Source organism: Rhodococcus sp. NPDC058639, assembly GCF_042717545.1.
Classification (GTDB): domain Bacteria; phylum Actinomycetota; class Actinomycetes; order Mycobacteriales; family Mycobacteriaceae; genus Rhodococcus.
Window position 1 is genome coordinate 1 of record NZ_JBHXRF010000012.1, and the last position, 56,815, is coordinate 56,815.

Here is a 56,815-nt window from a genome sequence, read left to right on the forward strand (position 1 = left end):
CCGCCACCCCGACAGGGTGGCGGGCTGCCGTCGTTTCGGGTGAAGCCGGTGCTCGGTGCGTGCCGAAACGAATCTCTCCACGTGCAGGACGCGGACGGCACCGGCGTACCATACTTGCCCAATGTCGCTCTCGGCCGCCGTGAGCCGGATTCCCGGCATCGCCACGGCACGCAGGTACCAGCGCGGATGGCTGCGGACCGACATCACCGCGGGTTTGGTGGTCAGCGCGCTGCTCGTGCCCACCGGCATGGGATACGCGGCAGCGGCGGGACTGCCTGCCCACATGGGCATGTACGCCACGATCGTGCCCATGCTGGTGTATGCGCTTGTCGGCCCGTCGCGCATCCTCGTGGTCGTTCCGTCTTCCGCCCTGGCACCGCTGATCGCTGCGGCGGTCGTTCCCCTCGCCGCGGCAGGAGATCCCGCCCGCGCCGTGGCGCTAGCCGGTCTGCTCGCCCTGATAGTCGGAATTCTGCTGTTGTTCAGCGGGATTCTGCGCCTCGGATTCATCACAGAACTGCTGTCCAACCCCATCAGGGTCGGATTTCTCAACGCTATCGCTCTGATCGTGATCGCGAGCGAGGTCCCGCACCTACTCGGTGCGAATACCCGGCCGGCCGACCTCTTCACGAACCTCCGGAATGCTGCGGACGCGGTGCGCGGGGGTGCGCTCGGATCGCTCGCCTTCCTCCTCGGCGGCGCGACCCTGATCCTGATCGTGGTGGTACAGGTGCTGTGGCCACGAGTTCCGGGCATCCTGATCGGGGTCGTCGTGGCCACCGGGGTGACAGCTGCTTTCGGGCTGGGCGACAAACTCGAGACGGTGGGCGCGCTCCCGTCGGGGCTCCCTGGCCCGGCCCTCGGCGGGCTCGCGTGGAGCGACGTCGCGACTCTGCTCGGCCCCGCTGTCGCGATCGCCGTCATCGGTTTCGCCGACACCTCCGTCGTGTCCCGCGCTTTCTCGTCCGAGCGCGGTGAGGACGTGAACGGAAGCTCCGAGATGCGGGCGCTCGGCGTCGCGAACCTCGCGGCCGGTGTCACAGGCGGGTTCCCGGTGTGCGGTAGCGGAAGCCGCACGCCTGTCGTCCAACGCGCGGGCGCGCACACCCAACTCGCCGGAGTGGTGGGAGCACTGACGGTCCTTGCCTTCCTCCTGCTCGCACCCGGCGCGACGGGCAACCTTCCGCGGTCCGCTCTCAGCGCCGTCGTCATCGTCGCTGCGAGTGCGCAGTTCAACTTCGCCAAGGTCGGGCATCTGTGGCAGGTGGCCAAGATCGAATTCGGTTTGTGTTTAGCGGCATCCGTCGCCGTCATCCTCACGGGCGTGCTGCGAGGCGTACTGATCGCGATCGCGCTGTCGCTGATGGCGTTGGTGATCCAGACCTGGCGGCCTCACCGCGCCGAACTCGTCGAAGTCCCCGGAATCGCCGGATATCACGACAGAGCGCGCCATCCCGAAGGCCACCGGATCAGAGGGCTCCTCCTGGCACGGTTCGACGCACCGCTGTTCTTCGCGAACGGCTCGATTCTCACGGGCTATGTGCGCGCACTCGTGCAGGAGCGATCCGATCGGGTGGAGTGGGTGATCCTCGTGGCCCAGCCGATCACCGATCTCGACACGACGTCGGTCGAAGAGCTCGAGCGGCTCGACGAATACCTGTCCCACAACGGAATTCGATTCGGCTTTGCGGCACTGGAGGGCCAGGAGAGAGAAAAGCTTCTGCGCATGCAGTCGGAAAACCGCTTCCATCGGGAACAGTTCTATCCCACCTCTCGTGCCGCCGTGATCGCCTTCCGGCACCGGCGCGACACCGGTATCACCCGTCGGACAATTCGTGCGCGTCCGGACATTTCGCCGACGGGAACCGCCGGACGGAGCGCACGGCGGAGGCCGCGCCCGGTACCGGGCGCCAGGCATTTGCGGCGGCGACGCTGAGGTACCCGCGACGTCTTCCGGCCGTATACGGGTCGGCCCAGGATCGCGTGGGGGACTCCACCCCGCCCCGCTGTACCCCGCTGGACGATCCCGGTGGGCCCGTAGTGGGGGCCGGGGCACTAAACTGTGTGCGGTCGCGGGTGAACGCGCCTTCCGACAGGCGTCGGCGCCGCCGACCACCCACACATTCACGACACAGGGAGTCCACACGTGAGCCAGAATGGCCGTCCAGTAGTCCTGATCGCCGACAAGCTTGCGCAATCGACCGTCGATGCGCTCGGTGACGGTGTCGAGGTGCGCTGGGTGGACGGCCCGGACCGCCCGGCGCTGCTCGCAGCCGTACCCGACGCGCATGCGCTTCTCGTCCGGTCCGCAACGACCGTCGACGCAGAGGTGCTCGCCGCCGCGACCAACCTGAAGATCGTCGGCCGCGCAGGTGTCGGTCTCGACAACGTCGACATCGCCGCCGCCACCGAGCGCGGCGTGATGGTCGTCAACGCCCCGACGTCCAACATCCACTCGGCCGCCGAGCACGCTGTCGCGCTGCTCCTCTCCACCGCGCGCCAGATCCCGGCCGCCGACCGCACGCTGCGCGAGAAGACCTGGAAGCGCTCGAGTTTCAACGGCACCGAGATCCTCGGCAAGACCGTCGGCGTCGTCGGCCTCGGCCGGATCGGTCAGCTCTTCGCGCAGCGCCTCGCCGCGTTCGAGACCGACATCATCGCCTACGACCCCTACCTGCCCGCAGCGCGTGCGGCACAGCTGGGGATCGAACTGGTCGACATCGACGAACTCGTCGCGCGGGCCGACTTCATCTCCGTGCACCTGCCCAAGACCAAGGAAACCGCCGGTCTGCTCAACGCGGAGCGTCTTGCCAAGACCAAGGACGGTGTGATCATCGTCAACGCCGCTCGCGGCGGTCTCATCGACGAAGGCGCACTGTACGACGCGCTCGTCTCCGGCAAGGTCCGCGCAGCAGGACTCGACGTCTTCAACTCCGAGCCGTGCACCGATTCGCCGCTGTTCGATCTCGACAACGTGGTCGTGACTCCCCACCTCGGGGCGTCCACCTCCGAGGCCCAGGACCGGGCGGGCACCGATGTCGCGAAGAGCGTGCTGCTCGCGCTCGCCGGCGAGTTCGTGCCGGACGCCGTGAACGTCTCCGGTGGCCCGGTCGGTGAAGAGGTCGCGCCGTGGCTGGAACTGGTCCGCAAGCTCGGCCTGCTCGCCGGCACCCTCTCGCCCGAGGCAGTCCAGAACGTCCAGGTCGTCGCGAGCGGCGAACTCTCGTCCGAGAACGTCGAGATCCTCGGACTCGCTGCGCTGCGTGGCCTGTTCTCGGCCAGCAGCGACGAGCCCGTCACCTTCGTCAACGCACCGCAGCTCGCCGAGCAGCGCGGCGTGACCGTCGAGGTCGAGAAGGTCAGCGAGGCGCAGACCCACCGCAGTTCCGTCGAGGTGCGCGCCGTGGCCGCCGACGGTCACGTCACGCAGGTCGCGGGTGCGCTCACCGGCCTGCAGCAGGTCGAGAAGATCGTCAACATCAACGGACGCAGCTTCGACCTGCGTGCCGAGGGCCACAACTTCATCGTGCACTACCAGGATCGTCCGGGTGTCCTCGGAACACTCGGCACCGTTCTCGGTAACGCCGGTATCGACATCCAGGCCGCCGCACTGAGCCAGGATGCCGAAGGCCCGGGCGCGACCGTCATCCTGCGCGTGAACCGCGTCGTGGGTGACGCCGAGGTCGCGCAGATCGTCGAGCAGCTCGACGCACGCGTCGCGCAGGTCGACCTGTCCTGATCGTTTCCGGGGCGTCTACGGGCGCCCTCGGGCCCAGCATCGTCCGGTGGCCGCGACCGTCTCAGCACGGTCGCGGCCACCGTCGCACAGGAAGTGAGCACCAACCCATGAAACTCGCAGTCATCCCCGGTGACGGAATCGGTGTCGAGGTCACAGCCGAGGCGCTGAAGGTGTTGCGCGCCTTGGTTCCGGACCTCGAGACCACCGAATACGACCTCGGCGCAAAGCGATACAACGCAACCGGTGAACTGCTGCCGGACGCGGATCTTGCGGCAATCCGTGAACACGACGCAATCCTGCTCGGCGCCATCGGAGATCCGTCGGTCAAGCCCGGGGTGCTCGAGCGTGGCCTGTTGCTCAACATGCGGTTCGCTCTCGACCACCACGTGAATCTGCGTCCTTCGCGGCTGTACCCGGGTTCGGTGTCGCCGCTCGCGAAGAGCCCCGACATCGACTTCGTCGTGGTGCGTGAAGGCACCGAGGGTCCGTACACGGGCAACGGAGGAGCGATCCGGGTCGGTACGCCGCACGAGATCGCCACCGAGGTGTCGATCAACACCTGGTTCGGTGCGGAGCGCGTCGTGCGGTACGCGTTCGCGCTGGCGCAGACCCGCCGCAAGCACCTCACCCTCATCCACAAGACCAACGTGCTGTCGAATGCGGGTGCGATCTGGACCCGCGCCATCGAGACCGTGGGTCGCGAGTACCCCGACGTCGAGACCGCCTACTGCCACATCGACGCGGCGACGATCTACATGGTCGACGATCCGTCGCGGTTCGATGTGATCGTCACCGACAATCTCTTCGGCGACATCATCACGGACCTGGCGGGTGCGGTCACCGGCGGTATCGGCTTGGCGGCCAGTGGCAACATCGATGCCTCGGGCACCAATCCGTCGATGTTCGAACCGGTCCACGGCTCGGCTCCCGACATCGCGGGCAAGGGCATCGCGGACCCGACGGCGGCGATCTTGTCGACTGCGTTGCTGCTGCGTCATCTCGGGCGCGACGAGGATGCCGCCCGTGTCGAGCAGGCCGTGGAAGCGGATCTCGCGTCGCGGGGATCGGGACCGATCGTCACGACCGACGTCGGTGACCGTATCGCCGCAGCGCTCTGACGCGGTGCTGGTTCCGGTCGCCTCGGCAGCCGGAACCAGCACGGCCGGTTAACTTTTCGGAATCACCGGTGCTGCGGCTGCCGGTGCGATCGCTGCGATCGCGAATGCCGCCGGGAACCCGACCACGGCGATGAGCGCGCCGAAGGCCGGCCCCACCGCAGCTGCCGCGACGAATTGCCCGGTGTTCTGGACGCCGAGCGCACGTCCTCCCCAGTACGGCCCCGCGATCTCCGCAACCGCCGTGAACGCCAGGCCGTTCGGGGCCGAGGTCAGCACCGAGGCGACGAGCAGGACGACGACGGCTGCCACCGATCCGGACAAGGATGTCGCGGCCAGTGCGACCATCGCGAGGACCACCGATACAGCGACGAGTCGCATCGGACCCAGCCTGCTACCCACCCGGTCGGACCAGCTTCCGGCGGCGACACGGCCGAGGGCGGCGAGGATCTGGGCCACCGCGATCAGTAGACCGGCACCGGTTTCGTCCCATTCCCGATCGGTGATCAGCCACACGAGTGAATAGGTCCACACGACGTACTGCGGCACCACCAGCAGGATCGAAGCCGCGTGGATGCGCGCGAGGGTCCACGAACTCCGATACGGATTCGCGAGCATTCCCGTGCGGTGCGCCTCCGCCCGGTCGGGCCGGGGTGGGTCCAGGATTCCGAGCGCGCACGCGAGCGCCGCGATCCCGCAGGCGAGCGCCGGAAAGGCGAGTGCCCAGGCGACGCCGTGGTGCGCGGCGACCGGGGGAATGACGAGTGCTCCTGCCGCGACGCCGAGGGGCACCGACATCTGACGGATTCCCATCGCGAGCCCTCGTTGGCGGGGTGCGAACCACCCGACGACGACGCGCCCGCTCGCGGCGTTCGCGCTGACGGCGCCGGCGCCGGCGAGCACGAGCAGTATGCCCAGCGCGGGAATCGAGGTGGTGAGGGTGGCTGCGGCCGTTGCCGCCGACGCGAGCCCCAGTCCCGCCGTCAACGCGAACCGCTCGCCGAATCGGTCCGAGATCGCGCCCCACATCACGAGAGTGAAGACGCCACCGAACAGCGGTGCGCCCGCAAGGGTTCCGGCCTGCGCAAGCGACAGACCCGCCTCGGTATGGAGCGAGGGGATGAGGAACGCCACTCCGTTGACGATCGTGGCCTGCGCCGCCTGTGCCAGTACGCCGACGGCCAGGATGAGCCAACGCCGTGCCCCGATTTCACCCGCGTCCATCGTTTCCCACTATCTAGGATAATGATCCCGTATCTTGAAATTGTGGGCTCACTTTATACGGAGGCCGACGCCCGCGTCGATAGGAGGTGGGCGCCGCCCCGTTAGACTTCCCGCATGCGCCTTGGTCGAATTGCCAGTCCGGATGGTGTCGCTTTCGTCAGCATCGAGGGGGAGGGGGATTCTGCAACCGCGAAGGAGATCGCCGAGCATCCCTTCGGTACGCCCACCTTCACCGGACGTAGCTGGCCGCTCGCCGATGTCCGGTTGCTCGCTCCCATCCTTGCCAGCAAGGTGATCGCTGTCGGCCGCAATTACGCTGCGCACGCCGCGGAATCGGGGAACGAGGTTCCCGAAGAGCCGGTGATCTTCCTCAAGCCGAACACGTCGATCGTCGGGCCGGGTGCCCCGATCGTCATTCCCCGTAATGCTTCTGTCGTTCACCACGAGGCCGAGCTGGCCGTCGTGATCGGCAGGCCGTGCAAGGACGTACCGGCGGCGAAGGCGCGTGAGGCGATCCTCGGATACACCGTCGCGAACGACGTCTCGGCCCGTGACCACCAGGCGGCCGACGGACAGTGGACGCGCGCCAAGGGGCACGACACGTTCTGCCCGCTGGGGCCGTGGATCGAGACCGACCTCGACCCGTCGGATCTCGAGATCACGGCGGAGGTCGACGGGCAGCAGCGTCAGCGGAGCCGGACTTCGCTGATGGTCCACGACATTCCGAAGCTCATCGAATGGGTGTCGGCGGTCATGACCCTGCTTCCGGGCGACGTCATTCTCACCGGCACCCCCGAGGGCGTCGGACCGATCGTCCCGGGCGACACCGTTTCCGTCACCGTCGAGAAGATCGGAACGCTGACCAATCCCGTCGTGGCCAAGGGCGCCTGACCGGGCGGTCTCCGCTTCCTGGGCGGGGGTCAGGGGATAGCCTGGGAGGGTCTCCCCGTCGATCCTCAACCCTGAGCGAGTCATGACCAGCAGCGAAGTACGTGTCCGTTTCTGTCCGTCCCCGACCGGAACCCCGCACGTGGGTCTCGTGCGTACCGCCCTGTTCAACTGGGCCTTCGCGCGTCACCACGGCGGCACGTTCGTGTTCCGCATCGAAGACACCGACGCTGCCCGGGACAGCGAGGAGTCGTACCAGGCGATCCTCGACGCGTTGCGCTGGCTGGGACTCGAATGGGACGAGGGCCCGGAGGTCGGCGGACCGTACAAGCCGTACCGCCAGTCGGAACGTCGCGGACTCCACATCGGCGTCGTGGAGAAACTGCTCGAGGCCGGCGAGGCCTACGAGTCGTTCTCGACCGCGGAGGAAGTCGAGGAGCGCCACAAGGCGGCGGGCCGCGACCCCAAGCTCGGCTACGACAATTACGACCGCGACCTGACTCCAGAGCAGCGGCAGGCATTTCTCGACGAGGGACGCAAGGCCGTGGTGCGGCTGCGGATGCCCGACGAGGACCTGACGTGGCACGATCTCGTCCGCGGTGAGACGACGTTCAAGGCCGGCAGCGTTCCCGATTTCGCGCTCACACGCGGTAACGGCATCCCGCTGTACACGCTCGTCAATCCCGTGGACGACGCGCTCATGAAGATCACGCACGTCCTGCGTGGCGAGGACCTGTTGTCGTCCACGCCTCGTCAGCTCGCTCTGTACGCCGCGCTGCAGCGCATCGGGGTGGCCGACTTCACGCCCGAGTTCGGGCACCTTCCGTTCGTCATGGGGCAGGGAAACAAGAAGCTCTCCAAGCGCGATCCCGAGTCCAACCTCTTCCTTCATCGCGACCGCGGTTTCATCCCGGAGGGACTGCTGAACTACCTCGCGCTGCTCGGCTGGGGGCTGGCCGACGACCGCGACATCTTCTCTCTCGACGAGATGGTCGCGGCCTTCGACATCGGCAAGGTCAATTCGAACCCGGCGAGGTTCGACCAGAAGAAGGCCGACGCGATCAACGCCGAGCACATCCGGATGCTCGAGCCGGCGGACTTCGCGAACCGTCTGAAGACGTTCCTCGTCGAGCACGGTCATCTTGCGGCCGACGTGGACGACACGGTGTTCCGGAAGGCCGCCGATCTCGTTCAGACGCGCATCGTGGTGCTCTCCGACGCGTGGGATCTGCTGAAGTTCCTCTTCGTCGACGAATCCGACTTCGTTCTGGACGAGGCGGCCGCCGCGAAGAACCTCAAGGAGGAAGCGGCGCCGGTCCTCGACGCCGCGCTCACGGCGTTGGACGGTCTCGACGACTGGTCCACGGAGGCGATCGAGGAGGCCCTCAAGACGGCCCTCATCGACGATCTCGGACTCAAGCCGCGTAAGGCCTTCGCGCCGGTGCGTGTGGCCGTCACGGGCTCGCACATCAGCCCGCCGCTCTACGAGTCGATGGAGTTGCTCGGACGCGAGCGCACCCTGGACCGTATGCGGGCGGCTCGGGCCGTAGTCGGCTGATCGGCGCCACCACCGATCGGCCACCACCGATCGGCCACCACTGACCGGCGCCCGCGTAGCTTCCGCTACGCGGGCGCTTCGGTTCGAGGCCGATTTACCTGCTTTGACCAGGCGATTTGTAGTTGTGCACGGTGATGGTGCTAATCTTTCTCTCGGTTCGGGAACGGAGGCCGGAGCGCAGTGCGCAGGCCGAAGGGACAGTCCATTGGGGTATGGTGTAATTGGCAACACAGCTGATTCTGGTTCAGCCATTCTAGGTTCGAGTCCTGGTACCCCAGCTGCGATGTGGTGGTTTGCCCGCCACGTCTCGGCCAGCTAAGCTGGCTGAGCTTCCCTCGGGAAGCGTAACGAGAAGAAGTTCTCAGGCCCCCGTCGTCTAGCGGCCTAGGACGCCGCCCTCTCACGGCGGTAGCGTGGGTTCGAATCCCATCGGGGGTACCATGAGCGGCCCATCGATCTCCGGATCGGTGGGTGTTCTTCTCTGAAAGCAGGCGTGCCTTCCGGGGCGTGTCGAAGGAAAGTCCAGGCCCCCGTCGTCTAGCGGCCTAGGACGCCGCCCTCTCACGGCGGTAGCGTGGGTTCGAATCCCATCGGGGGTACAGGCAGAAGACCCTCCGAGCATTGCTCGGAGGGTCTTTTTCGTGCCGGGCCCATCTCATACGCTCTTGCGCCGGAACTCGCGGTGGTGGTCCGCGTGTGCCTTCGTTCCGCGAGCCTTGGATTGAGCGTCGAGGTGCGCGGTGCCGTGGACGTCGCGCTCCTTCTTACGTAAGAGCGCGTCGCGGAATTCTTGTTTGAGGCGTTCCTTCTCCGGGTCGGTCATGGTGTCCCCTTCCTTCGCCGATGCCCTCGAAATGTAGCGCCGGGGGAACGGCGCTGTCGCCCCATTTATCGGGGCCGAGGTTCAGCGTGCGGTCGAGGAGAGGTACGCAGCCGTGGTGCCGCCGATCTCCATCGCGGGCAGACCCAGCTTGCGGTGATCCCAGGATCGGACCCGCCCGGGCACGACACGCACAGCGACCCGCTTGGTCATCATCTGCTCCACCGCGGGCCGCGCCTCCTCGGTGTAGGGGGCGGTGTACCGATTCCACACGTCGCGGCAGACGGCGAACACGGCGTCGTGGTCGTCGGTGATCTCGGCGTGGCCCTCGATCGCGACGCCCCGTAACCGGTCGTACGTGTCGCCCGCCTCGACGAGTGCGGTGACGCGGTTGTCACGCCGGAGATTCACGACCTTCTGGGACTTCGCCTTCGTCTCGAACCAGATCTCGCCGTCCAGTACCGCGTACCACATCGCGACCAGGTGGGGCATGCCCGTGGGGCCGAGTGATGCGAGGGTCGCCACACGGCTGTGGTGGAGGAAATCGGAGATTTCCGAGTCGGTCATAGCGATTTCGGCGCGACGGTTGGTTCCCATGACGAGAACTGTGACATACCACGCACATCCGCCACCAGGGGTCGTCAGAGTCGTTTCTGCAACGCCTCGGCCGCGGCGAGAAGGTCTGCGGCCCATCGGGCACCCGGCCGGCGCCCCATGCGGTCGATCGGTCCGGATACCGAGACCGCGGCGACGACAGCACCGCCACCGTCCCGGACGGGTGCGGCCACGGACGCAACTCCGGGTTCGCGTTCGGCCGCGCTCTGCGCCCATCCGCGACGGCGGACTTCGGTGAGAACGCGTTCCCCGAATGCGGCCTCGGGCAGGATCGCGCGCTGTACGGCCGTATCGGCCCACGCGAGCAGAACTTTGGCGCCCGATCCGGCGGTCATCGGCAGACGCGAGCCCACAAGGACGGTGTCGCGCAGTCCCGTCGGTGGCTCGAGTGCTGCGACGCACACCCGGTGGGTGCCTTCGCGGCGGTACAACTGCACGCTCTCGCCGGTGATTTCGCGCAACCGGGGAAGGACGAGGGAGGCGGCCTCGACGAGCGAGTCGCCGGCGCCGGTGGAGAGTTCGGCCAGACCTGGGCCCGGGCGCCACTGACCGTCGCCGTCGCGCATGAGGAGGCGGTGTACTTCGAGACCGACTGCGAGACGATGCGCCGTGGCGCGCGGCAGACCTGTGCGGGTGCACAACTCGTTGAGATTGCAAGGCTGTTCGGCCACCGCGTGTAGGACAGTCATCGCTTTGTCCAACACTCCGATCCCGCTATGCTGTCTCATAGGTCGATACCTCCGTCTCGCATGCTGGGAAGCATATCGCATGCGGAACGAGGCGGGGACGACACCATACGCGGACCGGACAGCCCTGAATCGGTCTCGCGTTCGTCACGTACGACAGGTGGAGAAGATGGCTGGAAAGACTCTGGCGGAGAAGGTGTGGGATCAGCACGTCATCGTGCGTGGTGGAGGAGAAGGTGCGGCGCGAGAGCCGGATCTGATCTACATCGACCTGCACCTCGTGCACGAGGTGACGAGTCCGCAGGCCTTCGACGGCTTGCGGCTGGCGGGACGTTCGCTGCGCCGTCCCGATCTCACCATTGCGACCGAGGACCACAACGTTCCGACGATCGACATCGACAAGCCGATCGCCGATCCCATCTCGCGCACGCAGGTAGAGACGCTGCGTCGCAACTGTGAGGAGTTCGGCGTCCGGCTGCATCCGATGGGAGACCTCGATCAGGGCATCGTCCACGTGGTCGGGCCCCAGCTCGGACTCACCCAGCCCGGTATGACGGTGGTGTGCGGCGACAGCCACACCTCCACCCACGGGGCATTCGGTGCGCTCGCAATGGGTATCGGCACCAGTGAGGTCGAGCACGTCATGGCGACGCAGTCGCTGTCGCTGCGGCCTTTCAAGACCATGGCGATCACCGTCGACGGCGAACTGCCGCCGGGCGTCACCTCCAAGGACCTCATTCTCGCGATCATCGCCAAGATCGGTACCGGCGGTGGGCAGGGTTACGTCCTGGAATACCGCGGCGAGGCGATTCGCAAACTCTCCATGGAATCGCGGATGACGATCTGCAACATGTCGATCGAGGCAGGCGCGCGCGCCGGCATGATCGCTCCCGACGCCACCACCTACGAATTCATCAAGGGTCGTCCGCACGCGCCGAAGGGTGCCGATTGGGACGCGGCTGTGGAAGCGTGGGAACAGCTGAAGACCGACGACGACGCGGTTTTCGACGCAGAGGTCCATATCGACGGCAGTGCGCTCACCCCGTTCGTGACGTGGGGGACCAACCCGGGCCAGGGCGCACCGCTCGGCTCCACGGTGCCGGTGCCTGAGGAGATCGCGGAGGAGACCGCGCGGTCTGCTGCCGAGAAGGCCCTGCGATACATGGACCTCGAACCCGGTATGCCGCTGCGCGACATCAAGATCGACACCGTGTTCGTCGGTTCCTGCACCAACGGCCGGATCGAGGATCTGCGTGCCGTCGCCGAAGTGCTCGACGGACGGAAGGTCGCCGACGGCGTGCGGATGCTCGTCGTGCCCGGTTCGATGCGTGTTCGTGTCCAGGCGGAGGAGGAAGGTCTCGGTGAGATCTTCACGGCCGCAGGGGCGGAATGGCGTCAGGCCGGCTGCTCGATGTGCCTGGGCATGAACCCGGATCAGCTTGCCCCGGGGGAGCGGTCGGCGTCGACGTCGAACCGTAACTTCGAGGGGCGGCAGGGCAAGGGCGGTCGCACGCACCTCGTCTCCCCGGCAGTCGCCGCCGCAACAGCGGTGCGTGGCACCCTCTCCGCGCCGGCGGATCTGGACTAGAGCACAGGACCGAGGAGATATTTCGATGGAAGCCTTCACTACTCACAAGGGCATCGGCGTTCCCCTGCGCCGGTCCAACGTCGACACCGACCAGATCATCCCGGCGGTGTATCTGAAACGCGTCACCCGCACCGGATTCGAAGACGGCCTGTTCGCCGCGTGGCGTAACGATCCGGCGTTCGTTCTCAACACCCCACCGTTCGACCGCGGCAGCGTTCTCGTCGCCGGTCCGGATTTCGGCACCGGTTCCTCGCGTGAACACGCGGTGTGGGCCTTGTCCGATTACGGATTCCGGGTTGTGATCTCGTCCCGCTTCGCCGACATCTTCCGCGGCAATGCCGGAAAGGCCGGACTTCTGGCCGCTCAGGTCGAGCAGGACGACGTCGAATTGCTCTGGAAACTCATCGAACAGCAGCCTGGGCTCGAACTCGATGTGAATTTGGAAACTCGGACAGTGACCGCCGGAACCACAGTGGTGCCGTTCGTTATTGACGACTACACGCGGTGGCGTCTGCTCGAGGGTCTCGACGACATCGGGTTGACGTTGCGCCAGGTAGAAGCCATTTCCGAGTACGAAAAGTCAAGGCCTTCTTGGAAACCACGGACTCTTCCGGCCCCGTGATCCGAGGCTGAAAAGGCCCCTTCAGGTCCCGGTTCGACCCCCGGTCGGGCCGGGACCTGCGACTTATTTGCATGAGAATCCGCGTGGCACATAGACTCTAGTCCGTTTGCGGGTCTACCGTGGACTGGAGTCGGTCTGACGGTGGACCGTAGATGTGCGGAGGAAATCATGAACAAGGCAGAGCTGATCGACGTTCTGACCGACAAGCTCGGTTCGGACAGGCGTACCGCCACGGCGGCCGTCGAGCACATTGTGGACGCGATCGTGCGTGCCGTGCACGACGGGAAGAGCGTCACCATCACCGGATTCGGTGTCTTCGAGCAGCGTCGCCGTGCGGCGCGCGTTGCCCGCAACCCGCGCACCGGTGAAACGGTCAAGGTCAAGCCGACGTCGGTGCCGGCTTTCCGTCCGGGTGCGCAGTTCAAGGCAGTCATCGCCGGTACCCAGAAGCTCCCCGCCACGGGACCGGCCGTCAAGCGCGGTGCTGCTGCAGCAGTGAAGAAGTCCGCTGCCGCCAAGAAGGCTGCGAAGAAGACCGCTGCCGCCAAGTCGACTGCGGCCAAGAAGACCACCGCAGCCAAGTCCACTGCAGCCAAGAGCACCGCGGCGAAGAAGACCACTGCGGCAAAGTCGGCTCCGGCCAAGAAGACCACCGCGGCGAAGAAGACCACTGCGGCAAAGTCGGCTCCGGCCAAGAAGACCACCACCGCAACCAAGAGCACCGCGGCGAAGAAGACCAGCACCGCAGCCAAGAAGGCTCCGGCCAAGAAGACCACCACCGCAACCAAGAGCACCGCGGCGAAGAAGACCACCACCGCAGCCAAGAAGGCTCCGGCGAAGAAGACCACCACCGCGGCCAAGAAGACCACTGCGGCGGCGAAGAAGGCTCCGGCCAAGAAGACCACGGCCCGCAGGACCGCCAAGAAGTAATTCGGCCGAGCAGTAATCCGGCGCCGAGCAACAGGTCGACGCCCACCACCGGTCCGCGTGTGCGCGGGACGGGTGGCATTCGGCGGCTACCGGACATCTCCGGTAGCCGCCGTCGGCGTCTGAGATCCACACAGCGACCGCCGGGCGGCCGGACGCGCCCCCGGTGGCCTGAGCCGGTCCGGGAGCGGGGGTCGGTCAGGACTGCTTCGAGGGCAGCGGACTGTCGAGGTGGTCGGCTGCGAGGAGACGGTCGCCCTTCAGCGAGAGCACCCACATGCTCGCCTTGCGATTCCGTGCGGGCGGGAGTGTGATCCCGTCCCGGTCCGCCCACCACGAGACCAGATCGGGAATGACCTTTCCCTGGCTGCAGATGACCGGGGTGCCACCGCGCGCGACGATGTCGAGTGCACGCTTGCGGCCCAGTTGGGGATCTGCGTTGTATTCCTCTTCCGACAGCGAGGGTTCGAGCGCAACCTCGGCGCCGATGTCCGCCGCGAACGGTGCCACGGTCTCGACGCACCGCGTGCGGTCGGCCGACGTGACGCTGTCGCCGCCGAACGCGCGCAACTGGGGGACAAGTGCTGCCGCTTGTGCCTTGCCGGCCGCATCGAGAGGTCGGGTCCGGTCGTCGCCCCGATGCTTCTTACGGCTCCCGGCCTTCGCGTGCCGGACGATCACTACCGTCGCGGTGTCGGCGGGCAGCAACCGGAAACGCCGGAGCACGCTCCGGTCCATCGGGTACGACAGCTGGTCGAACGCGGCTTCCGGTGTAACCCAACGCAATTCGTCGACTTCGTTGTTCGGGACGAACTCGCCGTCGGCCGGCTTCGCTGCCCAGTAGTCCACCCGTTTGAGTTTCCGGTGCCCGGGCACCGGATATGTCACCCGGCCGAGGTGCCGGCCGAGGACGGGCTGAAATCCTGTTTCTTCCTGGATCTCACGGACCGCGGCGACGACTGCGGTCTCCCCGGGGTCGAGTTTCCCCTTCGGAAACGACCAGTCGTCGTATCGGGGCCGGTGGACGACCGCGACTTCGATGTCGCCACCGGCGAGCCGGCTCATGTCACCACCGGCGGGACGCCACAGCACTGCACCTGCGGCAAAGATGTTGGCCTTCATCGGCTTATCGGACGAATCGGTCACCGGTGCCTCCGCCTTACGATGCGCGGCTGCGCATGAGTTCCATCTGGTGGTCGCGCGCTGCCGTGCCCGGCGCGGGGGAAGCCGTCCACGTGCCGTCGGCCTCGAGGGTCCAGCACCGCGTAGCCGGATCGAGCGCGGAATCGAAAATGTCCTGCAACTGATGTGCCAGCCGAGGGTTTTTCACCTGCACCATGACCTCGACCCGGCGGTCGAGGTTGCGGTGCATCATGTCGGCGCTGCCGATCCAGCACTCGTCGCTGCCGAGGAAGTGGAATATGCGCGAATGTTCGAGGAACCGACCGAGGATGGACCGGACGGTGATGTTCTCGCTCAGACCCGGAACGCCCGGTTTGAGCGCGCAGATTCCGCGCACGACGATTTCGACCGGGACGCCGGCGCAGGACGCGCGATAGAGGGCGTCGATGACCTGTTCGTCGACGAGGGCGTTGGCTTTGAGGCGAACCCGCGTGGGCCGGCCCGCCGCATGGTGTTCGATCTCCCGGTCGATGCGCTCGATGATCCCCTTGCGAACTCCGTGGGGCGCGACGAGCAGGTTGCGGTACTGCTCCTTCCGCGAGTAACCGGTGAGGGTGTTGAACAGGTCGGTCAGATCGGCGCCGATCTCCGGCGACGAGGTGAGCAGACCCACATCTTCGTAGAGCCGCGCGGTCTTCGGGTTGTAGTTGCCTGTGCCGATGTGGCAGTAGCGGCGAATGGTGGACCCTTCACGTCGAACCACCAGGCATGTCTTGCAGTGGGTCTTGAGTCCCACCAGGCCGTACACGACGTGCACGCCCGCCTGCTCGAGTTTTCGCGCCCATTTGATGTTCGCCTGCTCGTCGAAACGCGCCTTGATCTCGACGAGAGCCACCACCTGCTTGCCGGCTTCCGCGGCCGTCACCAGTGCGTCGACGATGGGGGAGTCGCCGGAGGTGCGGTACAGCGTCTGCTTGATCGCCAGGACCTGGCTGTCTGCGGCGGCCTGCTCGATGAACCGTTGAACGCTCGTCGAGAACGAGTCGTACGGATGGTGGACGAGGACGTCCCCCTCGCGCAGCGTCGAGAACACGCTCTTCGGTGTCTCCCTTTCCCCGAAGGCGAAATGCGTTGCGGGAACGAACGGCACATCCTTCAGATCCGGGCGGTCGACGGCATGGACCTGCCACAGGCACGACAGGTCGAGGAGGCCGGGGAGCTGGACGACGTCCGCAGGGTCGACGTCCAACTCGCGGAGCAACAGGTCGAGCATGTGCTCGGTCATGTCGTCGGACACCTCGAGGCGGACGGGCGAGCCGAACCGTCGTCGTGCCAGTTCTCGTTCGAGCGCTTTGAGAAGGTCTTCGTCGCGGTCCTCTTCGACCTCGAAATCGGCGTTGCGTGTCACCCGGAACGCGTGGTGCTCCACGATTTCCATGCCGGGGAACAGCACGTCCAGGTGAGCCGCGATGAGCTCTTCGAGCGGCAGGAATGCCGCGAGGCCGTGAAGCGACCCGGCGCGATCGACACGGACGAAACGATCGACGTTGTCGGGCACCTTGACTCGCGCGAAGTGCTCACCCGAGGATTCGCAATCCTTCACCGTCACAGCGAGATTCAAGCTCAGGCCGCTGATGTAGGGGAACGGGTGGGCGGGGTCGACGGCGAGGGGGGTGAGGACGGGGAACACCTGCTCCGCGAAGTACCGCGTGAGCCGTCCACGTTCGTCGGCGGTCAGATCCGCCCATTTGATGATCGAGATGCCCTCGGTTTCGAGAGCCGGCAGGACCGAGTCGAGGAATACCTGGGCGTGCCGGCCCGCGAGTTCCTGCGTGCTCGACGCGATGAGTGCGAGCTGGGCCCGGGGAGAGAGGCCGTCGGCGGACCGAACGGACAGTCCGGTCTCCGCGCGGCGCTTGAGCCCCGCGACCCGCACCATGTAGAACTCGTCGAGGTTCGACGCGAAGATCGCGAGGAACTTGGCGCGCTCGAGCAGCGGCTGGGAAGTGTCTTCCGCCAATGCGAGTACCCGGGCGTTGAAGTCGAGCCAGCTCAACTCGCGGTTGAGGTACCGATCGCGGGGCAGACCGTCGTTGCGGTTCGTCCTCAGCTGGGAGTCGATGGCGGCGGGTGGGGCGCTGGTGGCGGTGGCCACGCGTCCCTGCGGTCGGGTGGTGCCGGCTAGGGCACCTTGATCGGTTTCGGCACTCTGTTCGATGCCGACGCTCTGCTCGGGGGTGTCGCCGTTGGTCACCGCCCCATTGTGTCAGGAACCGGGGAGGTGTGACGCTCCTGGCGGGAGGTCGGATACGGGAAGGGAAGTGCGGAGCCGATGCGGTCGAGTAAACCGGCGGTGGCCGCACCGACTCCCAGACGCACCGCGGCCCCCAGATCGTCGATCGTGTCGACGTCGAGTCGCAGGCCGGGTAGGTGCGCCTCCACGGCGAGGGCACCGTCCTCGAGGTGCCGGTGCGCGGAATCAGGCCCGAACCGGGGGTGCAGCGGACGCTGCGACGTGCAGTGGAGAAGTGCGGTGGTACCCGAGCCGGTGTGGTCGGCGACGATCATGGTCCCCGTCGCGCGGGCCGCGTCGAGTGCCTCGGCCAGTTCGTGGGGGCGCAAGGAGGGCAGGTCTGCCTGCAACGCGACGAGATCGACACCGGGCGATTCGTCCCGGGCGTGTTCGGCGGCGGATCGCAGGGCCGCGTTCAGCGAGTCCTGCCGGTCCTCACCGCTCGCGGCCGGCGGATCTGCGAGCACCGCTGCGCCCGACCGCCGAGCAACGGCTGCGACCCGGCGGTCGGAAGTGATCACGGTGACCACGGCGTCGTCGGTTTCCCGGGCTGCGGCGAGAGTGTCCTCGAGCATCGCGAGCACCAGTTCGGCGCGTGCGTCCGGTTCGAGGGCATGGGCCAGTCTCGACTTGGCCAGGCCGAGGGCCTTGACCGGGACGAGAATGTGCACCGCGGGCATGGGCGTGATTGTGCCAGCCGGTCGCGGGCGAGGGCGGGTCGCGGTGCCGTCCGTCCACCTGGGCGATACTGAAAGCATCAGCGTGTGGTGACGCGCACGCCGGATCGCGCGTCGGAACGAATGAGGGGACAGAGGGGGATTTGTGACCAAAGCGGCAGTTCTGGGAGCAGGGTCGTGGGGGACTGCCTTCGCGAAGGTGCTCGCAGAAGCAGGCACCGACGTGACGATCTGGGCGCGCCGGGCGGAGGTGGCGCAGGCCATCGGTGAGCACCACGAGAACCCGGCCTATCTGCCCGGAGTCGCGCTCCCCGCGTCCCTGAGGGCGACGACCGATCATCGTGTGGCGCTCGACGGCGTCGACTTCGCGGTGCTCGCGGTGCCGAGCCAGTCCTTGCGCGCCAACCTGGGGTCGTGGCGCGAGGACATCGGGTCCGGCGCCACCCTGCTCAGCCTCGCCAAGGGGATCGAGAGCGGCACCCTCATGCGCATGAGTCAGGTCATCGGCCAGGTCACGGGAGCCGACCCGCATCGCATCGCCGTCCTCTCGGGCCCGAACCTGGCTCGGGAGATCGCCGAGGGGCAGCCCGCCGCGACGGTGATCGCGTGCCCCGATTCGACGCGTGCGCTGGAGATTCAGAAGTCGTGCGCCACAGGCTATTTCCGTCCCTACACGAACTCCGACGTCATCGGCTGTGAAATCGGCGGCGCGTGCAAGAACGTGATCGCTCTGGCATGTGGCATGGCAGCCGGGGTGGGCCTCGGCGAGAACACCGTCGCCAGCATCATCACCCGGGGCCTCGCGGAGATCATCAGGCTCGGCGTCGCGCTCGGTGCCATGCCGACCACCCTCGCCGGCCTCGCAGGAGTCGGGGATCTCGTCGCGACGTGCAGTTCGCCGTTGTCCCGCAACCGCTCGTTCGGTGAACGCCTCGGCAGAGGGGAGTCGCTCGAGAGCGCGCAGGAGGCCACCCACGGCCAGGTCGCCGAAGGCGTCAAGTCCTGCACGTCGGTGCGAGCCCTCGCCGCGAGCTACGACGTGGAGATGCCACTCACCGATGCGGTGCACCGGGTGTGCCACGAGGGGATGTCGGTGCACGACGCGATCGGTCTGCTGCTCGGCCGACAAATCAAGCCGGAATAAGCACATGACCGGTGATTCCACTCGTTGTGTGAAAGCTGTTGCCTCCGAAGGCACGCCGGGCTCGCCGCTCCAGCAGGGCCCGGTATTCGCCGCGCCGTATCTGCTCGGCGAGGACGAAAGCGGGGAGGTGGACACCTACGCACGCGCGTCCAACCCCGGCTGGCGTGCCCTCGAAGCGGCCCTCGCGACGCTCGAGGGCGCTGTCGCCGCGCGGGTCGTCGGATCCGGTATGTCGGCGATCACCGTCGCGCTGAGAGCGTTCAGCCGACCCGGTGCGACCGTCGTGGTGCCCGCCGACGGCTATTACCAGGTACGTGCCTACGCGCAGGACTTCCTCGCCGGCCACGGCGCGGTCGTTCGTGAACTCTCCGTGGCCGAGTTCGGCGACGGAACGCTGCGCAGCATCCTGGCCGGTGCCGGCGAGGGCGCGGTGGTGCTCGCCGAAACCCCGTCCAATCCCGGCCTCGACATCGTCGACCTTCGTGCCACCGCCGAGTTGTGCAGGGCGGCGGGGGCGCTGCTGCTGGTCGACAACACCACCGCCACTCCACTCGGGCAGACCCCACTCGCCCTCGGGGCAGACATCGTCGTCGCCAGCGGTACGAAATCCCTCAGTGGACACAGCGATCTTCTGTTCGGATACGTAGCCGTCTCGGACACCACGCTGCTGCCGCGGCTCGATCGTGAGCGCTTGCACTCGGGCACCGTGCTCGGGCCGTTCGAAACGTGGCTGGCCCACCGCAGTCTCGGAACAGCGGGGCTGCGGATCGAACGGCAATGCGCGAACGCCCTCGCCGTCGCCCGGATGCTCAGCGAGCACCCCGCCGTCACCGGAGTGCGCTACCCGGGACTGGACTCGGACCCCGCTCACCCCGTGGCCGTCACACAGATGCAGAAATTCGGGCCCCTGGTCACGTTCGCGCTTCCCAGCGCACACGACGTCCATCGGTTCGTGAACGCTGCCGAGCTCGTCCTCCCGGCGACGAGTTTCGGCGGTATCCACACCACCGCGGATCGCCGGGCTCGCTGGGGCGATCCCGTGGCGGACGGCTTCGTCCGGTTGTCGTGCGGAATCGAAGACACCGCCGATCTTCTCGGCGACCTGCACGCGGCCCTCGGCTCGTTGTGACATCTCGGGCGGCGGGCCGGGCGGGCGAGCGGAACGGGACGCGGCTGGGGAGACAGCGCGAGTTACCGGTACGGTTTGTGCCGTGAGTACGCCCCGAACCCGGGTGGCCGTCGTCTTCGGCGGTCGCAGCAACGAACACTCCGTCTCCTGCGTGTCGGCAGGAAGTATCCTGCGCAACCTCGACCCCGAGCAGTACGACGTCGTCCCGATCGGGATCACGACCGACGGCTCGTGGGTTCTGGGCGACAGCGACCCCGAGCATCTCGCGAAGGCGGGTCGCGAGCTTCCCGTCGTGGACGCGAACGGTTCGTCGCTGGTGCTCACCGCGGACCCCACCCGCAGTGGCGACATCGTCGCGCTCGACGAGGTGGAGTTCGGCAAGGTTCTCGCGTCCGTCGACGTGGTCTTTCCGGTGTTGCACGGCGCATACGGCGAGGACGGCACCATCCAGGGCCTCCTCGAACTCGCAGGCTTGCCCTACGTCGGTCCGGGGGTGCTCGCGAGCGCAGCCGGAATGGACAAGGAGTTCACGAAGAAACTGCTGGCCGCGGAGGGGCTGCCGGTCGGCTTCCAGATCGTGATGCGGCCGGGTACGGCCACCCTCACCGAGGAACAGAAGCAGCAACTGGGACTTCCCGTCTTCGTCAAGCCGGCCCGCGGCGGATCCTCGATCGGCGTCAGCCGCGTCACCGACTGGGCGGCATTCGACGCCGCCGTCGGCAAAGCCCGAGCGCACGATCCGAAGGTCATCGTCGAATCCGCCATCGTGGGCCGCGAAGTCGAGTGCGGCGTGCTCGAGTTCCCCGACGGTGACGTGCGGGCCAGCGTGGTCGCGGAGATCCGCATGCCCGATATCTCCGGCGACCACGAGGCGTTCTACGACTTCGACACCAAGTACCTCGACGACGTGTGCGAGTTCGACGTGCCGGCGAAGTTCGATACCGCTGTCTCCGATGAAATTCGTGAGCTGGCCGTCCGCGCGTTCCGCGCGCTGGATTGCCAGGGTCTGTCCCGGGTCGACTTCTTCGTCACCGCCGACGGGCCGGTGATCAACGAGATCAACACGATGCCCGGCTTCACGTCGATCTCGATGTATCCGAAGATGTGGGAAGCCACCGGAATCGGGTACCGCGAACTCGTCGACATCCTCGTACGGACCGCGCTCGCGCGAGGCACCGGTCTTCGCTGACCCGGACGGGCGCCGCGCTTGTCGGAGCCCCCGTATCCACGACTAGGCTGTGGGCATGACTGCCGTGACTCCCGACTCAGTGGTGACCGACGCCGGAGACACCCGTGAAGCCGTGCATGCCGCGGCCCGCCGCGCCCGCGTCGCGTCCCGCCGTCTTGCGTTGCTGACCACTGCCGAGAAGGATGCCGCGCTCCACGCGGCCGCCGACGCCGTGCTCGCCGCGACCGACGCCGTGCTCGCCGCCAACGCCGAAGACATCGCCGCTGCCCGCGCGGCCGGTACGGAAGAGTCCCTCCTCGATCGGCTGCGGCTGACGTCCGCGCGGGTCGAGGGCATCGCGTCGGGTCTGCGTCAGGTCGCGGGACTGCCGGACCCGATCGGCGAAGTCGTCCGCGGTTCGACGCTGCCCAACGGACTCGAGTTGCGGCAGTTGCGGGTGCCGCTCGGCGTCGTCGGCATGGTCTACGAGGCCCGCCCCAATGTCACCGTCGACGCGTTCGGTCTTGCTCTCAAGTCGGGCAACGCGGCGTTGCTGCGCGGTTCGTCCTCGGCGGCGCGTTCCAATGCCGCGCTCGTCGCCGCGCTACGCCCCGCGCTCGAAGCACAGGGTCTGCCGGCCGACGCGGTGCAACTGCTGCCCAGCGCGGACCGTTCGTCGGTCACCCATCTGATCCAGGCCCGCGGGCTCGTCGACGTGGTGATTCCGCGTGGGGGCGCGGGTCTGATCGCCGCGGTCGTCAGGGATGCCACCGTGCCCACCATCGAGACCGGTGTCGGTAACTGCCACGTGTACGTCCACGCCGCTGCCGACCTCGAGATGGCCGAGAAGATCGTGGTGAACGCGAAGACCCGCCGGCCCAGCGTGTGCAACACGGCGGAGACGATCCTGGTCGACAAGGCCGTCGCCGACACCGCCGTCCCGCAACTGCTGGACGCACTGCAGTCGCACGGCGTGACCGTGCACGGCGACCTGCCCGGTCTGGTCCCGGCCACCGAAGAGGACTGGGCGCAGGAATACCTCACGCTCGACGTCGCGCTCGCGGTGGTCGACGACCTGAATGCGGCCGTCGAGCACATCGATCGGTACGGAACCGGTCACACCGAAGCCATCGTCACGTCCGACCTCGCGGCGGCCCGGGAGTTCACCGCTCGCGTCGATGCGGCAGCCGTTATGGTCAACGCGTCGACGGCCTTCACGGACGGTGAGCAGTTCGGGTTCGGAGCCGAGATCGGAATCTCCACGCAGAAACTGCACGCCCGGGGTCCGATGGGCCTGCCGGAACTGACCTCCACCAAATGGGTGGTGTGGGGCGCCGGCCACACCCGCCCGGCCTGAACCCGGCCGGCTCGACGAAAGGACTCAGCGTGGATCGTGCGCTGCCCATCACCCCGCCGATCTTCGCGGATGTCCAGGAAGTGATCGATCGCCTGGCGGAGACCGGTTACCTCGCGGACAAAGCCACGGCCACCGCGGTGTTCCTCGCCGACAGGCTCGACAAGCCCCTGCTCATCGAGGGGCCCGCAGGTGTCGGCAAGACGGAACTCGCGCGGGCCGTTGCCCAGACGTCCGGCGCGGAACTGGTTCGCTTGCAGTGCTACGAGGGCGTCGACGAATCCCGCGCGCTCTACGAGTGGAACCACGCGAAGCAGATTCTGCGGATCCAGTCGGCCGGCGCGAACGCCGCAGCCGGTGAATCGTGGGACGAGACCAAGGCGGACGTGTTCTCGGAAGAGTTCCTCCTCTCCCGTCCGCTGCTGACGGCCATCCGCCGCGAGGATCCGACGGTGCTGCTCATCGACGAGGTCGACAAGGCGGACGTGGAGATCGAGGGCCTGCTGCTCGAGGTGCTGAGCGACTTCGCGGTCACGGTCCCCGAACTCGGCACGATCACCGCGACGCGCAAGCCCTTCGCCGTGCTGACATCCAACGCCACCCGCGAACTGTCCGAAGCGCTCAAGCGGCGCTGTCTGTTCCTGCACCTGGATTTCCCCGACGCCGACCTCGAACGCCGGATCCTCGCGAGCCGGGTGCCGGAGCTTCCGGACGCGATCGCCGAGCAACTTGTGCGCACAGTCCGGGTGCTGCGCGGCATGCAACTCAAGAAGGTGCCGTCGGTAGCCGAAACCATCGACTGGGGCCGGACGTTGCTCGCACTCGGGCTCGACACGCTCGACGACGCAGCCGTGCGCACCACCCTCGGGGTCGTGCTCAAGCATCAATCCGACCAACTGCGCGTCGCGGCCGAGCTTCGGCTGAACTGACATGGCCGGCGCGTTTCAGACTGGCTCGGGGACACCGATCGCACCACACGGTCTGCCCGGGCACCTCGTCGGATTCGTCGAGTCGCTGCGCCGCCGAGGTATCGCTGTCGGCCCGTCGGAAACGGTCGACGCGGGCCGGGTGATGACCGTGATCGACCTGCTCGACCGGGAAGCCCTGCGGGAGGGGCTCGCCTGCACGGTGCTGCGCCGCACCACCCACCGGCCGACCTTCGACGCGCTCTTCGACCTGTGGTTCCCGCCGGCCATCGGGCACCGCACCGCCGACACACCCGACGCCGACCTTCCGCGTACTCCCGACGGCGATATCGACCTCGACGCGCTCCGCGAACTGCTCGCCGAACTGCTCGCCGACGACTCCGCCGAAGCGCAGGCCGCCGTCGAGACGCTCACCGCGCAGATGGTGGAAGAACTCGGGCAGTACAAGTCCTCCAACGGACCCTCCTTCTCGGCGTATCAGGCTCTGCGCGAGGTGGCCCCGGAGACGCTGCTCACCCGAATCCTCGAGGGCTTGCTCGGAAACAGCGCACCGGATGCGCGTGCGGACGGCGACTACGAAACCGAGGTCGCCCGGCGAACCGCGGCACGGAGAATCTCGGACTTCCGGGCAATGGTCGAACGGGAGACGCGGCGGCGCACCGCAGAACACCTCGGCCGCGAACGCGTCGAGAAGTACGGGGTGCCCAAGTTGGCGGAGGAAGTCGACTTCCTCCGCGCCTCCGATGCCGACATGGTCGCGCTCCGCCGCAGCGTGATGCCCCTCGCGCGTCTGCTCGCGAGCCGCCTCGCGGCCCGCCGCCGCCGGTCTCGTGCCGGCGCGATCGACCTGCGCCGCACACTGCGCAAGTCCATGTCCACCGGCGGCGTGCCGATCGACCTGATCAACCGCAAGCCGCGACCCGCCCGGCCGGAACTGGTCGTGCTGTGCGACGTCTCCGGTTCGGTGTCCGGTTTCTCGCACTTCACCCTGCTCCTCGTGCACGCGCTGCGCGAACAGTTCTCCCGGGTGCGGGTGTTCGCCTTCATCGACACGACCGACGAAGTGACCCACTACTTTTCGTCGGGCGCCGACCTCGGTGACGCGATGTCGAGGATGCTGCGCGAGGCGGACCTGATCACCTACGACGGACACTCCGACTACGGCAACGCGCTGGCGACCTTCGCCGAGCGTCACGCCCACAGCCTCACCGGCCGGAGTTCGCTGCTCATCCTCGGGGACGCACGGACGAACTACCGGAATCCCAACCTGGATGTGCTCGAACATCTCGTCGGTGTCGCGCGGCACGCACACTGGCTCAATCCCGAGCCGCGGGGCCAATGGGGCTCCGGAGATTCGGCGGCCCGCGCGTACGCGGAGGTCATCACGATGCACGAGTGCCGGTCGGCGCAACAGCTGGCCGCGGTGGTGGCGGGCCTGCTCCCGGTGTGACCCCGTAAGCTGAACCATCGTGCATCAGCCATCGGAGCGGCCCGTAGTGCCTCAGCGACGTCTGGGCGTGATGGGCGGCACCTTCGACCCGATCCACCACGGCCACCTCGTCGCCGCCAGCGAGGTCGCCGCCCGCTTCGGTCTCGACGAGGTGATCTTCGTCCCCACCGGGCAGCCGTGGCAGAAATCGAAGCGAGACGTCAGCCCCGCGGAGGACCGGTACCTGATGACGGTGGTCGCGACGGCATCGAACCCGCGATTCACCGTCAGCCGCGTAGACATCGACCGGGGGACGCCCACGTACACCGTCGACACCCTGCGCGACCTCCGCGACAGGTATCCGGGCGCGGAGCTGTACTTCATCACCGGTGCGGACGCGCTCGGGTCGATCCTGTCGTGGCAGAATTGGCAGACTCTGTTCGGCCTCGCCCGCTTCGTCGGGGTCTCGCGACCCGGGTACGACCTGCACGCCGAACATCTGGCGCCGCACCTCGTCGACCTACCCGACGAGGCGGTGAGCCTCATCGAGATCCCCGCCCTGGCGATCTCGTCGACCGAATGCCGGGAGCGGGTCCGGGCGAACCGGCCGGTCTGGTACCTCGTGCCGGACGGGGTGGTGCAGTACATCAGCAAACGCCGCCTCTACAGCGAGAGCACGACCGCCGACGCGAGCACCGGCACCGACGACCATTACATCGACAGCAGTACCGAGAGAAAGAGCACGCAGTGAGCGCATCGACAGAAGCAATCGAGATGGCCCGTGTCGCGGCCCTGGCGGCCGACGAGAAACTGGCAACCGATGTCGTGGTGCTCGACGTCTCGGAGCAGTTGGTGATCACCGACTGCTTCGTCATCGCGTCCGCGCCGAACGAACGCCAGGTCAACGCGATCGTGGACAACATCGAGGACAAGCTCCGCGAAGCCGGTCACAAGCCGGTCCGCCGCGAGGGAACCCGTGAAGGCCGCTGGACGCTTCTCGACTACGTCGACGTAGTGGTGCATGTCCAGCACGAGGAGGAACGCAACTTCTACGCGCTCGAGCGTCTGTGGAAGGACTGCCCGACGGTGCCCGTCGAGGGCGTCGGAGCCCCGCGTTCGGCAGTCGAGGCCGGCTCGGACGAGACGGCGCCCGGTGAGACCGGTACCGCGACCGACGACGTCGACCCCACGGGCAACGCGTGAGCGAGCCGCGGGTGCGCCGGCTGATTCTGCTGCGCCACGGACAGACCGGGTACAACGCGACCCGGAGAATGCAGGGCCAACTCGATACGGAACTGTCCGACCTCGGCCGGAAACAGGCCGCCGCCGTCGCCGAAGCGATGGCGGCGCTCAACCCGTTCGCGGTCGTCTCGTCGGACCTGCGGCGTGCGTACGACACCGCAGTAGCCGTCGCCGACCGCGCGGGCCTTCCCGTGGAGATCGACGCGCGGCTGCGTGAGACCCACCTCGGGCAGTGGCAAGGGCTCACCCACAGTGATGTCGACGCGATCGGTCCGGGCGCACGCAGTGCGTGGCGGGCCGACGCGACCTGGGCGCCGCCGGAGGGCGAAAGCCGCGTGGATGTCGCCCGGCGCAGCGTCCCCGTGGTGGAGGAACTGCTCGACAAGTACGAGCAGTGGGGTGACGAGCCGATCGTCCTGGTGGCGCACGGAGGGCTGATCGCCGCGCTCACCGCAGCGCTGCTGGACCTGCCCGTGGACCGCTGGCCGGTGCTCGGAGGCCTCGGCAACACCGGATGGGTGCAGTTGAGCGGTTACGGTGACAAGCCGTCCTGGCGACTCGACGTGTGGAACGCGTCGGCTGTGGTGGCACCCGATGACGTCCTCTGACCCGGTGCCCGGCGAGAACACCGACGCAGGTGCCGCGACTCGGCGGCCCACGCTGCTGGTGCTCGCCGACTCCCTGAGTTATTACGGCCCCAAGGGTGGATTACCGGCCGACGACCCGCGCATCTGGCCGAATCTCGTCGCTGCCGAACTGGGCTGGGACGTGGAACTCGTGGCGCGTATCGGATGGACCTCACGCGACGCGTGGTGGGCGCTGACGCAGGACCCCCGCGTCTGGGCGACCATTCCGCGTGCGGGCGCCGTGGTGCTCGGCGTGGGAGGAATGGACACACTCCCGTCGCCGCTGCCCACCGCCCTGCGGGAAGGACTGCGGTACGTGCGTCCGCCGGCGTTGCGCCGCGCCGCCCGCAACGCGTACGGGTGGCTTCAGCCCCGGCTCTCCCCGCTGGGATGGCCCGTCGCCCTGCCGCCGCGCATCAGCGTGGAATACCTCGAGATGATCCGGGAGTCGCTGGCGTACGTGCGCCCGGACCTGCCGGTCATCGGCACACTTCCGTCGGTGCACCGGAGCGAGCAGTACCGCTCGGTCCATCGGGGCAGGCGTCCCGCGGTGCAGGCGATCACCGGCTGGGCATCGCGGAATGCCGTTCCGCTCGTCGACCTCGGTGAGGCGGTCCACGACGACATCCATTCCGGCGACGCGAATCCGGACGGTATCCACTGGGGCTGGGAAGCGCATCGCCGCGTCGCCGCTGCTGTCGTGGACGCTGTCCGGATGGCGCACCGGGATGCGCAACCCGCCGCGGACGGCTTACGGTAGTCGTCGTGGCTGTCGTGGTGGTGACCGATTCGTCGTGTTGTCTCGATCCGGAACTGGTGGATCGATACGACATCCGTGTCGTGCCATTGCATGTGATCGCGGACGGACGGGATCTGCGTGAAGGGGTCGACGAACTTCCCGAGGACCTGGCGACGGTGACCACCTCGGGCCCGTCACCCGCAGAACTGACCGAGGCGTACGCGTCGGCTCTCGCCGACAGCGACGGCGACGGTGTGGTGGCGGTCCATCTCTCACGCTTGCTGTCCGGTACCTGGGACGCCGCGCGCTCTGCCGCGGACGAGGTGGGCGAACGGATTCGGCTCGTCGATTCCCGCAACACGGCAATGGGTTTGGGTTTCGCGGCGCTCGACGCGGCGAAGGCTGCGCGGGCAGGCGAGCACCTCGACCAGGTGTACTACCGGGCAGAGAAGGTCGCTGCATCCGCCAGGACCCTTCTCGTCGTCGACCGCCTCGATCATCTGCGCCGCGGCGGCCGTATCGGCACTGCCACTGCGCTGCTGGGCACCGCCCTCGCGATGAAACCGGTGCTGCACCTCGTCGAAGGAAAACTGGTTCTGCGGGAGAAGACCCGCACCATGACCAAAGCGATGGCCAAACTCGTGGACGGTGTCGTCGCGGAGGCCGGGCCGGGCGCACTCGTCGCGGTGCACCACCGTGACGCACCCGAGCGAGCCGGTCAGCTCGTCGAGCAACTCTCCGAGCGTCTCCCGGAGGCGGAGGTGACGGTCACCGAACTCGACGCGGTTCTCGGTGCGCATGTCGGGCCCGGTGCGGTGGGCGTCGTCGTCGCGCACGCCTGACCCTGCTCGCCCGAGCACACGGGGGTTCGTCCCCAGGTGCCCGGTTCATCCCCAGCACTGATCATCCTGCCGTCGGCCGGATTTTCCGTGTCCGCCGCGGCGTTACCGTCGCGCCATGGCGAGCACTGACGGCGGTGACCTGGCGAGAAACAGGCTGGGCGCGATCGCGCGAACGGCGGGTCGCGTCGGCGCCGAGATGCACGAGGTGGACGAGGTCGCCGACACGGCCGGAGAATACGACGAGCCGGAGCCGTATCCGTCGCGGCTGACCGAGCGGATCGCTGCGGCGCGATGGGGAACCGGACACCGCGGAAGCGTTGCTCTTGCCGGCGTCGCCGTGCTCGCCGTGGTCATCGCCCTGGGGGTGGTGTGGCGCGACCGGCCCGTCCCGGAACCGGTGCCACCGTTGCCTTCGGTGGAAAGTGCGGTTGTGACCGCGCCTGCCCCGCCGCCCGTGCCGGAGGCCGAGAACGTACCGGCCGAGCTTGTCGTGAGTGTGGTGGGTCTCGTCCACCGGCCAGGGCTCGTGACGACCGCGCCCGGTGCACGGGTCGCCGACGCGCTCGACGCCGCAGGCGGTGTCGCACCGGGAGCCGACCTCGTAGGTCTCAACCTCGCGCGGCGTATAGCGGACGGAGACCAGATCGTCGTGGGTCTGTCTCCGCCACAGCCGATCCCGCACGGTAGCGGGGTGTCGGGCGCGGCCCCTCAGGGTGGGGGCGGCACAGACGGCGACGCCGGCCGGATGCCGGGGCAGGGGAAGATCGACCTCAACGCAGCGGACGAGGCGGCACTGGATTCGCTTCCCGGCGTGGGTCCGGTGACGGCCGCGTCGATCGTCGCGTTCAGGCAGGCGAACGGACCGTTCGCCGATGTCGAACAACTCGGAGAGGTCGACGGGATCGGCCCCGCCCGACTCGCCCGGTTGCGCGAACTGGTCACCGTATGACCGAAACTCCGCGTCTGGACGCGCGCCTCGTGCCGTGCGCCGCGGCCGCGTGGGCAGCGACCGCTGTCGGATTGCATCTCGGTTCGCAGGCGAGCGTTGTGCTGGTGACGGGTGCGATCGCCGTCGCCGTTCTCGTTGTCGTTGTTCGTCTTCGGGGCCCAGGTAGGTGGCGTACGAACGCGGTGGTGCCGGTCGTGCTCGCGGTGTGCGCCATCGTCGTGGGATTCGGTGCGGCAGCAGGGGTGCGGATGTGGTTCGTCGAAACACACCCGGTGGCGCAGGCGGCGGCGGACGGCCGATGGGTGAGCGCGACCTTCGAACCGACCGACGATCCGAAGATCGTGCGGCGCGCCACCTTCGGCGGCGAGCCGCAGGTTCGTCTTCCGGCGGTTCTGCGTCACACGACGATCGCAGGCAACGCCCAGGCGACGGGCGGCGCCGTCGTGGTGTTCGCTCCCGCCGACGGGTGGTCGGATCTGCTTCCCGGACAACGTGTTACCGCTCGCGTCCGGGTTTCGGAATTCGAGGGGGCGGGGACGAGCGTTGCCGTCCTCCGCGCCGACGGGCACCCGCGCGCCGTCGCGCCCCCGCCGGCCTGGCACTCGTGGGCCGGTGGGGTGCGGGACCGACTCGCCGAAGCGTGTCGACGCGCTCTTTCCCCCGACCAGGCCGGATTGTTGCCGGGCCTCGTCGTCGGCGATACGTCGGCGCTGCCGGACGATGTGCGTGACGACTTCCGCGTTGCCGGACTGACCCACCTGACGGCTGTGTCCGGGGCCAATGTGAGCATCGTGCTCGGTGCGGTCCTGCTCGTCGTGCGCGCGGCGGGACTCGGTCCACGCACCGGGACCGCCTTGGCGGCGGTAGCTCTCGTCGCCTTCGTGATCGTGGTCCGGCCGTCGCCCAGTGTGGTGCGGGCGGCAGCGATGGGTGCGATCGCATTGCTCGCACTCGTCTCGGGCCGCGAACGCCACGCACTTCCCGCGTTGTGTGCGGCGGTGGGGGTGTTACTTCTGGTGGTGCCAGATCTCGCCGTCGATATCGGTTTTGCGCTGTCCGTGTCGGCGACGGCGGGTCTTGTCGTGCTCGCGCCCGTCGCGGTCGAGCGGTTGTGCGCACAGGGGTGGCCGCGAGCGGTGGCCGAGGTCACGGCGGTGTCGACGACCGCGTTCGCGGTCACCGCACCGATCGTCGCCGCCGCGACCGGCACCGTCAGTCTCGTGGCCGTCGCCGCGAACGTCCTGGTCACGCCGGTCGTGGCACCGCTGACGGTGCTCGGATCCGGAGTCGCCGTGGCCGCGACGGTTCATCCCGCGGCCGGGGAGTTGCTCGCGCGCGGCGCTGCGCCGTTGCTGTGGTGGATGCTCGGTGTCGCAGACCGGTCCTCCGCGGTGCCGTCCGCGGAGGTAACCGTTCCGGACGGGGTGCCGGGGGCCGTGACCGCCGGTGCTGTCGCGGTTCTGGCCTGGACGGCGGCGCGGAACCGGCGGGTCCGGATTGTCGCCGGTGTCGCGCTGCTGTCCGTGGCGGCGGTGTGGATACCGGTCCGGTTCATCGAGCCCGCGTGGCCGGGCGCCGGGTGGGTGTTCGTCGCCTGCGATGTGGGCCAGGGCGACGCGCTGATCGTCGCGACGGACGGGGGAGGCGCGGTGGTCATCGACGCGGGGACCGAGCCCGGCCCTGTGGACCGCTGTCTGCGTAAACTCCGGATCCGCACGGTGTCGGTGCTCGTCGTGTCGCACCTGCACGCGGACCACACCGGGGGTGTGACCGGTGTCCTCCGGGGACGCGACGTCGGCGCGGTGGTGGTGGGGCCGGGCGCCGCAGTACGTGACGGGGGCGCCGAGCTGGGTCACCTCCTCGCGCAGCACGCCGTCCCGATGCGGGAGGCCGGTCCCGGGGAGGTCCTCGTCTCGGGCGCGACGACGATCCGTGTCGTCGCTCCCGCCGGGCCGGGTTACGCCTCGGAGAACGACCTGTCGCTCGTGCTGGTCGCCGACACCCCGGTCGGGCGGATTCTGCTGCCGGGCGACGCGGAGGAGGCGGCCCTCGACGCACTGGTGCGCGCCGGCGTGGACGTACGGGCCGACGTGCTCAAGGTGCCGCACCACGGCTCGCGCACCACTCCGGCCCGATTCTTCACGGCGGTGCGTCCCCGTGTCGCGGTGATCAGCGCCGGGCGCGACAACACCTTCGGCCATCCACATCCGCAGACGGTCGACGTGCTCCGCAGCCTCGGAACCCGGGTGCTCAGCACCGACCGGCACGGCGATGTCGCGGTGGTGCGCGCGGGGTCGGGGGCCTTGGCCGTGGTGTCGGACCACCGTGACACCATCGAGCCGTGAGCGACTCTCCTTTGCATCTGCTCCTCGGCGACGAGGAACTCCTGATCGACCGTGCAATTGCGAAGATCGTCGCCGATGTGCGTGCCCGGAGCGGTGCCGGCACCGATCTTCCGGTGACGCGCTTACGTGCGGGCGACGCCTCACCTCCCGAACTCGCCGAGTTGCTGAGCCCGTCGTTGTTCGCCGAGGACCGGGTCGTGATCCTCGAGTCCGCGGGCGAGGCGGGCAAGGATGCGGCAGCGCTGATCCTCGACGCCGCGGGCGCCGTGCCCGACGGCGTCACACTCGTCGTCGTGCACAACGGCGGGGGACGCGCCAAGGCGATGGTCGGTGGTCTGCGTTCGTGCGGTGCGGTGGAGCACGACTGTGCGGCGCCCGCGAAGGCCGGAGACCGTGCGGCGTGGGTACGCGCCTTCGTCCACAAGGAGTTCCAGGCGGTCGACGTACGGGTCGCGTCCGACGTCGAGCAGTTGGTCATCGAATCCGTCGGATCCGATCTGCGGGAATTGGCCGCAGCGTGCAGTCAACTGGTGGCGGACACGGGCGGCAAGATCGACGCCGCGGCGGTGCGCCGCTATTACTCGGGCAAGGCCGAGATCACCGGTTTCGATGTCGCCGAGAAGGCCGTCACGGGCGACACGGCCGGTGCCCTCGAGGCGTTGCGGTGGGCGATGCACCGTGGGGTTGCGCATGTCCTGCTCGCCGACGCGCTCGCCGACGCGGTGTATACCATCGCGCGGGTCGGTTCGGCTGGTCGCGGCGACCCGTTCACCCTGGCGTCCGGTCTCGGCATGCCCCCGTGGAAGGTCAAGAAGGCTCAGGCCCAAGCCCGAGCATGGGCGCCCGCCTCGATCGGGACGGCCCTCGGAGTGGTGGCCGCCCTCAACGCCGACGTGAAGGGTGCGGCCGCCGACCCCGACTACGCACTCGAGTACGCCGTACGCACCGTGGCCCAGCTCGCCGGCTGACACCGGGCGGCCCGGTTCCGGCCGGGCCACCACCGGTGCGGGATCCTCCGGAAGACAACGAAGGCCGCTCCCCGGCATGGGGAGCGGCCTTCGGAAGCAGAGCTCGCGTCTACTACCTCGGAACTACGTTCAGAGCGAGTTGGCGAGCTTGGCCAGTGCAGACTTCTTGTTGGCGGCCTGGTTGGGGTGGATGACACCCGCGCTGGCTGCCTTGTCGAGCTTGCGGCTGGTGGCGACGAGAAGCTCGGTGGCCTTGTCCTTGTCGCCAGCGGCCGCGGCCTCGCGGAAGGAGCGGATCGCGGTACGGAGCGCCGACTTCACCGACTGGTTCCGGAGCCGGTTGCGCTCGTTGGTGCGAATTCGCTTCACCTGGGACTTGATGTTGGCCACGCGTAGAATCCTGTCGTGTTGCTGGTAGCTGGTTGGAAAGCTCTGGATGCACTAGGCACCGACAGGCAACGATACCAAGAAGGCAGGCAAAGCCCAAACCGGCGCGAGCGTGATGTCCGCCGTGTTACTCGGGTGAGACAGTTCGATGTCGGATTGTGCACAACGCCCTCCCATATAGAACGATTCCGGCATGAGTCGCCGTACCCCTACTGCGCCGGGCGCGTCCCCGGCCAGGCACCGCAGGAAAAACCCCGACGTCTTCGACGGTTACGCGAGAGATCCCGATCGCCTGGCATACGACGAGATGTTCGATGCGGACGGCAAGGTCCGGGCGCCGTATCGCCGGCTGCATCAGATCCTCGAGTCGAAAGGACCCGAGGATCTCGCCGCTCGCACCGACGCGGTCGGCCGGGCGTTCACCGACCAGGGTGTGACCTTCTCGTTGTCGGGCCAGGAGAGGCCCTTCCCTCTGGACATGGTGCCGCGTCTGATCGCTGCCGCCGAGTGGAACCGGCTCGAGAAAGGCATCCGGCAACGGGTGCGGGCGCTCGAGTTGTTCCTCGCCGACATCTACGGCGAGCAGAGCATCCTGCGGGACCGCGTCATTCCGAAGCGGCTTGTCACCTCGTGTGAGCACTTCCACCGGCAGGCCGCGGGAATCGTCCCGCCGAACGGAGTGCGTATCCACGTCGCCGGAATCGACCTGATCCGGGACGAGAAAGGCACCTTCCGGGTGCTCGAGGACAATCTCCGCTCCCCGTCCGGTGTGTCCTACGTCATGGAGAACCGGCGCGTCATGGCTCGCGTCGCCCCCGACCTGTTCGTCCAGCACAAGGTGCGTCCCGTCGGTGACTACGCATTGCACCTCCTGCGAGCGCTCCGAGCGGCGGCCGCGCCGAACGCTGCCGACCCCACGGTGGTCGTTCTCACGCCCGGTCTGGCGAACGCGGCGTACTTCGAGCACTCGCTTCTGGCGCGGCAGATGGGCGTCGAACTCGTGGAGGGGCGTGACCTGTTCTGCCGGGACAACATCGTCTACATGCGCACCACGGAAGGTGAGCAGCAGGTCGATGTCATCTACCGCCGCATCGACGACGATTTCCTCGATCCGCTCCAGTTCCGCCCCGACTCGGTGCTCGGGGTCGCCGGCCTGCTCAATGCGGCACGAGCCGGCAATGTGGTTATCTCGAGCGCGGTCGGCAACGGCGTCGGAGACGACAAACTCGTCTACACCTACGTACCCGACATCATCGACTACTACCTCGGTGAAAAGCCCCTCCTTCCCAACGTCGACACCCTGCGTTGCTGGCTCGACGAAGAACGGGAAGAGGTTCTCGACCGTATCGACGAACTCGTCATCAAGCCGGTCGAAGGCTCGGGTGGATACGGCATCGTGTTCGGTCCGGACGCCTCGGCCACCGAACTGAAGACCATGGCCCGCAAGATCCGGGCGAACCCCCGCGCCTGGATCGCCCAGCCGGTCGTGCAGTTGTCCACCGTCCCGACCAGGGCAGGCGACAGCGACACACTGGCTCCCCGCCACGCCGACCTGCGTCCGTTCGCGGTCAACGACGGTGAGGACATCTGGATCCTTCCGGGCGGATTGACGCGTGTCGCGCTGCCCGAGGGGTCGCTGGTGGTCAACTCCAGTCAAGGCGGCGGAAGCAAGGACACCTGGGTTCTCGCCAGCCGGAGTTCGGATACCGAGAGCGAACTGGGCGGGGAGGGGTTCGTCGAGGAGAGGCCCGAGGTCAAACAACCCGACCGGGGGCCGGAACTGACCACCGAGCAGCAACAGCAACAGCAACAGCAACAGCAACAGCAACACAACGAGGGGGACTGCTGATGCTCGCACGAAATGCGGAGTCGCTGTTCTGGATCGGACGTTACGTCGAGCGAGCCGACGACACGGCGCGCATCATGGATGTCGCGGTCCACCAACTGCTCGAAGACTCGACGGTGGACCCTGACCGCACGTGCCGCCAGTTGCTGCGGGTGCTCGGGTTCAGCGCGCCCGAAGGTGAACTCGACGTGCAGACCGTCATCGACATCGTCGCGTTCGGGCGGGACGGCGCGGGATCGATCCTCGACACCATCTCGCACGCGCGTGAGAATGCGCGCGGTGCACGCGAAGTCACCTCCACCGAGATGTGGGAGTGTCTCAACACCACCTACAACGCCCTCGCCGAGCGGGAACGGGCGGCGAAACGCCTGGGACCCCACGAGTTCTTCCGATACGTCGAAGACCGCGGAGCGATGTTCGCGGGCCTCGCCGACAGCACGCTGTGCCGTGACGACGGGTATCGGTTCCTGTTGCTCGGCCGATCCATCGAACGCGTGGACATGATCGTGCGACTGCTGCTGTCCCGTGCCGGCGACCGTCCGACGTCGCCTACGTGGGCGACGGTGTTGCGGTCGGCGGGCGGTTACGACACGTACCTGCGCACCTATCGCGGTGCACTCGACGCGGGGCGCATCGTCGAATTCATGATGCTGGACAGGCTTTTTCCGCGTTCGGTGTTCTCTGCCATCCGGCAGGCGGAGCAGTGCCTCACCGAACTCGACGACCAGACCGATTACCGGTTCGGTGCGCGCAACGAAGCGCAGCGGTTGCTCGGACGGGCCCGCAGCGAACTCGAGTTCATCCGCCCCGGGGTACTTCTCGAGGAACTCGCCGAACGGCTTGTCGCGCTGCAGGAGATGTGCCGGCAGGTCGGTGAGGCGATCGCACTCCAGTACTTCCATGCGGCGCCCTGGGTGGCGTGGAGTTCAGCTCGCAACGACGGTGAAGACGACATGCTTCTGGAGGGAGAACTGTGAGCTGGCGCATGCGCGTGGTCCACAAGACCGGCTACGAGTACGCGGGGCCGGTCACGGCGTCGTACAACGAGGCGCGTCTGACGCCGCGGTCCGACAACCGCCAGACGGTGATTCTCAGCCGCGTCGAGACGACTCCCGCAACGCGGTCCTATCGGTACACCGACTACTGGGGAAGCGGCGTGACGGCATTCGACCTCCATGCGCCGCACACCTCGCTCGAAGTGACCGGTTTGTCTGTTGTGGAAACGGATTCGCTCGATCCGCTGGAGGAGCCCGCGGGATGGGATGTGATCCGTGAAGCCGACACCAGAGACCGATACGACGAGTTGCTGCTGCCGAGCCGCTACGTTCCCGCGGACAAGTCGCTCGCCAAAACGGCGCGTGACCTCGCAAAGGGACTCGATCCTGTCGATGCGGTGGTCGCGGCGGCACAATGGGTGCACGAACAGATGGATTACGTCCCGGGAACGACCGGCGTGCACACCTCCGCAATTCAGGCTTACGAGGAGCGGCAGGGTGTTTGTCAGGATTACGCCCATTTGACCCTTTTGCTGTTGCGAGCCATGGGGATTCCGGCACAGTACGTCTCCGGGTATCTGCATCCGGTTGCGGACGCCGAGATCGGCAAGACCGTCGAAGGTCAATCCCACGCGTGGATTCAGGCATGGACCGGCGGTTGGTGGGGATACGACCCGACCAACGCGAGATTCGTGGGCGAGCAACATGTATCGGTGGGAATCGGCCGCGATTACGGAGACGTCCCGCCACTCAAGGGCATTTACATGGGCGGAAGCGCCGCGGCGCAGGAAGTCGTTGTGGAGGTGACGCGACTTGCGTAGTGTGCCTTCACGAGCGAACGACGCTGCGGCAAGACGATTCGATGGTGTCCGGTGTAGGTAGGTCCGGCGAATGGGCGGGACCACGACCTCCGAGGGGAATTCATGGAACCCGAACGCGACCCTGCCCGTGAACCGTTACACGATCCCGCGCAGAGAACTGGCGGAGAACCGGAATACGGGGCCCGTGAACCGGATCGCCCGGTGGGCAGAGCCGAACACGAAACGGCGCAGGAAGTCGCGGACCCCACGGACTATTCCGATCTCCGACGATGCGCGGCCGAGGCGATCGGCACCTTCGTACTGGTGTTCTCGGCGGTCGGAACTGCTGTCTTCGCGGGTGATTACGTCGGGCAACTCGGCGTTGCGCTGGCCTTCGGCCTGACCCTGCTGTTCCTCGTCTACACCATCGGTCCGATTTCGGGCTGCCACGTGAACCCGGCAGTGACACTCGGTCAACTCATCGTCGGCCAGGTCACTGCCGTACGCGCCGTCGGCTACTGGCTTGCCCAGATCATCGGCGGTCTGGTGGCGGGCGTGACGATCTACGCGATCGCATCGTCGCTCCCGTCGTACGACCGGGCGGCGGACGGTCTCGGTGCGAACGGCTGGGGCGCGCACAGTCCGTCCGCGATCCGGGGGCCGCTCGGCGGTGTCCTCGAAAACGGTTACGGGATCGGGGCCGCGATGGTCGTCGAGATACTCCTGACCGCGCTGCTCGTGTTCGTGGTGCTCTCCACCACCGACCGAATCGCCGACGTGCCGATCGCGGGAATCGCCATCGGGTTCACACTCGCGGTGATCCACCTGATCTCGATCCCGATCGACAACACCTCGGTGAACCCCGCCCGCAGCCTCGCCGTCGCCTTCTATCAGAACGGCGCGCTGGGGCAACTCTGGTTGTTCATCGTCTTCCCGCTGATAGGCGGTGCGCTCGGCGCACTCGTCTACGCGTTCCTGTTCGGCCGACGGCAGGGACTGCGTCCCTCCTGACGAGACAACGCCCGGCGGGTTCGGGCCCGCCGGGCGTTGTCTCGTGCCGGTATCGCCGGTTGTGGGCGGTTACTGCCAGCTGTAGTCGGACCGAAGCCGGCTCGCGACCTGCTCGAACCGCGACCGCTCGAGGATCGCGCCCTCCCGGCGGATGCCGTCCTCGGGCACGTCGATCACGCGATCGAGCCGGATCCAGCTCGGCCGGCCCTCCGGGTCCCAGCGTCCCTTACCGATCCCGATCCAGTCCGGATGGCCGTCGCGGTCGGTGTTCGACGACAGCATCAGCCCCAGCAGCGTGTGGCCGTCGCGGCCGACGACGAGAACCGGCCGGTCCTTGCCCTGACTGGGGTCCTCCTCGTAGGCGACCCAGGTCCACACGATCTCACCGGGATCGGCACGGCCGTCCATGTCGGGGGAGTAGGCGACGCGCCGGGCGCGCTGTGCAGTGGGAGCGCTGTGCGACGCGACCGGCCGTCCCGGTACCGGACCGCGGGTCGTCCCCGACGTGCCGCCCGCGGCCGTTCCGGCAGCCGCGTTACCGAGAGCGGTCCGTGCCTTGTCGAGCGCTCCGGATTGCTGAAGTTGCTTGTACAGTTTCGGGCCCTGCTGGGCCGCGAGGCGGCCCAGTTGTATGCCTAGTTTCTTCCATGTGCCAGCCACGAGGACCGAGCTTAGCGAGCCCATGAGCACCGGGCTCGGCGAGCCGAGCCACGGCCGGGGTCCCGAGCACGCGCAGGCTTGGATATTCTGCTGGTGTGACCGCGGTCTGCACGACCGTTGCCATCCCGAGTCAGGAGCACGACATCAGCACCTTCGCCGACACCACCTTCACGGACCCCGGGAAGATTCGGAACTTCTGCATCATCGCGCACATCGACCACGGCAAGTCGACGCTCGCGGACCGGATGCTGCAGCTCACCGGCGTCGTCGAGGAAAGGCAGATGCGCGCGCAGTACCTCGACCGTATGGACATCGAGCGCGAACGTGGCATCACCATCAAGGCGCAGAACGTCCGGCTTCCCTGGGAGTACGACGGCGAAGAGTACGTGATGCACCTGATCGACACGCCCGGCCACGTCGACTTCACCTACGAGGTGTCGCGGGCACTCGAGGCCTGTGAGGGTGCGGTGCTGCTGGTCGACGCGGCGCAGGGCATCGAAGCGCAGACGCTCGCGAACCTGTACCTCGCGCTCGACAAGGACCTGACGATCATTCCGGTCCTCAACAAGATCGATCTGCCCGCCGCCGATCCCGATCGCTACGCCGCCGAAATCGCGAACATCATCGGGTGCGAGCCGTCGGACGTTCTCCGCGTGTCGGGCAAGACGGGCGAGGGCGTCCCGGCCCTGATCGACGAAGTGATCCGCAAGGTGCCGCCTCCCGTCGGTGACGCCGACGCGCCGGCGCGCGCCATGATCTTCGACTCCGTGTACGACACCTATCGCGGTGTCGTCACGTACGTGCGCGTGGTGGACGGCAGGATCGTCCCGCGTGAGAAGGTCAAGATGATGTCCACCGGCAGCACGCACGAACTGCTCGAGGTCGGCATCGTCTCGCCCGAGCCCAAGCCCACCCAGGGCCTCGGCGTCGGCGAGGTCGGCTACCTCATCACCGGTGTGAAGGACGTGCGCCAGTCCAAGGTCGGCGACACCGTGACGCTCGCGCGCAACGGCGCCACCGAACCGCTCACGGGATACCGCGAGCCGCGGCCCATGGTGTACTCGGGTCTCTACCCGGTCGACGGCTCCGACTACCCGGACCTGCGTGATGCGCTGGACAAGCTCCAGCTCAACGACGCCGCCCTGACCTACGAGCCCGAGACCTCCGTTGCGCTCGGATTCGGTTTCCGGTGTGGCTTCCTCGGTCTGCTGCACATGGAGATCACGAGAGAGCGCCTCGAACGCGAGTTCGGCCTCGATCTCATCTCCACCGCACCGAACGTGGTCTACCGCGTGGTGCTCGAGGGCGGGCAGGAAACCATCGTGACCAACCCGTCGTACTGGCCGGAAGGCAAGGCCAGGGCGATCTACGAGCCGATCGTCAAGTGCACGATCATCTCGCCCAGCGAATTCATCGGTTCGATCATGGAGTTGTGCCAGTCCCGCCGCGGTGAGCTCGGTGGCATGGACTACCTCTCCGAGACCCGCGTCGAGCTGCGGTACACGCTGCCGATGGCGGAGATCATCTTCGACTTCTTCGATTCCCTGAAGTCGCGCACCCGCGGCTACGCCAGCCTCGATTACGAGGAGTCCGGCGAGCAGGAGTCGGCGTTGGTGAAAGTGGACATCTTGTTGCAGGGCGAAGCCGTGGATGCGTTCAGTGCGATCGTGCACAAGGACGCCGCGGCCGCGTACGGCAACAAGATGACCACCAAGCTGCGTGAGCTGATTCCGCGTCAGCAGTTCGAGGTTCCGATCCAGGCGGCGATCGGATCGAAAATCATTGCGCGCGAGAATATCCGGGCCATCCGTAAGGATGTGCTCGCGAAGTGTTACGGCGGTGACATCAGCCGTAAGCGCAAGCTGCTCGAGAAGCAGAAGGAAGGCAAGAAGCGCATGAAGACGATCGGTCGCGTCGAGGTGCCGCAGGAGGCATTCGTCGCGGCGCTCTCGTCCGACGCTGCGTCCGACAAGCCCAAGAAGTAGTTCCCGGAGTAGTTCTCGCGCGGCCCCACGAAGGAGAACCAGTGCTCGACACCTGGCTGACCCGGACACTCGGAATCTCCGTCCCGCTCGTGGGGGCGCCGATGGGCGGGCGCGCCGGGGGCGTCCTGGCGGGAGAGGTGACCAAAGCCGGTGGCCTCGGACTCATCGGAGCGGCCCGGTACAACACCCCCGAGTGGCTCGACGCCGAAGTGCGCGTCGCCCGCGACATCGGGGACGGGCCGGTCGGGTTCGGGTTGATGACGTGGTCGCTGGCCGACGACGATTCCCTGCTCGGTGCTGTTCTCGCGCACCGCCCACAGGTGGTCGCGTTGTCGTTCGGCGATCCGGCTCCGTACGTCGACCGGGTCCACGAGGCCGGCGCGCTGGTCATCTCACAGATCAACACACTCGGCGACCTGCGGGTCGTCGAGGCGGCGGGCGTGGATGCCGTCGTCGCCCAGGGACACGAGGCCGGCGGGCACACGGGCAGGGTCGGCACTCTGCCGCTGCTTCAGGAGGTGCTCGAGTCCACGTCGCTGCCGGTGCTCGCCGCGGGCGGAATCGCCACCGGACGAGGACTCGCCGCGGTCCTGGCAGCCGGGGCGCAGGGCGCGTTCGTCGGGACCGCTCTGCTGGCGAGCCCGGAAACGGTCGGCCCCGAGTACGCGCGCTCGAAGATTGTCGAGGCGGGAAGCGCGGATACGGTCTACACCGACGTTTTCGACAAGGCTCGGCATCAACCGTGGCCGTCACGGTGGGGTGGGCGCGCGCTGACGAATTCGTTCACAGACCGGTTCCACGGCACAGACGTCGACGAGGACGTTCTCGCCGAGGCGTACACCGGCGACGATCCCGATATCGGTGTGGTCTACGCGGGTGAGGCTGTCGGTTCGGTGCGGGCGGAGCGACCCGCGGGCGAGGTCATCCGCGAGATCGCCGCGTCGGCGGAAGCGCTCCTGGCCCGCTTCCGCTGACCCGGGTGGCGGGCACGACATCGGTCAGGTGACCGGGTGCCCGGGACGGAATTCCCCCGTGTGCACTCTGCTCTCGGCGCGGATGACGTGCACCACCGCGTTGATCTGGGCCAGGTGGGTGAAGGCCTGGGGGAAGTTGCCGAGATGCCGACCGGATTCGGGATCGATCTCCTCCGCGTACAACTTCAACGGACTGGCGTACTCGAGGAGGCGATGGCAGAGCATCGCCGCGCGTTCCACCTCGCCGATCTCCACGAGTGCCGACACCAGCCAGAAGGAACAGATCGTGAAGGTGCCCTCTTTGCCCGTGAGTCCGTCATCCGTGGTCTCGACGCGGTAGCGCAATACGAGTCCGTCTTCGGTCAGTTCGTCGGCCACAGCCAGCACCGTCGCGCGGACGCGCGGATCGTCGGAGGGGAGGAAGCGTAGCAACGGGATCAGGAGCGTCGAGGCATCGAGTGACGGATGACCGTATCTCTGTGTGAACACGCCTCTTTCGTCCACTCCGTGCTCGAGTATGTCCGCCTTGATCTCGTCGGCGATCGCCGCCCATCGTCGCGCGTGACTGTCCCGTCCGTGCAGATCTGCAAGTTTCGCGCCGCGGTCCAGGGCCACCCAGCACATCACCTTCGATGACGTGAAGTGTTGAGGCTCACCGCGCACTTCCCATATGCCCATGTCGGGTTCGCGCCAGTGGGTGGCCGCTTCCTCGACCTGCTTGCGCAGGATCGGCCACAGCGATTCGGGGATCTGCCGCCGAGAGCGCACGTGCAGGTACACCGAATCGAGAAGAGTTCCCCAGATATCGTGCTGGCTTTGGTGATACGCATCGTTGCCGACGCGGCAGGGTTTGGCGCCGTCATATCCGCTGAGGTGATCGAGTGTCGACTCGGGAAGCGAGCTTTCCCCTCCGACCCCGTACATGACCTGGAGTGTGCGGTCGCTGCCGTCGGCGTTCTGGGAGACGTCGAGGATGAACGAGAAGAAGTCGTCGGCTTCGCGGTCGAGACCGAGCGTGTGCAAGCCCCATAGGGCGAAGGTCGAGTCGCGCACCCATGCGTAGCGGTAGTCCCAGTTACGTTCTCCGCCCGGTGTTTCCGGGAGGGAGGTAGTGGGCGCGGCAAGCAGCGCGCCGGTGGGGGCGTACGTCAGTCCTTTCAGGATCACAGCGCTGCTCTGCAGGTACGTGCGCCACGGATGGTCCGGGAAGCGGCCCGTGGTGATCCACTCCCGCCAGAAGTCCTGCGTATTGCTCATCTTCGCGACCGCCTCGGTGAACGTGCGCGGCGGTGGGAGTTCCGACCACGACAGGGCGACGAACCCCGAATCGCCTTTCTTCAGCCGCGTGCGGGCGCGTGCTTCGCCGCTCTCGAGACCGATGCGCAGGTCGGTGGTCAACCGCAACTGGGGGTGCTCGTCGGGCGCCGCGATCTCCATCGCGGTGGCTTCCTCGTATACCTTTCCGGTGTAACGCCACTCGGCGACACCCCGGTGGTAATCGAAGGCCGGTTCGCACGACATGTCCAGTTCCACCGTGCCGTTCACGCAGCGCACAGTACGCAACAGCACGTGCTCGGCCTGCCAGTCCGACGGGGTACGCCGATGCGTGCGGGAGCGTTCGTCGACGTCGTACCAGGGCCCCATCACCAGCGCATCGCGCACGACCATCCAGCCCGTGTCGGTCTGCCAGGTCGTTTCCAGGATGAGCCCGCCGGGCAGGTAGCGGCGTGCAGCCGGGACGGTCCGGTTGTGCGGGGCGAGGCGGAAGTGGCCCGCGCTGCGGTCGAGCACGGCGCCGAACACGCTGGGGGAGTCCGGTCGCGGCAGGCACATCCACTCGACCGAGCCGTCGCGGGCCAGCAGGCACGTCGTCTCGCAGTCGGACAAGAACGCGTAATCGTCGATCGGCGGATGCGGACTGTCGTGCAGCGCGGCGATCTGCAGAGGTCGTGACCAAGCCATCTCCCCATGATCCCGCCGGAACGAGCGCACCGGGCCACATTGCCGGGCTGCGTACCGACGAGTTCGGGCAGCCACTAAGGTGTGGAGAGTGGATCGACTGGCATCGTGGTGGGACGGTTTCGAGCTGTGGCTCACGGGACTGTCCTTCGTGCCGCAGTCTGCGCTCGTACTCGTCGTACTGGTGCCGCTGTGCGGAGGTGTCGCCTGGCTGCTGGACCGCGTGATCGCTGGAGCGTTCGCGGTGGTCGGACGCCGCGAACCCGTATCGCCCGCCCCGGACCCGGAGGATTGCTGACATGCCGCGCTCGCGTGTGACCCTGGCGCTGGTCGCCCTGCTGCTGCTCGTCGTCATCGCCTGGTTACTGACCCGCTGACACCCTGTTCGTCGTCCGAAACGTCGGTTTCGGGAGCTCCGCAGCCTCTGCTAGAGTCTGCCGAGTGACCGCGACCACGCTACCTCGAATCCGCCATGAACTGGCGTTGATCGCTGTAGGTATGCCCTCGGTTGCCGATATCGACTGTTGTCGCTGACCCTGTTTCTCGACCCGGTCCCTCTTTTCGGCGGGGAGCCCTTGTCGCTCCCGTCCGCCACGCTCCCCTCACGGATGATTCCGTCGCCCTGACACACCCGGTTCGCGGTGTGCCGGGTGGCGTTGCCGTCATCCTTCGATCACCTCACCGAACAGCCCCTCAGGAGGCTTGTGTCATGAAGAAGCGCACCAGAGTTCTCGTTGCCGCAGTGGCGGCGGCCACCGTGACGGCACTGACCGCGTGCAGCGGCGGATCGAGCGACACCGCAGGCGCCGACGGTGGCGGCGACGGCTCGGCCGGCACGATCAACCTCTACGCCTACGCCGTGCCGAAGGTCGGATACGACCTGCTCATCCCCGCCTTCGAGGACACCGAAGCGGGCACGGACGTCGCATTCCAGCAGTCCTACGGAGCGTCGGGGGACCAGTCGCGGAAGGTGCGTGACGGGGCCGCGGCCGACTTCGTGAACTTCTCCGTCGAGCCGGATGTCACCCGCCTCGTCGAGGCCGGGCTCGTCGACGAAGCGTGGGACGAAAACGCCTACGGGGGTGTGCCGTTCGGCTCGGTCGTCACCATCGTGGTGCGCGAGGGCAACCCCAAGAACATCCGGGACTGGAACGATCTCCTGCGTCCCGACGTCGAGGTGGTCACACCCAACCCGTTCAGTTCGGGCTCCGCGAAATGGAATCTGCTGGCACCGTATGCGGCCACCAGCAACGGCGGCGAAGACCCGCAGGCCGGGATCGACTACGTCACCGCCCTGGTCAACGATCACGTCAAGGTCCAGCCGAAGTCGGGCCGCGAGGCTACCGAGACGTTCCTGCAGGGGACCGGCGACGTTCTCCTGAGCTACGAGAACGAAGCACTGTTCATCGAGCGCAACGGTGACCCCGTCGAACACGTCACTCCGCCTGTCACATTCAAGATCGAGAATCCTGCCGCGGTTCTGAAGAACTCGCCGAACGCCGAGAAGGCGCAGGCGTTCAACGACTTCCTCTACACCACGGAGGGCCAGCGCCTCTGGGCCGAGGCCGGTTTCCGGCCCGTCGATCCTGCCGTGGCAGCAGAGTTCGCCGCCGACTTCCCGGAGCCGGAGAAGCTCTGGACCGTCGCCGATCTCGGGGGCTGGGACACGGTCAACGAAGAACTGTTCGCGGACGGTTCCGGGTCGATCGCGATCGTCTACGACAACGCCACAAAGTAGAGCGTCGTCTTGAGCATTTCCGAGCAGGCGGCCGGTGCGGGAGCAACGCCTCCCGCGCCGGCAGCTCGTCGTCGCACACGCAGAGCACGGATCACCGGCACCGTCGGCCCCCTCGGGATCGGCGTGGCCACCCTGTGGCTGAGCTTGATCGTCCTGTTGCCCCTCGCTGCGCTTGCCGCCCATTCGCTGTCGGACGGATTCGGTGGGTTCTGGAACGCGGTCACCGCTCCCGCTGCTCTCGCAACCCTGCGCGTGACCGTCGGCGTCTCGATCATCGTCGCCGCGATCAACGCGGTGATGGGCACGATCATCGCCTGGGTCCTCGTCCGCGACGAGTTTCCCGGTAAGAAGGTCGTCAACGCCCTGATCGACCTGCCGTTCGCCCTCCCGACGATCGTCGCGAGCATCGTGCTGCTGTCGCTGTACGGGCCGCAGAGTCCCATCGGGCTGCAACTGAACGCGACCCAGCCCGGCCTGGTGATCGCCCTTGCGTTCGTCACCTTGCCGTTCGTCGTCCGGGCCGTGCAACCGGTGCTCATCGAGGTAGACCGGGAGGTGGAGGAGGCCGCCGCGTCGCTCGGGGCGAACAACTTCACGATCTTCCGCACCGTGGTCCTGCCGGTGCTGGCACCGGCAATTCTCGGCGGCACCGGCCTGGCGTTCGCACGTGCCATCGGTGAATACGGCTCGATCGTACTCATCGGCGGCAACATTCCGTATCAGACGCAGGTCGCCTCCCAGTACATCCAGCAGCAGATCGAGATCGACCGGCCCGTCAATGCCGCGGCCGTGTCCGTGGTGCTGCTGCTCATCGCCTTCGTCGCCCTCTTCGTGCTCCGCTGGGTCGCGAGCCGTGGCCTTCGCAGACAGGAGAACGACCGGTGAACGTGTCGCTTCCCGTCAAGATCTCGCTGCGCACGGTCGCGCTCGGGTATCTGTTCGTCCTGTTGCTCGTGCCCATCGGCGTGATCCTGTACCGCACGTTCGAGAACGGAATCGGGGCCTTCGCCGAGTCGATCAGCACCCCGGCGGCGATTTCCGCCCTGAATCTTTCGCTCCTGATCGTCGCGATCGTCGTACCCGTCAACGTGGTGTTCGGCATCGTCGTGGCGCTCGCGCTCGTCCGTGGCCGGTTTCCCGGCCGCCGCCTCCTGCAAGCCGTCGTCGATCTGCCGTTCGCCGTGTCGCCGATCGTGGTCGGTGTCGCGCTGATCATGCTGTGGGGTGCCAACGGCTGGTTCGGTGCCGTCGAATCCCTCGGATTCAAGGTGATCTTCGGGCTCCCCGGCATGGTGATCGCGACGATCTTCGTGACCCTGCCGTTCGTGGTCCGCGAGGTCGAACCGGTGCTGTACGAGATCGGTGAGGAACAGGAACAGGCCGCCGCGACCCTCGGGGCCGATACCTGGCAGACGTTCTGGCGGATCACGCTGCCGGCCATCCGCTGGGGACTGACCTACGGAGTGGTGCTGACCGTTGCCCGCGCGCTCGGTGAGTTCGGTGCCGTCATCATGGTCTCGTCGGGCTTCCCCGGTGTTTCGCAGACCTTGACTCTGCTCGTGCATGCCCGCTACATCGACGACCACAACACCTTCGGCGCCTACAGCGCCGCGACCCTGCTCATGGCCATCGCGGTGATCGTCCTGCTGCTGATGACCCTGCTCGACCGCAAGAGGAGCACCGAAGAATGATCACCGTCACCGGGGCACGCAAGAATTACGGCAGCTTCGCGGCACTCGACGATGTCAGCCTCGACATCCCGTCGGGGTCGCTCACCGCGCTGCTCGGGCCGTCCGGGTCCGGGAAGTCGACGTTGCTGCGGTCCATCGCGGGTCTCGAGTCGCTGGACGGGGGCACCGTCCACATCGCCGGCGAAGACGTGACCACCGTGACGCCGCAGAAGCGCGATATCGGATTCGTCTTCCAGCACTACGCCGCGTTCAAGCACATGACGGTGCGGGAGAACGTCGCGTTCGGCCTGAAGATCCGCAAGCGGCCCAAGCCGGAGATCGAGAAGAAGGTCAACGAACTCCTCGAGATCGTCGGGCTGGACGGTTTCCAGTCCCGCTACCCCGCGCAACTCTCCGGTGGTCAGCGCCAGCGCATGGCCCTGGCGCGAGCACTCGCGGTCGATCCCCGCGTGCTGCTGCTCGACGAGCCGTTCGGCGCACTCGACGCCAAGGTACGCACCGACCTGCGGACCTGGTTGCGGCGCCTGCACGACGAAGTTCACGTCACCACGGTGCTGGTGACCCACGACCAGGAAGAGGCGCTCGACGTCGCCGACCGCATCGCGGTGATGAACAAGGGCCGCATCGAGCAGGTGGGAACCCCGGAAGAGTTGTACGACCGGCCGTCCAACACCTTCGTGATGTCGTTCCTCGGCACCGTGTCCAAGCTCAACGGCCAGCTCGTACGACCCCACGACATCCGGCTCGGACGGCAACCGGACCTCGCGCTGGCACAGCACGAGGGAACGGCCGAGACGCTGGGCGTCACCCGCGCCACCGTCGAACGCGTCGTGCATCTCGGTTTCGAGGTGCGGGTGGAGTTGCGCAACGAGGCGACGGGCGAGCCGTTCTCGGCCCAGGTCACCCGCGGAGACGCGCACGCCCTCGGGCTGGCTGCGGGCGAGACCGTCTACGCCCGCGCTACGAGGGCGCCGCAACTGGACGCGGTCCCCGTCACCTAGTGCGGCAGATCGCCACCGGGCAGAAGCTGTGGTGGATGAGTCCCTGGCTGGTCGAGCCGAGTATCGCGGACGACTGCGCGCTGCGGCCGTGGCTACCGACGACGAGCAACTGCGCCGCGGCGGACTGCTCGAGCAGGACGATGTCGGGCTTGCCGCGCTCGACCCGGTGCTCGACCTGCACATCGGGAAATCGGGTGGCCAAGCCGGACATCGATTCGACCATTCCGGCCTTCTCGAATGTCGCGAAGTCCGTCCAGTCGGTGAAGCGAGAGTCTTCGCCGTAGGTGATCGTGGACTGTTCGACCCAGGTGTGCACGGCGACGAGCGGTGCCTCGAGCGCCGCGGCGAGACGATAACCTTCCGCGATCGCCGCGGAGCTGAGTTCGGTGCCGTCGACTCCGACCACGATCGGACGGCCGTCCGGGGGGCGGAACCCTTGCTCGCTCCGCCACGACACCACCGGACAGACCGCATGATTGGCGACGTAGACGACGTCGGACCTGCGGAACATGGATTGCAGTTCGCTGGTGGTGGTGTGCCCGAGCACGATCATCCGCGCCGACGCGGACAAGTCGGACAGCGCGTTGGCGGGCCGGCCCGCCAACGCGACCTTCTCGACGGCCAACTCGGCCGTGAGCTCGCTCCCTGTGGTCGTTTCCCGCGGCGCGGCCGCGTCGACTGCCGACACTGTGTCGAGGACAGCGGCTTCGGCACCGTCGAGCACAGCCCGGGTGGGTTCGTCGGCGTCCTCGGGACCCCCGGGATGGGCGTGGACGAGCCGGAGCGGTTCGCCGAGCCGGCGTGCGAGGACCGCGGCCCATCTGGCCGCATCGACGGCGCTGTCGGAGCCGTCGATGCCCACCACGATTCCGCCTCCCGGTGTTCCGATGCTCATGGGTCCTCACTCCCTGTCTTCTCCAGTCTGGGGCAGGGCGCACGGATCGAGCAACGGATCGACGGTATCGCGTCGGATCGGAGACTCAGTCGCCGACGGCATCCTTGCCGCGTTGCACGATGTTCGGATCGGCGGGAAAGACGACCTGTGTGTCCTTGTCGTCGTACTCGAACTGGTTCAGAAAGAAGCGCATCGCATTGATCCGGGCGCGCTTCTTGTCGTTGGACTTGACCGTGGTCCACGGGGTGAGGTCGGTGTCGGTACGCAGGAACATCTCTTCCTTCGCGGCGGTGTAGTCCTCCCACCGCTCGAGGGATTCGAGGTCCATCTCGGACAGTTTCCAGCGCCGCACCGGGTCGAGCTGGCGGATCGCGAAGCGCGTGCGTTGCTCCTCGCGGGTCACGGAGAACCAGAACTTCGTCAGGGATATCCCGGCGTCGACGACCAACTGCTCGAACATCGGCACCTGCGTGACGAACGTTTCGTACTCCTCGTCGGTGCAAAAGCCCATGACCCGCTCGACACCGGCGCGGTTGTACCAGGAGCGGTCGAACATCACCAGTTCCCCGGCAGTGGGGAAGTGCCTGATGTAGCGCTGGAAATACCACTGGCCCTGCTCGCGGTCGGACGGTTTGTTCAGTGCCACCACCCGGGCGTGCCTGACGTTGATGTACTCCTGGAAGCGTTTGATGGTGCCGCCCTTGCCGGCGGCGTCGCGCCCCTCGAAGACGATGATGTGCTTCGATCCGTTGTCCTTCGACCATGCCTGGAACTTGAGCAGTTCGATCTGCAGCATGTACTTCTCGACCTCGTAGGTCGCGCGGTCCATGCGCTCGTCGTACGGGTAGTTCTTGCGCCACGTGTTCACGGCCTTGCCCTCGATGTCGATCAGGTCGGGGTCTTCGCCGTGATCGTCGCGCACGGAGAATCCCTCGGTGCGGAGGCGGTCGATGTAGCGGCGTAACTCGTTCTGCACGTGCGCTCCCTGAAGTGATCCGAGCCCGAGGCCGTTCGTGTTCGATCGAACACTTACTTGTATAGGACAAAAGTGAACGCGGGGATATCGAACGAGATCGGGCGTGCGGTGTTCTCGGCAGCGGGCGGCAGTGTCAGGCGGCCGCGGGCGGCAGTGTCAGGCGGCCGCGCGAACGGTGGCTCGGCGAACCGCAGCGAAATAACGCTCCGCGACGACCTGCCCGACGGCGGCATGCGTGGTGAGGGTCGGGGCGATGCGCACGTCGGGATGCGCCTCGACGGCAGCGGCACACGCCCGGTCCCACAAAAGTCCCGGAGCGAGCATCCAGGGGGCGACCACGAGGGTGCGGCACCCGGATCGGGCCAGCAGTCCCAGCGCCGAGGCGGCAGTCGGCTCGGCAGCCGTGGCGTAGCACGGGACGGCCGACCACGAGGTGCCGGCGGTGACCCGCGGAACGACGCGCGCTGTGGCGGTATTCGCCTCGTCTCGGCGCGAGCCGACGGCACACAACGCGATCCCCACGGACGGGTCGTCCAGCGCGACACCCGTCGACACGATGCTGTCACGCGCGGCTGCGACGAGGAGTGCGTCGTCGCCGAGAATGTCGGCGCGCGTCACCTCCAGACGGGGATTGAGCGTGCGTGCGTCGGCGAGGATTGCAGGCAGGTCGACGCGGGCGTGGAACGCGCTGCCGAGCAGCAACGGTACGACGATCGCGCGGCGGTGCCCGTCGGCGGCGACGGCGTCGAGAACCTGCGGCACCGACGGTGTGTTCAGATCCAGGAATGCGAGGCGCACGTCCCATTCGGGGTGCTCCGTCCGCAGCACCGCGAGCGCGGCAGCCACGGCCCGCGCAGAGCGGGGGTCGCGGCTGCCGTGCGCGACGGCGATCAGCGGGATCATGCGGGGACGCGGTCTCCGAGTTCGATGTCCGCGAGGCCGTTGCCCACCAGCCCGGCGGCGAGAGTGTTGCCACCGGCCGGGTCGATCAGCAGGAAACTGCCGGTACGCCGGTTGACCTTGTAGTCGTCCGCCGCGATCGGCTCCGCGACACGCACCGTGATACGTGCGATCTCGTTGAGCTCCAAGGACTCCGGGTGATCTTCGGAGGTGAGGGTCTGCTCGTCGAAACGTTCCTCGAGCGTGCCGACGATCGCCTGGGTGGTGCGCGTGCCGTGCTTGAGGAGCAGACGCGCGCCGGGCCGCAGAGGCTTCTCGGCGAGCCAGCACACGGTGGCCTCGAACTCCGAGAGCGGTTCGGGTGCGTCCCCGGGGGAGGCGAGCAGGTCGCCTCGGGAGACGTCGACGTCGTCGGTCAGAACGAGGGTCACCGAGCGACCAGCGTGTGCGACGTCGAGTTCACCGTCGGCGGTGTCGATGCGCTGTACCGTGGACCGGACTCCCGACGGCAGAACGACGATCTCGTCGCCGGGCCGGACCGATCCGGCGGCGATCTGACCGGCGTACCCGCGGTAGTCCGGGAACTCCGCGGTGCGGGGCCGGATCACGTACTGGACCGCGAATCGCAAACCGACCTCGTGCCGTCCGTGCACGTCGGCGTCGACAGGCACCGACTCGAGGTGCTCGATCAACGTCGGGCCGTCGTAGTACGGCGTGTTCTCGCTCCGGATCGCGATGTTGTCACCGTGCAGCGCCGAGACCGGAATCTCCTGCACGTCATCGGGAGACCAGCCCAGCGAACCTGTCAGTTCGTTGAACTCCGCGCTGATCCGGCCGAAGACTTCGGCGGGGTCGTCGACGAGGTCGATCTTGTTGACGGCGAGCACCAGCTTCGGCACACCGAGCAGCGCGAGCACCGCGGCGTGCTTACGGGTCTGAGAGATGACCCCCTTGCGCGCATCGACGAGCAGCACCACGAGCTGGGCGGTCGAGGCGCCGGAGACGGTGTTGCGGGTGTACTGGACGTGACCGGGGGTGTCGGCGAGGACGAAGCTGCGCTTCGGGGTAGCGAAGTACCGGTAGGCGACATCGATGGTGATGCCCTGTTCGCGTTCGGCACGCAGGCCGTCGACGAGCAACGACAGGTCCGGGGTGTCGAGGCCTTTGTCGACCGAAGCTCGTGTCACAGCGTCGATCTGATCGGCGAGCACCGACTTGGTGTCGTACAGGAGCCGGCCGACGAGGGTGGACTTACCGTCGTCGACGCTGCCCGCGGTGGCGAGGCGCAGCAGTTGCGTCTCGCTCTGGGGGCCGCGCTCGTGGAGGTCGCTCATGTCAGAAGTAGCCCTCTCGCTTGCGGTCTTCCATGGCCGCTTCGGAAACACGGTCGTCGCCCCGGGTGGCGCCCCGTTCGGTCAGCCGCGACGCGGCGACCTCGTCGAGGATGTCTTCGTTGGTGACCGCCTCGGACAGGATCGCGCCGGTGGTCGAGCCGTCGCCGACGGTGCGGTAGCGCACCGAGCGGGTTTCGAGGGTCTCGCCGTCGGCGGGGCCGCCCCACACACCGGGCGTCATCCACATGCCGTCGCGCCGGTAGACCGGGCGCTGGTGCGCGTAGTAGATGCTCGCGAGTTCGACGTCCTCGCGGGCGATGTAGCGCCAGATGTCGAGTTCGGTGAAGTTGCTCAGCGGGAACACCCGGACGTGCTCTCCCGGCGAGTGACGGCCGTTGTAGAGGTTCCACAACTCGGGGCGTTGCCGCTTCGGATCCCACTGGCCGAATGCGTTGCGCAGCGAGAAGATCCGCTCCTTGGCGCGCGAGCGTTCCTCGTCGCGCCGGCCACCGCCGAAGACCGCGTCGAAACGGTTCTCGGTGATCGCATCGAGCAGCGGGACGGTCTGCAGCGGGTTGCGGATACCGTCGGGACGCTCGGTGAGCCGCCCGTCGGCAATGTAGTCCTCGACACTCGCGACGTGCAGACGCAAGTTGTACTTCTCGACGATGTGGTCGCGGAAGTCGAGTACCTCGGGAAGGTTGTGCCCGGTGTCGACGTGCAGCAGCGCGAACGGCAGCGGTGCGGGCCAGAATGCCTTGATCGCCAGGTGCAGCAGGACGGTGGAGTCCTTGCCGCCGGAGAACAGGATCACCGGTCGCTCGAACTCGCCGGCGACCTCACGGAAGACGTGGATCGCTTCGGACTCGAGTGCATCGAGAGTGTCGAACTTGGTGCCGTCCAACGCGGGGCGGGCAGTGGTGGGATTCGGATCGGTGAGTGTCATGAGGCGTGCAACCCGCATTCGGTCTTGGCTCGGCCGGCCCAGCGTCCGCTGCGCGGATCCGCCCCGGGAAGTGGTTTGGTCGTGCACGGGGCGCACCCGATGGACGGGTAGCCCTCGTCGACGAGCGGGTTGACCAGAATTCCGTGCTCGTCGATGTAGTTCTGCATGTCCTCGTCGGACCACGCGGCAATCGGGTTGATCTTCACGAGGCCGAACGCATCGTCGAAGGAGATCAGCGGAGCGTTCGCCCGAGTGGGTGCCTCGACCCGGCGGATACCGGTGACCCACGCGCGGTAGCCCCGGAGGGACTCGGTCAGCGGCACCACTTTGCGAAGGCGACAGCACTCGTTGGGATCCCGCGCGAACAGATCCTTGCCGAGCAGCGCGTCCTGTTCGGCGACGGTGGCCGCGGCGCGGGCGTTCACGACATTGACGCCGTACACCTGCTCCACGGCGTCGCGGGTCCCGAGGGTCTCGGCGAAGTGGTAGCCGGTGTCCAGGAACAGCACATTCACACCCGGGCGCTGCTGCACCGCCAGATGGACGAGGACGCCGTCCTGCATGTTGGACGCGACGATGTATCCGCTGCGTGCGCCCTCGACGGGCGCCCCGAATGTCTCGTCGGTCCACCGCAGAAGTTCCTGAGTGGACGCGCCTTCCAGTTCTTCCGCACCTCGCGCGGCTATTGCTCGCAGCTCGTCGGCTGTCGCGGTGTCGATCGTCATCTGCCCCGTCCGCTCGTCGGTTGTCTCGGTCATCGCAGATCGGCTTCTTCCGCGCGTACGGCCCACTGCGCGAAACGTTCGCCCTCGGTGCGGTGCTTCATGAAATTGCGCACGACGCGCTCGATGTAGTCACCGAGCTCTTCGCTGGTCACCTTGTGCTGCCGCAACTTCCGGCCGAATGCGGAGTCCAGGCCGAGGCTGCCGCCGAGGTGGACCTGGAAGCCCTCGACCTGTTTCCCGTCGCCGTCGTCGACGAGCTGGCCCTTGAACCCGATGTCCGCGATCTGCGACCGGCCACAGGAGTTCGGGCAACCGTTGATGTTGATCGTGATCGGCACATCGAGGTCGGCGTTGATGTCGTCGAGTCGCTGCTCGAGCTCCGGCGCGAGTGCCTGCGAGCGCTTGCGGGTCTCGACGAACGACAACTTGCAGAACTCGATTCCGCTGCACGCCAGCAGATTGCGGCGCCAGTGCGACGGCCGGGCACGCAGCCCGAGCGGCTCGAGTTCGCTGATCAGCTCTTCGACCTTGTCGTCGGCGACGTCGAGGACCACCAGCTTCTGGTACGGGGTGAACCGGATGCGGTCGGATCCGATGCGCTCGATCGCGTCCGCGACCTTGGTCAGCACCGTGCCCGACACGCGGCCCGCGATGGGGGAGAAGCCGACTGCGTTGAGGCCGTTGCGAAGTTTCTGCACACCGATGTGGTCGATCGGCCGGGCCGGCTTCTCCGGGGCGGGACCGTCGATGAGCGGACGCTTCAGGTACTCCTGCTCGAGCACCTCACGGAACTTCTCGATGCCCCAGTCCTTGATGAGGAACTTCAGGCGGGCCTTCGACCGCAGGCGGCGGTAACCGTAGTCGCGGAAGGCCGAAACCACCGCTTCCCACACGTCCGGGACCTCGTCGAGCGGCACCCAGGCGCCGACGCGTTGCGCGAGCATCGGATTGGTGGACAGTCCGCCGCCGACCCACAGATCGAAACCGGGGCCGTGCTCGGGATGCTCGACACCGACGAATGCGACGTCGTTGATCTCGTGCACGACATCCTGCTGACCGGAGATCGCAGTCTTGAACTTGCGCGGCAGGTTGGAGTATTTCGGGTCGCCGATGTAGCGGCGGACGATCTCGTCGATGGCCGGGGTGCCGTCGATTACCTCGTCGAGGGACTCTCCGGCGAGGGGTGACCCGAGCACGACGCGGGGGCAGTCACCGCACGCCTCGGTGGTCTGCAATCCGACCGCTTCGAGGCGGCGCCAGATCTCGGGAACGTTCTCGACCTCGATCCAGTGGTACTGCACGTTCTCGCGGTCGGACAGGTCGGCGGTGTCGCGGGCGAACTCGGTGGAGAGTTCGCCGACGGTGCGCAGTTGCGCGGCGCTGAGCGCGCCTCCGTCGCACCGCACCCGCATCATGAAGTACTTCGCCTCGAGCAGGTCGAGGTTCTCGTCACCGGTGTAGGTGCCGTCGTAGCCCTGTTCGCGCTGCGTGTAGAGGCCCCACCAGCGGAAGCGGCCGCGCAGGTCGGACTTGTCGATGCTGTCGAAGCCCTGGTGCGCGTAGATCTCTTCGATCCGCCGGCGGACGTTGAGGGGGTTGTCGTCCTTCTTCGTCTGCTCGTTGGCGTTGAGTGGCTCGCGGTAGCCGAGAGCCCACTGGCCTTCGGCGCGAGTCTTGGTGGGCCGCCCCGCACGCCGGGCTGGGGTTGCCGAGCCGTCGGTGGGAGTGGCGTCGGTGGACGACGTCATGCGGGGTCTCCTGGATTGTGGCTTGACGGGCCGAGTGCGCAGGAGGGAGTTGTACCTCGTTGCGAGCACGCCTCGACCCGGCGGGATCTGGGGATTGCCGGGTGGTGCCGACTACAGACAGTCGGCGCAGAAACAGGCGGCGCAAGGCAGACAGCATGACGCACAGACGCGCTTGAGGTCGACGTGGCGGCGAGCCACGAGTCGCACTCCGGGTCCGGTCATGTCGCCAATTGTGCCATGTCATCGGCGCGATTCCGAAACCTGGCGACTATTTCCACCGAATTCGGGGGAAATGTCGAGGTAGGCGCCCCGGCCGTGGTCGCGGGCCCGCGCGTGTCTGGGACACTGGAGGTGTGAGTACGACGGAAATCGGTGAACGCACCGCGGGAAAATCAGGTGTCGCCGATGCCGAGGACGGCTTCGCGCTGTCCGAGCACGCCCTCGAGGGAGTAGGCACCCGGCCCTTCGGGGTGTACGTCCACGTCCCCTTCTGCGCGACGCGCTGCGGCTACTGCGACTTCAACACCTACACGGCGGGTGAACTCGGCACTGCTGCCTCGCCGGCATCGTGGCTCGAGGGCCTGCGCAGGGAACTCGCCGCCGGCGCGGAGATGCTCGGCGGGACCGGCCGGGGCGCACCGCTCGCGCAGACGGTGTTCGTCGGGGGCGGCACACCCTCGCTCCTCGGTGCGGACGGACTGGCCGACGTCCTCGGCGCCGTCCGGGAGTCCTTCGGCCTCGCTCCCGGCGCGGAAGTGACCACCGAATCGAATCCGGAATCGACCTCGCCCGAATTCTTCGAGCGCATCCGCGCAGCGGGGTACACCCGGGTGTCGCTGGGCATGCAGTCCGCCGCGCCGCACGTGCTCGCCGTTCTCGACCGCACCCACACGCCGGGTCGTCCCGTCGCGGCGGCGCGGGAGGCCCGCGCAGCGGGTTTCGGCCACGTGAATCTCGACATCATCTACGGCACACCGGGGGAGCGCGACTCGGACCTCGAGGCATCGCTCGACGCCGTGCTCGACGCCGGCGTCGATCATGTGTCCGCGTACGCGCTCATCGTCGAGGACGGCACCGCGCTCGCCCGGCGGGTGCGCCGGGGAGAGCTTCCGGCCCCCGACGACGATGTGCTCGCCACACGGTACGAGCGGATCGACGCACGTCTCCGGGATGCAGGCATGACCTGGTACGAGGTGTCGAACTGGGCTGCCGCGCAAGATCCTTCGGCGCGTTGTGCCCACAACCTCGGCTACTGGGACGGCGGCGACTGGTGGGGAGCGGGTCCCGGCGCGCACAGCCACGTCGGCGGAACCCGGTGGTGGAACGTCAAGCATCCCGCGCGGTACGCGGGCATCCTCGCGGACGGACGTCTGCCGGTCGGCGGAAGCGAGCGCCTGAGCGCCGAGGACGTGCACACCGAGGTCGTCATGCTGGCGGTCCGGTTGAGGACCGGGTTGCCGCTCGGCGTCCTCGACGCCGGGGAGCGCGTCGCCGCCGACTCGGTGGGAG

At 67.5% G+C, this 56,815-nt stretch carries 52 protein-coding genes and 3 tRNA genes; 38 read left to right on the forward strand and 17 right to left on the reverse strand.

Annotated features, from left to right (window positions below):
* Positions 1 to 121 precede the first annotated feature (121 nt).
* The 3 genes from ACFWU2_RS20335 (at position 122) to ACFWU2_RS20345 (ending at position 4,857) form a co-directional block, all read left to right on the forward strand.
* Complete coding sequence (locus ACFWU2_RS20335) at positions 122 to 1,936, forward strand: SulP family inorganic anion transporter (RefSeq protein ID WP_378610074.1); 1,815 nt, start codon at positions 122 to 124, stop codon at positions 1,934 to 1,936.
* Positions 1,937 to 2,146: 210 nt separating this feature from the next.
* Positions 2,147 to 3,739: a phosphoglycerate dehydrogenase gene (gene serA / locus ACFWU2_RS20340; RefSeq protein WP_378610075.1), complete on the forward strand. Its 1,593-nt coding sequence runs from the start codon at positions 2,147 to 2,149 to the stop codon at positions 3,737 to 3,739.
* A 107-nt stretch (positions 3,740 to 3,846) separates the two neighbouring features.
* Complete coding sequence (locus tag ACFWU2_RS20345; RefSeq protein ID WP_378610076.1) at positions 3,847 to 4,857, forward strand: 3-isopropylmalate dehydrogenase; 1,011 nt, start codon at positions 3,847 to 3,849, stop codon at positions 4,855 to 4,857.
* Between the two features lie 48 nt (positions 4,858 to 4,905).
* Here the strand turns inward: ACFWU2_RS20345 and ACFWU2_RS20350 are convergent, their stop codons facing one another.
* A complete protein-coding gene (locus tag ACFWU2_RS20350; RefSeq protein ID WP_378610077.1) occupies positions 4,906 to 6,078 on the reverse strand; it encodes an MFS transporter in 1,173 nt (390 codons plus the stop codon).
* A 114-nt stretch (positions 6,079 to 6,192) separates the two neighbouring features.
* On the opposite strand from ACFWU2_RS20350, the gene ACFWU2_RS20355 reads away from it, so the two are divergent.
* From ACFWU2_RS20355 to ACFWU2_RS20375, 5 genes are all read left to right on the forward strand, one after another.
* Positions 6,193 to 6,969, forward strand: a complete 777-nt coding sequence (locus ACFWU2_RS20355; protein ID WP_169619633.1) for a fumarylacetoacetate hydrolase family protein — start codon at positions 6,193 to 6,195, stop codon at positions 6,967 to 6,969.
* Between the two features lie 82 nt (positions 6,970 to 7,051).
* Positions 7,052 to 8,524 carry a glutamate--tRNA ligase gene (gene gltX, locus ACFWU2_RS20360; RefSeq protein WP_378610078.1) on the forward strand — a complete coding sequence of 491 codons (1,473 nt, stop codon included), beginning with the start codon at positions 7,052 to 7,054 and terminating at the stop codon, positions 8,522 to 8,524.
* Positions 8,525 to 8,730: 206 nt separating this feature from the next.
* Positions 8,731 to 8,802: transfer RNA gene (locus ACFWU2_RS20365), tRNA-Gln, on the forward strand.
* 87 nt (positions 8,803 to 8,889) lie between these two features.
* A tRNA-Glu gene (locus ACFWU2_RS20370) sits at positions 8,890 to 8,965 on the forward strand.
* A gap of 85 nt (positions 8,966 to 9,050) precedes the next feature.
* Positions 9,051 to 9,123 (forward strand) — tRNA-Glu (locus ACFWU2_RS20375).
* A gap of 56 nt (positions 9,124 to 9,179) precedes the next feature.
* Here the strand turns inward: ACFWU2_RS20375 and ACFWU2_RS20380 are convergent.
* The 3 genes from ACFWU2_RS20380 to ACFWU2_RS20390 all read right to left on the reverse strand — a co-directional run bounded on the left by ACFWU2_RS20380 (position 9,180) and on the right by ACFWU2_RS20390 (position 10,687).
* Complete coding sequence (locus tag ACFWU2_RS20380) at positions 9,180 to 9,347, reverse strand: DUF5302 domain-containing protein (protein ID WP_378610079.1); 168 nt, start codon at positions 9,345 to 9,347, stop codon at positions 9,180 to 9,182.
* Between the two features lie 81 nt (positions 9,348 to 9,428).
* Positions 9,429 to 9,941 carry a pyridoxamine 5'-phosphate oxidase family protein gene (locus ACFWU2_RS20385; RefSeq protein ID WP_378610080.1) on the reverse strand — a complete coding sequence of 171 codons (513 nt, stop codon included), beginning with the start codon at positions 9,939 to 9,941 and terminating at the stop codon, positions 9,429 to 9,431.
* A gap of 44 nt (positions 9,942 to 9,985) precedes the next feature.
* Entirely contained in the window at positions 9,986 to 10,687 is a 702-nt protein-coding gene (locus tag ACFWU2_RS20390; RefSeq protein WP_378610081.1) for an IclR family transcriptional regulator, read from the reverse strand.
* Positions 10,688 to 10,805: 118 nt separating this feature from the next.
* On the opposite strand from ACFWU2_RS20390, the gene leuC reads away from it, so the two are divergent.
* From leuC to ACFWU2_RS20405, 3 genes are all read left to right on the forward strand, one after another.
* Positions 10,806 to 12,233, forward strand: a complete 1,428-nt coding sequence (gene leuC, locus ACFWU2_RS20395) for a 3-isopropylmalate dehydratase large subunit (RefSeq protein ID WP_378610082.1) — start codon at positions 10,806 to 10,808, stop codon at positions 12,231 to 12,233.
* A 25-nt stretch (positions 12,234 to 12,258) separates the two neighbouring features.
* On the forward strand, positions 12,259 to 12,855 hold the full coding sequence (gene leuD, locus ACFWU2_RS20400) for a 3-isopropylmalate dehydratase small subunit (RefSeq protein WP_169620357.1): 597 nt from the start codon (positions 12,259 to 12,261) through the stop codon (positions 12,853 to 12,855).
* A 168-nt stretch (positions 12,856 to 13,023) separates the two neighbouring features.
* Positions 13,024 to 13,785 (forward strand): HU family DNA-binding protein, encoded by a 762-nt coding sequence (locus ACFWU2_RS20405; RefSeq protein WP_378610083.1) that lies wholly within the window; start codon positions 13,024 to 13,026, stop codon positions 13,783 to 13,785.
* Positions 13,786 to 13,980: 195 nt separating this feature from the next.
* Here ACFWU2_RS20405 and ACFWU2_RS20410 read toward each other — a convergent pair whose 3' ends face one another.
* From ACFWU2_RS20410 to cofC, 3 genes are read right to left on the reverse strand one after another with little or no spacing between them, the layout of a single operon-like run.
* Positions 13,981 to 14,928 carry an NUDIX domain-containing protein gene (locus tag ACFWU2_RS20410; RefSeq protein ID WP_378610084.1) on the reverse strand — a complete coding sequence of 316 codons (948 nt, stop codon included), beginning with the start codon at positions 14,926 to 14,928 and terminating at the stop codon, positions 13,981 to 13,983.
* Positions 14,929 to 14,941: 13 nt separating this feature from the next.
* The gene (locus ACFWU2_RS20415; RefSeq protein ID WP_378610085.1) at positions 14,942 to 17,158 is read right to left on the reverse strand and encodes an RNA degradosome polyphosphate kinase; all 2,217 of its coding nucleotides are present in this window, start codon (positions 17,156 to 17,158) and stop codon (positions 14,942 to 14,944) included.
* Entirely contained in the window at positions 17,155 to 17,877 is a 723-nt protein-coding gene (gene cofC, locus ACFWU2_RS20420) for a 2-phospho-L-lactate guanylyltransferase (protein ID WP_378610086.1), read from the reverse strand. Before cofC ends, ACFWU2_RS20415 begins: the two co-directional genes overlap by 4 nt.
* Before the next feature lie 142 nt (positions 17,878 to 18,019).
* On the opposite strand from cofC, the gene ACFWU2_RS20425 reads away from it, so the two are divergent.
* The 14 genes from ACFWU2_RS20425 to holA all read left to right on the forward strand — a co-directional run bounded on the left by ACFWU2_RS20425 (position 18,020) and on the right by holA (position 32,735).
* Entirely contained in the window at positions 18,020 to 19,018 is a 999-nt protein-coding gene (locus ACFWU2_RS20425; RefSeq protein ID WP_378610087.1) for an NAD(P)H-dependent glycerol-3-phosphate dehydrogenase, read from the forward strand.
* A gap of 4 nt (positions 19,019 to 19,022) precedes the next feature.
* Positions 19,023 to 20,147: a cystathionine gamma-lyase gene (locus tag ACFWU2_RS20430; RefSeq protein WP_378610088.1), complete on the forward strand. Its 1,125-nt coding sequence runs from the start codon at positions 19,023 to 19,025 to the stop codon at positions 20,145 to 20,147.
* Between the two features lie 82 nt (positions 20,148 to 20,229).
* Positions 20,230 to 21,336 (forward strand): D-alanine--D-alanine ligase family protein, encoded by a 1,107-nt coding sequence (locus ACFWU2_RS20435; protein WP_378610089.1) that lies wholly within the window; start codon positions 20,230 to 20,232, stop codon positions 21,334 to 21,336.
* 55 nt (positions 21,337 to 21,391) lie between these two features.
* Positions 21,392 to 22,672 (forward strand): glutamate-5-semialdehyde dehydrogenase, encoded by a 1,281-nt coding sequence (locus tag ACFWU2_RS20440; RefSeq protein ID WP_378610090.1) that lies wholly within the window; start codon positions 21,392 to 21,394, stop codon positions 22,670 to 22,672.
* A 29-nt stretch (positions 22,673 to 22,701) separates the two neighbouring features.
* Complete coding sequence (locus ACFWU2_RS20445) at positions 22,702 to 23,598, forward strand: AAA family ATPase (RefSeq protein WP_378610091.1); 897 nt, start codon at positions 22,702 to 22,704, stop codon at positions 23,596 to 23,598.
* Between the two features lies 1 nt (position 23,599).
* On the forward strand, positions 23,600 to 25,045 hold the full coding sequence (locus ACFWU2_RS20450) for a VWA domain-containing protein (protein WP_378610092.1): 1,446 nt from the start codon (positions 23,600 to 23,602) through the stop codon (positions 25,043 to 25,045).
* 19 nt (positions 25,046 to 25,064) lie between these two features.
* Positions 25,065 to 25,775, forward strand: coding sequence for a nicotinate-nucleotide adenylyltransferase (nadD, locus tag ACFWU2_RS20455; RefSeq protein WP_378610093.1), 711 nt, complete (start codon positions 25,065 to 25,067; stop codon positions 25,773 to 25,775).
* Positions 25,772 to 26,227, forward strand: a complete 456-nt coding sequence (rsfS, locus tag ACFWU2_RS20460; RefSeq protein WP_296549251.1) for a ribosome silencing factor — start codon at positions 25,772 to 25,774, stop codon at positions 26,225 to 26,227. The genes nadD and rsfS overlap by 4 nt, the downstream gene beginning before the upstream one ends.
* A complete protein-coding gene (locus ACFWU2_RS20465) occupies positions 26,224 to 26,874 on the forward strand; it encodes a histidine phosphatase family protein (protein ID WP_378610094.1) in 651 nt (216 codons plus the stop codon). The genes rsfS and ACFWU2_RS20465 overlap by 4 nt, the downstream gene beginning before the upstream one ends.
* Positions 26,861 to 27,652 carry a diglucosylglycerate octanoyltransferase gene (octT, locus tag ACFWU2_RS20470; protein ID WP_378610095.1) on the forward strand — a complete coding sequence of 264 codons (792 nt, stop codon included), beginning with the start codon at positions 26,861 to 26,863 and terminating at the stop codon, positions 27,650 to 27,652. The genes ACFWU2_RS20465 and octT overlap by 14 nt, the downstream gene beginning before the upstream one ends.
* A 5-nt stretch (positions 27,653 to 27,657) precedes the next feature.
* On the forward strand, positions 27,658 to 28,473 hold the full coding sequence (locus ACFWU2_RS20475; RefSeq protein WP_378610096.1) for a DegV family protein: 816 nt from the start codon (positions 27,658 to 27,660) through the stop codon (positions 28,471 to 28,473).
* A 115-nt stretch (positions 28,474 to 28,588) separates the two neighbouring features.
* The gene (locus ACFWU2_RS20480; RefSeq protein ID WP_378610097.1) at positions 28,589 to 29,422 is read left to right on the forward strand and encodes a helix-hairpin-helix domain-containing protein; all 834 of its coding nucleotides are present in this window, start codon (positions 28,589 to 28,591) and stop codon (positions 29,420 to 29,422) included.
* On the forward strand, positions 29,419 to 31,767 hold the full coding sequence (locus ACFWU2_RS20485) for a ComEC/Rec2 family competence protein (protein ID WP_378610098.1): 2,349 nt from the start codon (positions 29,419 to 29,421) through the stop codon (positions 31,765 to 31,767). The genes ACFWU2_RS20480 and ACFWU2_RS20485 overlap by 4 nt, the downstream gene beginning before the upstream one ends.
* Positions 31,764 to 32,735, forward strand: coding sequence for a DNA polymerase III subunit delta (gene holA, locus ACFWU2_RS20490; protein WP_378610099.1), 972 nt, complete (start codon positions 31,764 to 31,766; stop codon positions 32,733 to 32,735). The genes ACFWU2_RS20485 and holA overlap by 4 nt, the downstream gene beginning before the upstream one ends.
* 129 nt (positions 32,736 to 32,864) lie before the next feature.
* Here holA and rpsT read toward each other — a convergent pair whose 3' ends face one another.
* On the reverse strand, positions 32,865 to 33,125 hold the full coding sequence (rpsT, locus tag ACFWU2_RS20495) for a 30S ribosomal protein S20 (RefSeq protein WP_072699291.1): 261 nt from the start codon (positions 33,123 to 33,125) through the stop codon (positions 32,865 to 32,867).
* Positions 33,126 to 33,315: 190 nt separating this feature from the next.
* Here rpsT and ACFWU2_RS20500 point away from each other — a divergent pair, with 190 nt between their 5' ends.
* From ACFWU2_RS20500 to ACFWU2_RS20515, 4 genes are all read left to right on the forward strand, one after another.
* On the forward strand, positions 33,316 to 34,971 hold the full coding sequence (locus ACFWU2_RS20500) for a circularly permuted type 2 ATP-grasp protein (RefSeq protein ID WP_378610100.1): 1,656 nt from the start codon (positions 33,316 to 33,318) through the stop codon (positions 34,969 to 34,971).
* Positions 34,971 to 35,945, forward strand: a complete 975-nt coding sequence (locus ACFWU2_RS20505; RefSeq protein WP_378610101.1) for an alpha-E domain-containing protein — start codon at positions 34,971 to 34,973, stop codon at positions 35,943 to 35,945. Before ACFWU2_RS20500 ends, ACFWU2_RS20505 begins: the two co-directional genes overlap by 1 nt.
* Positions 35,946 to 35,953: 8 nt before the next feature.
* Complete coding sequence (locus ACFWU2_RS20510; RefSeq protein ID WP_378610119.1) at positions 35,954 to 36,784, forward strand: transglutaminase domain-containing protein; 831 nt, start codon at positions 35,954 to 35,956, stop codon at positions 36,782 to 36,784.
* Between the two features lie 201 nt (positions 36,785 to 36,985).
* Complete coding sequence (locus ACFWU2_RS20515; RefSeq protein ID WP_378610102.1) at positions 36,986 to 37,774, forward strand: aquaporin; 789 nt, start codon at positions 36,986 to 36,988, stop codon at positions 37,772 to 37,774.
* A gap of 69 nt (positions 37,775 to 37,843) precedes the next feature.
* Here the strand turns inward: ACFWU2_RS20515 and ACFWU2_RS20520 are convergent, their stop codons facing one another.
* Positions 37,844 to 38,434 carry a type II toxin-antitoxin system PemK/MazF family toxin gene (locus ACFWU2_RS20520; RefSeq protein WP_378610103.1) on the reverse strand — a complete coding sequence of 197 codons (591 nt, stop codon included), beginning with the start codon at positions 38,432 to 38,434 and terminating at the stop codon, positions 37,844 to 37,846.
* Between the two features lie 95 nt (positions 38,435 to 38,529).
* Between ACFWU2_RS20520 and lepA the strand changes: the two genes are divergently transcribed.
* Positions 38,530 to 40,419: a translation elongation factor 4 gene (gene lepA, locus ACFWU2_RS20525; RefSeq protein ID WP_378610104.1), complete on the forward strand. Its 1,890-nt coding sequence runs from the start codon at positions 38,530 to 38,532 to the stop codon at positions 40,417 to 40,419.
* A gap of 41 nt (positions 40,420 to 40,460) precedes the next feature.
* The gene (locus tag ACFWU2_RS20530; RefSeq protein ID WP_378610105.1) at positions 40,461 to 41,393 is read left to right on the forward strand and encodes an NAD(P)H-dependent flavin oxidoreductase; all 933 of its coding nucleotides are present in this window, start codon (positions 40,461 to 40,463) and stop codon (positions 41,391 to 41,393) included.
* A 24-nt stretch (positions 41,394 to 41,417) separates the two neighbouring features.
* On the opposite strand, the gene ACFWU2_RS20535 is transcribed toward ACFWU2_RS20530, so the two are convergent.
* Complete coding sequence (locus ACFWU2_RS20535; RefSeq protein WP_378610106.1) at positions 41,418 to 43,355, reverse strand: glycoside hydrolase family 15 protein; 1,938 nt, start codon at positions 43,353 to 43,355, stop codon at positions 41,418 to 41,420.
* Positions 43,356 to 43,443: 88 nt separating this feature from the next.
* Between ACFWU2_RS20535 and ACFWU2_RS20540 the strand changes: the two genes are divergently transcribed.
* From ACFWU2_RS20540 to ACFWU2_RS20565, 6 genes are all read left to right on the forward strand, one after another.
* Positions 43,444 to 43,650: a hypothetical protein gene (locus ACFWU2_RS20540; protein ID WP_378610107.1), complete on the forward strand. Its 207-nt coding sequence runs from the start codon at positions 43,444 to 43,446 to the stop codon at positions 43,648 to 43,650.
* A 143-nt stretch (positions 43,651 to 43,793) separates the two neighbouring features.
* Entirely contained in the window at positions 43,794 to 43,886 is a 93-nt protein-coding gene (locus tag ACFWU2_RS20545; protein WP_378610108.1) for an Ms4533A family Cys-rich leader peptide, read from the forward strand.
* A 175-nt stretch (positions 43,887 to 44,061) separates the two neighbouring features.
* Positions 44,062 to 45,090, forward strand: a complete 1,029-nt coding sequence (locus tag ACFWU2_RS20550) for a sulfate ABC transporter substrate-binding protein (protein WP_378610109.1) — start codon at positions 44,062 to 44,064, stop codon at positions 45,088 to 45,090.
* 90 nt (positions 45,091 to 45,180) lie between these two features.
* On the forward strand, positions 45,181 to 45,975 hold the full coding sequence (cysT, locus tag ACFWU2_RS20555) for a sulfate ABC transporter permease subunit CysT (protein WP_378610120.1): 795 nt from the start codon (positions 45,181 to 45,183) through the stop codon (positions 45,973 to 45,975).
* A complete protein-coding gene (gene cysW, locus ACFWU2_RS20560) occupies positions 45,972 to 46,781 on the forward strand; it encodes a sulfate ABC transporter permease subunit CysW (protein ID WP_378610110.1) in 810 nt (269 codons plus the stop codon). The genes cysT and cysW overlap by 4 nt, the downstream gene beginning before the upstream one ends.
* Positions 46,778 to 47,782: a sulfate/molybdate ABC transporter ATP-binding protein gene (locus ACFWU2_RS20565; RefSeq protein WP_378610111.1), complete on the forward strand. Its 1,005-nt coding sequence runs from the start codon at positions 46,778 to 46,780 to the stop codon at positions 47,780 to 47,782. The genes cysW and ACFWU2_RS20565 overlap by 4 nt, the downstream gene beginning before the upstream one ends.
* Here ACFWU2_RS20565 and ACFWU2_RS20570 read toward each other — a convergent pair.
* The 7 genes from ACFWU2_RS20570 to ACFWU2_RS20600 form a co-directional block, all read right to left on the reverse strand.
* The gene (locus ACFWU2_RS20570) at positions 47,775 to 48,677 is read right to left on the reverse strand and encodes a universal stress protein (protein WP_378610112.1); all 903 of its coding nucleotides are present in this window, start codon (positions 48,675 to 48,677) and stop codon (positions 47,775 to 47,777) included. The genes ACFWU2_RS20565 and ACFWU2_RS20570 overlap by 8 nt on opposite strands.
* Before the next feature lie 85 nt (positions 48,678 to 48,762).
* Positions 48,763 to 49,653: a polyphosphate kinase 2 gene (gene ppk2, locus ACFWU2_RS20575; RefSeq protein ID WP_378610113.1), complete on the reverse strand. Its 891-nt coding sequence runs from the start codon at positions 49,651 to 49,653 to the stop codon at positions 48,763 to 48,765.
* A gap of 156 nt (positions 49,654 to 49,809) precedes the next feature.
* Entirely contained in the window at positions 49,810 to 50,556 is a 747-nt protein-coding gene (locus ACFWU2_RS20580) for a sirohydrochlorin chelatase (protein ID WP_378610114.1), read from the reverse strand.
* The gene (locus tag ACFWU2_RS20585; RefSeq protein WP_378610115.1) at positions 50,553 to 51,887 is read right to left on the reverse strand and encodes a sulfate adenylyltransferase subunit 1; all 1,335 of its coding nucleotides are present in this window, start codon (positions 51,885 to 51,887) and stop codon (positions 50,553 to 50,555) included. Before ACFWU2_RS20585 ends, ACFWU2_RS20580 begins: the two co-directional genes overlap by 4 nt.
* Position 51,888: 1 nt before the next feature.
* Positions 51,889 to 52,833 carry a sulfate adenylyltransferase subunit CysD gene (gene cysD / locus ACFWU2_RS20590; RefSeq protein ID WP_378610116.1) on the reverse strand — a complete coding sequence of 315 codons (945 nt, stop codon included), beginning with the start codon at positions 52,831 to 52,833 and terminating at the stop codon, positions 51,889 to 51,891.
* The gene (locus ACFWU2_RS20595) at positions 52,830 to 53,558 is read right to left on the reverse strand and encodes a phosphoadenylyl-sulfate reductase (RefSeq protein WP_378610121.1); all 729 of its coding nucleotides are present in this window, start codon (positions 53,556 to 53,558) and stop codon (positions 52,830 to 52,832) included. The genes cysD and ACFWU2_RS20595 overlap by 4 nt, the downstream gene beginning before the upstream one ends.
* A gap of 29 nt (positions 53,559 to 53,587) precedes the next feature.
* Complete coding sequence (locus ACFWU2_RS20600; RefSeq protein ID WP_378610117.1) at positions 53,588 to 55,306, reverse strand: nitrite/sulfite reductase; 1,719 nt, start codon at positions 55,304 to 55,306, stop codon at positions 53,588 to 53,590.
* Between the two features lie 353 nt (positions 55,307 to 55,659).
* Here ACFWU2_RS20600 and hemW point away from each other — a divergent pair.
* The coding region (hemW, locus tag ACFWU2_RS20605; RefSeq protein WP_378610118.1) for a radical SAM family heme chaperone HemW at positions 55,660 to 56,815 on the forward strand (1,156 nt) is incomplete at its 3' end.

Bases quoted from the DNA above. Each gene is read 5' to 3' on its own strand.
- ACFWU2_RS20535 (WP_378610106.1), bottom strand. From the start codon at position 43,355: ATGGCTTGGTCACGACCTCTGCAGATCGCCGCGCTGCACGACAGTCCG.
- cofC (WP_378610086.1), bottom strand. From the start codon at position 17,877: ATGCCCGCGGTGCACATTCTCGTCCCGGTCAAGGCCCTCGGCCTGGCC.
- ACFWU2_RS20335 (WP_378610074.1), top strand. From the start codon at position 122: ATGTCGCTCTCGGCCGCCGTGAGCCGGATTCCCGGCATCGCCACGGCA.
- ACFWU2_RS20580 (WP_378610114.1), bottom strand. From the start codon at position 50,556: ATGATCCCGCTGATCGCCGTCGCGCACGGCAGCCGCGACCCCCGCTCT.
- ACFWU2_RS20430 (WP_378610088.1), top strand. From the start codon at position 19,023: ATGACCGGTGATTCCACTCGTTGTGTGAAAGCTGTTGCCTCCGAAGGC.
- gltX (WP_378610078.1), top strand. From the start codon at position 7,052: ATGACCAGCAGCGAAGTACGTGTCCGTTTCTGTCCGTCCCCGACCGGA.
- ACFWU2_RS20440 (WP_378610090.1), top strand. From the start codon at position 21,392: ATGACTGCCGTGACTCCCGACTCAGTGGTGACCGACGCCGGAGACACC.
- ACFWU2_RS20600 (WP_378610117.1), bottom strand. From the start codon at position 55,306: ATGACGTCGTCCACCGACGCCACTCCCACCGACGGCTCGGCAACCCCA.
- ACFWU2_RS20585 (WP_378610115.1), bottom strand. From the start codon at position 51,887: ATGAGCGACCTCCACGAGCGCGGCCCCCAGAGCGAGACGCAACTGCTG.
- ACFWU2_RS20500 (WP_378610100.1), top strand. From the start codon at position 33,316: ATGAGTCGCCGTACCCCTACTGCGCCGGGCGCGTCCCCGGCCAGGCAC.
- ACFWU2_RS20595 (WP_378610121.1), bottom strand. From the start codon at position 53,558: ATGACGATCGACACCGCGACAGCCGACGAGCTGCGAGCAATAGCCGCG.
- ACFWU2_RS20380 (WP_378610079.1), bottom strand. From the start codon at position 9,347: ATGACCGACCCGGAGAAGGAACGCCTCAAACAAGAATTCCGCGACGCG.
- ACFWU2_RS20450 (WP_378610092.1), top strand. From the start codon at position 23,600: ATGGCCGGCGCGTTTCAGACTGGCTCGGGGACACCGATCGCACCACAC.
- octT (WP_378610095.1), top strand. From the start codon at position 26,861: ATGACGTCCTCTGACCCGGTGCCCGGCGAGAACACCGACGCAGGTGCC.
- ACFWU2_RS20355 (WP_169619633.1), top strand. From the start codon at position 6,193: ATGCGCCTTGGTCGAATTGCCAGTCCGGATGGTGTCGCTTTCGTCAGC.
- leuD (WP_169620357.1), top strand. From the start codon at position 12,259: ATGGAAGCCTTCACTACTCACAAGGGCATCGGCGTTCCCCTGCGCCGG.
- ACFWU2_RS20505 (WP_378610101.1), top strand. From the start codon at position 34,971: ATGCTCGCACGAAATGCGGAGTCGCTGTTCTGGATCGGACGTTACGTC.
- ACFWU2_RS20385 (WP_378610080.1), bottom strand. From the start codon at position 9,941: ATGGGAACCAACCGTCGCGCCGAAATCGCTATGACCGACTCGGAAATC.
- ACFWU2_RS20485 (WP_378610098.1), top strand. From the start codon at position 29,419: ATGACCGAAACTCCGCGTCTGGACGCGCGCCTCGTGCCGTGCGCCGCG.
- ACFWU2_RS20345 (WP_378610076.1), top strand. From the start codon at position 3,847: ATGAAACTCGCAGTCATCCCCGGTGACGGAATCGGTGTCGAGGTCACA.
- ACFWU2_RS20550 (WP_378610109.1), top strand. From the start codon at position 44,062: ATGAAGAAGCGCACCAGAGTTCTCGTTGCCGCAGTGGCGGCGGCCACC.
- ACFWU2_RS20405 (WP_378610083.1), top strand. From the start codon at position 13,024: ATGAACAAGGCAGAGCTGATCGACGTTCTGACCGACAAGCTCGGTTCG.
- ACFWU2_RS20390 (WP_378610081.1), bottom strand. From the start codon at position 10,687: ATGAGACAGCATAGCGGGATCGGAGTGTTGGACAAAGCGATGACTGTC.
- ACFWU2_RS20570 (WP_378610112.1), bottom strand. From the start codon at position 48,677: ATGAGCATCGGAACACCGGGAGGCGGAATCGTGGTGGGCATCGACGGC.
- ACFWU2_RS20480 (WP_378610097.1), top strand. From the start codon at position 28,589: ATGGCGAGCACTGACGGCGGTGACCTGGCGAGAAACAGGCTGGGCGCG.
- ACFWU2_RS20510 (WP_378610119.1), top strand. From the start codon at position 35,954: ATGCGCGTGGTCCACAAGACCGGCTACGAGTACGCGGGGCCGGTCACG.
- ACFWU2_RS20350 (WP_378610077.1), bottom strand. From the start codon at position 6,078: ATGGACGCGGGTGAAATCGGGGCACGGCGTTGGCTCATCCTGGCCGTC.
- cysD (WP_378610116.1), bottom strand. From the start codon at position 52,833: ATGACACTCACCGATCCGAATCCCACCACTGCCCGCCCCGCGTTGGAC.
- ACFWU2_RS20565 (WP_378610111.1), top strand. From the start codon at position 46,778: ATGATCACCGTCACCGGGGCACGCAAGAATTACGGCAGCTTCGCGGCA.